The sequence below is a fragment of the Methylomonas aurea genome (assembly GCF_024505045.1).
GTDB lineage: Bacteria > Pseudomonadota > Gammaproteobacteria > Methylococcales > Methylomonadaceae > Methylomonas > Methylomonas aurea.
In genome coordinates this window covers 1-56022 of record NZ_JANIBM010000005.1, presented here as the reverse complement: position 1 = coordinate 56022, position 56022 = coordinate 1, and the positions used below count along the sequence as shown (strand labels likewise).

Annotated in this window: 59 protein-coding genes and 1 other RNA gene (1 of these 60 only partly in view); 20 read left to right on the top strand and 40 right to left on the bottom strand. The window is 57.0% G+C overall.

The window, feature by feature from the left end:
- The 9 genes from NP603_RS06265 to NP603_RS06225 all read right to left on the bottom strand — a co-directional run.
- Positions 1–33, bottom strand: the 5' portion of a protein-coding gene (locus tag NP603_RS06265) for a toxin (RefSeq protein ID WP_256610064.1). The gene continues 252 nt to the left of window position 1, outside the view; 33 of the gene's 285 nt are visible here — the first part of the coding sequence; the start codon lies at positions 31–33; the stop codon falls past the left edge of the window.
- A 39-nt stretch (positions 34–72) separates the two neighbouring features.
- Complete coding sequence (locus NP603_RS06260; protein WP_256610063.1) at positions 73–294, bottom strand: addiction module protein; 222 nt, start codon at positions 292–294, stop codon at positions 73–75.
- A 228-nt stretch (positions 295–522) separates the two neighbouring features.
- A complete protein-coding gene (locus NP603_RS06255) occupies positions 523–939 on the bottom strand; it encodes a thioredoxin domain-containing protein (protein WP_256610062.1) in 417 nt (138 codons plus the stop codon).
- Positions 936–1232 carry a HypC/HybG/HupF family hydrogenase formation chaperone gene (gene hypC, locus NP603_RS06250; protein ID WP_256610061.1) on the bottom strand — a complete coding sequence of 99 codons (297 nt, stop codon included), beginning with the start codon at positions 1230–1232 and terminating at the stop codon, positions 936–938. The genes NP603_RS06255 and hypC overlap by 4 nt, the downstream gene beginning before the upstream one ends.
- Positions 1232–1918, bottom strand: coding sequence for a HyaD/HybD family hydrogenase maturation endopeptidase (locus NP603_RS06245; RefSeq protein WP_256610060.1), 687 nt, complete (start codon positions 1916–1918; stop codon positions 1232–1234). The genes hypC and NP603_RS06245 overlap by 1 nt, the downstream gene beginning before the upstream one ends.
- The gene (gene cybH / locus NP603_RS06240) at positions 1915–2607 is read right to left on the bottom strand and encodes a Ni/Fe-hydrogenase, b-type cytochrome subunit (RefSeq protein ID WP_256610059.1); all 693 of its coding nucleotides are present in this window, start codon (positions 2605–2607) and stop codon (positions 1915–1917) included. Before cybH ends, NP603_RS06245 begins: the two co-directional genes overlap by 4 nt.
- Positions 2604–2807, bottom strand: a complete 204-nt coding sequence (locus tag NP603_RS06235) for a hypothetical protein (RefSeq protein ID WP_256610058.1) — start codon at positions 2805–2807, stop codon at positions 2604–2606. Before NP603_RS06235 ends, cybH begins: the two co-directional genes overlap by 4 nt.
- A 56-nt stretch (positions 2808–2863) precedes the next feature.
- Positions 2864–4660, bottom strand: a complete 1797-nt coding sequence (locus tag NP603_RS06230; protein ID WP_256610057.1) for a nickel-dependent hydrogenase large subunit — start codon at positions 4658–4660, stop codon at positions 2864–2866.
- A gap of 2 nt (positions 4661–4662) precedes the next feature.
- Positions 4663–5748, bottom strand: a complete 1086-nt coding sequence (locus NP603_RS06225; protein ID WP_305891348.1) for a hydrogenase small subunit — start codon at positions 5746–5748, stop codon at positions 4663–4665.
- 307 nt (positions 5749–6055) lie between these two features.
- Between NP603_RS06225 and NP603_RS06220 the strand changes: the two genes are divergently transcribed.
- Positions 6056–6511 carry a hypothetical protein gene (locus NP603_RS06220; protein WP_256610056.1) on the top strand — a complete coding sequence of 152 codons (456 nt, stop codon included), beginning with the start codon at positions 6056–6058 and terminating at the stop codon, positions 6509–6511.
- 59 nt (positions 6512–6570) lie between these two features.
- On the opposite strand, the gene NP603_RS06215 is transcribed toward NP603_RS06220, so the two are convergent.
- The 10 genes from NP603_RS06215 to gcvH all read right to left on the bottom strand — a co-directional run bounded on the left by NP603_RS06215 (position 6571) and on the right by gcvH (position 15757).
- A complete protein-coding gene (locus tag NP603_RS06215) occupies positions 6571–6900 on the bottom strand; it encodes a hypothetical protein (RefSeq protein WP_256610055.1) in 330 nt (109 codons plus the stop codon).
- A 181-nt stretch (positions 6901–7081) separates the two neighbouring features.
- On the bottom strand, positions 7082–7894 hold the full coding sequence (locus tag NP603_RS06210) for a general secretion pathway protein GspB (protein WP_256610054.1): 813 nt from the start codon (positions 7892–7894) through the stop codon (positions 7082–7084).
- Between the two features lie 10 nt (positions 7895–7904).
- Positions 7905–9494 (bottom strand): ExeA family protein, encoded by a 1590-nt coding sequence (locus NP603_RS06205; protein ID WP_256610053.1) that lies wholly within the window; start codon positions 9492–9494, stop codon positions 7905–7907.
- A gap of 145 nt (positions 9495–9639) precedes the next feature.
- Positions 9640–12006 (bottom strand): phosphoketolase family protein, encoded by a 2367-nt coding sequence (locus NP603_RS06200; RefSeq protein ID WP_256610052.1) that lies wholly within the window; start codon positions 12004–12006, stop codon positions 9640–9642.
- A gap of 80 nt (positions 12007–12086) precedes the next feature.
- A complete protein-coding gene (locus NP603_RS06195; RefSeq protein WP_256610051.1) occupies positions 12087–12605 on the bottom strand; it encodes a 3'-5' exonuclease family protein in 519 nt (172 codons plus the stop codon).
- A 107-nt stretch (positions 12606–12712) separates the two neighbouring features.
- A complete protein-coding gene (locus NP603_RS06190; protein ID WP_256610050.1) occupies positions 12713–13159 on the bottom strand; it encodes a hypothetical protein in 447 nt (148 codons plus the stop codon).
- Between the two features lie 12 nt (positions 13160–13171).
- Positions 13172–13975 carry a nucleoside triphosphate pyrophosphohydrolase gene (gene mazG / locus NP603_RS06185; RefSeq protein ID WP_256610049.1) on the bottom strand — a complete coding sequence of 268 codons (804 nt, stop codon included), beginning with the start codon at positions 13973–13975 and terminating at the stop codon, positions 13172–13174.
- Positions 13972–14904, bottom strand: a complete 933-nt coding sequence (locus NP603_RS06180; protein ID WP_256610048.1) for a carbohydrate kinase family protein — start codon at positions 14902–14904, stop codon at positions 13972–13974. Before NP603_RS06180 ends, mazG begins: the two co-directional genes overlap by 4 nt.
- Positions 14905–15004: 100 nt before the next feature.
- The gene (locus NP603_RS06175; RefSeq protein WP_256610047.1) at positions 15005–15364 is read right to left on the bottom strand and encodes a diacylglycerol kinase; all 360 of its coding nucleotides are present in this window, start codon (positions 15362–15364) and stop codon (positions 15005–15007) included.
- Positions 15365–15373: 9 nt separating this feature from the next.
- Positions 15374–15757, bottom strand: a complete 384-nt coding sequence (gene gcvH, locus NP603_RS06170; protein WP_256610046.1) for a glycine cleavage system protein GcvH — start codon at positions 15755–15757, stop codon at positions 15374–15376.
- A 173-nt stretch (positions 15758–15930) separates the two neighbouring features.
- On the opposite strand from gcvH, the gene NP603_RS06165 reads away from it, so the two are divergent.
- Entirely contained in the window at positions 15931–16956 is a 1026-nt protein-coding gene (locus NP603_RS06165; protein ID WP_256610045.1) for an efflux RND transporter periplasmic adaptor subunit, read from the top strand.
- Positions 16957–16971: 15 nt separating this feature from the next.
- Here the strand turns inward: NP603_RS06165 and NP603_RS06160 are convergent, their stop codons facing one another.
- Entirely contained in the window at positions 16972–18012 is a 1041-nt protein-coding gene (locus tag NP603_RS06160; protein ID WP_256610044.1) for an MJ1255/VC2487 family glycosyltransferase, read from the bottom strand.
- Positions 18009–18533 (bottom strand): phosphatase PAP2 family protein, encoded by a 525-nt coding sequence (locus NP603_RS06155; protein ID WP_256610043.1) that lies wholly within the window; start codon positions 18531–18533, stop codon positions 18009–18011. The genes NP603_RS06160 and NP603_RS06155 overlap by 4 nt, the downstream gene beginning before the upstream one ends.
- A 290-nt stretch (positions 18534–18823) precedes the next feature.
- Here NP603_RS06155 and NP603_RS06150 point away from each other — a divergent pair, with 290 nt between their 5' ends.
- The 5 genes from NP603_RS06150 (at position 18824) to NP603_RS06130 (ending at position 27157) form a co-directional block, all read left to right on the top strand.
- A complete protein-coding gene (locus tag NP603_RS06150) occupies positions 18824–20281 on the top strand; it encodes a TrkH family potassium uptake protein (RefSeq protein ID WP_256610041.1) in 1458 nt (485 codons plus the stop codon).
- Positions 20282–20382: 101 nt separating this feature from the next.
- Positions 20383–21312 carry a protein translocase subunit SecF gene (gene secF / locus NP603_RS06145; RefSeq protein ID WP_256610040.1) on the top strand — a complete coding sequence of 310 codons (930 nt, stop codon included), beginning with the start codon at positions 20383–20385 and terminating at the stop codon, positions 21310–21312.
- Positions 21313–21366: 54 nt separating this feature from the next.
- On the top strand, positions 21367–24966 hold the full coding sequence (locus NP603_RS06140; protein WP_256610039.1) for an FAD-dependent oxidoreductase: 3600 nt from the start codon (positions 21367–21369) through the stop codon (positions 24964–24966).
- A 274-nt stretch (positions 24967–25240) separates the two neighbouring features.
- Positions 25241–26521: a sodium:proton antiporter NhaD gene (gene nhaD, locus NP603_RS06135; protein ID WP_371928776.1), complete on the top strand. Its 1281-nt coding sequence runs from the start codon at positions 25241–25243 to the stop codon at positions 26519–26521.
- 426 nt (positions 26522–26947) lie between these two features.
- Positions 26948–27157, top strand: a complete 210-nt coding sequence (locus tag NP603_RS06130) for a cold-shock protein (protein ID WP_054760518.1) — start codon at positions 26948–26950, stop codon at positions 27155–27157.
- 37 nt (positions 27158–27194) lie between these two features.
- On the opposite strand, the gene rimO is transcribed toward NP603_RS06130, so the two are convergent.
- The 4 genes from rimO to NP603_RS06110 are packed head-to-tail and all read right to left on the bottom strand — an operon-like array spanning position 27195 to position 29460.
- Positions 27195–28505, bottom strand: coding sequence for a 30S ribosomal protein S12 methylthiotransferase RimO (rimO, locus tag NP603_RS06125; protein WP_256610038.1), 1311 nt, complete (start codon positions 28503–28505; stop codon positions 27195–27197).
- Positions 28506–28523: 18 nt separating this feature from the next.
- Positions 28524–28856 carry a TusE/DsrC/DsvC family sulfur relay protein gene (locus tag NP603_RS06120; RefSeq protein WP_256610212.1) on the bottom strand — a complete coding sequence of 111 codons (333 nt, stop codon included), beginning with the start codon at positions 28854–28856 and terminating at the stop codon, positions 28524–28526.
- On the bottom strand, positions 28847–29140 hold the full coding sequence (tusB, locus tag NP603_RS06115; protein WP_256610037.1) for a sulfurtransferase complex subunit TusB: 294 nt from the start codon (positions 29138–29140) through the stop codon (positions 28847–28849). The genes NP603_RS06120 and tusB overlap by 10 nt, the downstream gene beginning before the upstream one ends.
- Complete coding sequence (locus NP603_RS06110) at positions 29140–29460, bottom strand: DMT family transporter (protein WP_256610036.1); 321 nt, start codon at positions 29458–29460, stop codon at positions 29140–29142. Before NP603_RS06110 ends, tusB begins: the two co-directional genes overlap by 1 nt.
- Positions 29461–29539: 79 nt before the next feature.
- Between NP603_RS06110 and NP603_RS06105 the strand changes: the two genes are divergently transcribed.
- The 4 genes from NP603_RS06105 (at position 29540) to NP603_RS06090 (ending at position 34501) form a co-directional block, all read left to right on the top strand.
- Complete coding sequence (locus NP603_RS06105; RefSeq protein WP_256610035.1) at positions 29540–30301, top strand: flagellar brake protein; 762 nt, start codon at positions 29540–29542, stop codon at positions 30299–30301.
- 110 nt (positions 30302–30411) lie between these two features.
- Positions 30412–33855 carry a transcription-repair coupling factor gene (gene mfd, locus NP603_RS06100; RefSeq protein WP_256610034.1) on the top strand — a complete coding sequence of 1148 codons (3444 nt, stop codon included), beginning with the start codon at positions 30412–30414 and terminating at the stop codon, positions 33853–33855.
- 56 nt (positions 33856–33911) lie between these two features.
- Positions 33912–34214 (top strand): type II toxin-antitoxin system RelE/ParE family toxin, encoded by a 303-nt coding sequence (locus tag NP603_RS06095; RefSeq protein ID WP_256610033.1) that lies wholly within the window; start codon positions 33912–33914, stop codon positions 34212–34214.
- On the top strand, positions 34211–34501 hold the full coding sequence (locus tag NP603_RS06090; RefSeq protein ID WP_256610032.1) for an addiction module antidote protein: 291 nt from the start codon (positions 34211–34213) through the stop codon (positions 34499–34501). The genes NP603_RS06095 and NP603_RS06090 overlap by 4 nt, the downstream gene beginning before the upstream one ends.
- A gap of 120 nt (positions 34502–34621) precedes the next feature.
- On the opposite strand, the gene NP603_RS06085 is transcribed toward NP603_RS06090, so the two are convergent.
- The 3 genes from NP603_RS06085 to NP603_RS06075 form a co-directional block, all read right to left on the bottom strand.
- Positions 34622–35002 (bottom strand): hypothetical protein, encoded by a 381-nt coding sequence (locus tag NP603_RS06085; RefSeq protein WP_256610031.1) that lies wholly within the window; start codon positions 35000–35002, stop codon positions 34622–34624.
- 289 nt (positions 35003–35291) lie between these two features.
- Positions 35292–35669 carry a lipocalin family protein gene (locus NP603_RS06080; protein ID WP_256610030.1) on the bottom strand — a complete coding sequence of 126 codons (378 nt, stop codon included), beginning with the start codon at positions 35667–35669 and terminating at the stop codon, positions 35292–35294.
- Between the two features lie 169 nt (positions 35670–35838).
- Positions 35839–36108 carry a hypothetical protein gene (locus NP603_RS06075; protein WP_256610029.1) on the bottom strand — a complete coding sequence of 90 codons (270 nt, stop codon included), beginning with the start codon at positions 36106–36108 and terminating at the stop codon, positions 35839–35841.
- A gap of 258 nt (positions 36109–36366) precedes the next feature.
- Here NP603_RS06075 and NP603_RS06070 point away from each other — a divergent pair, with 258 nt between their 5' ends.
- Positions 36367–36789 (top strand): DUF805 domain-containing protein, encoded by a 423-nt coding sequence (locus NP603_RS06070; protein WP_256610028.1) that lies wholly within the window; start codon positions 36367–36369, stop codon positions 36787–36789.
- 59 nt (positions 36790–36848) lie between these two features.
- Here NP603_RS06070 and NP603_RS06065 read toward each other — a convergent pair whose 3' ends face one another.
- The 4 genes from NP603_RS06065 to orn form a co-directional block, all read right to left on the bottom strand.
- On the bottom strand, positions 36849–37238 hold the full coding sequence (locus NP603_RS06065; RefSeq protein ID WP_256610027.1) for a group I truncated hemoglobin: 390 nt from the start codon (positions 37236–37238) through the stop codon (positions 36849–36851).
- Between the two features lie 157 nt (positions 37239–37395).
- Positions 37396–38667, bottom strand: a complete 1272-nt coding sequence (gene serS, locus NP603_RS06060; RefSeq protein WP_256610026.1) for a serine--tRNA ligase — start codon at positions 38665–38667, stop codon at positions 37396–37398.
- A 41-nt stretch (positions 38668–38708) separates the two neighbouring features.
- The gene (gene crcB, locus NP603_RS06055) at positions 38709–39416 is read right to left on the bottom strand and encodes a fluoride efflux transporter CrcB (protein ID WP_256610024.1); all 708 of its coding nucleotides are present in this window, start codon (positions 39414–39416) and stop codon (positions 38709–38711) included.
- On the bottom strand, positions 39416–39961 hold the full coding sequence (gene orn, locus NP603_RS06050) for an oligoribonuclease (protein WP_256610023.1): 546 nt from the start codon (positions 39959–39961) through the stop codon (positions 39416–39418). Before orn ends, crcB begins: the two co-directional genes overlap by 1 nt.
- Before the next feature lie 89 nt (positions 39962–40050).
- Between orn and NP603_RS06045 the strand changes: the two genes are divergently transcribed.
- From NP603_RS06045 to NP603_RS06015, 7 genes are all read left to right on the top strand, one after another.
- The gene (locus NP603_RS06045) at positions 40051–41301 is read left to right on the top strand and encodes a M48 family metallopeptidase (RefSeq protein WP_256610022.1); all 1251 of its coding nucleotides are present in this window, start codon (positions 40051–40053) and stop codon (positions 41299–41301) included.
- Complete coding sequence (gene rsgA, locus NP603_RS06040; RefSeq protein ID WP_256610021.1) at positions 41301–42191, top strand: ribosome small subunit-dependent GTPase A; 891 nt, start codon at positions 41301–41303, stop codon at positions 42189–42191. The genes NP603_RS06045 and rsgA overlap by 1 nt, the downstream gene beginning before the upstream one ends.
- A gap of 121 nt (positions 42192–42312) precedes the next feature.
- Positions 42313–44325, top strand: coding sequence for an alpha-ketoacid dehydrogenase subunit alpha/beta (locus tag NP603_RS06035; RefSeq protein WP_256610020.1), 2013 nt, complete (start codon positions 42313–42315; stop codon positions 44323–44325).
- An 8-nt stretch (positions 44326–44333) separates the two neighbouring features.
- Positions 44334–45440, top strand: coding sequence for a 2-oxo acid dehydrogenase subunit E2 (locus NP603_RS06030; protein ID WP_256610019.1), 1107 nt, complete (start codon positions 44334–44336; stop codon positions 45438–45440).
- 25 nt (positions 45441–45465) lie between these two features.
- Positions 45466–45732: an acyl carrier protein gene (locus NP603_RS06025; RefSeq protein WP_256610018.1), complete on the top strand. Its 267-nt coding sequence runs from the start codon at positions 45466–45468 to the stop codon at positions 45730–45732.
- Positions 45733–45769: 37 nt separating this feature from the next.
- Positions 45770–46627, top strand: coding sequence for a hypothetical protein (locus NP603_RS06020; protein ID WP_256610017.1), 858 nt, complete (start codon positions 45770–45772; stop codon positions 46625–46627).
- The gene (locus NP603_RS06015) at positions 46624–47616 is read left to right on the top strand and encodes a polysaccharide deacetylase family protein (RefSeq protein WP_256610016.1); all 993 of its coding nucleotides are present in this window, start codon (positions 46624–46626) and stop codon (positions 47614–47616) included. The genes NP603_RS06020 and NP603_RS06015 overlap by 4 nt, the downstream gene beginning before the upstream one ends.
- Positions 47617–47648: 32 nt before the next feature.
- Here the strand turns inward: NP603_RS06015 and NP603_RS06010 are convergent, their stop codons facing one another.
- From NP603_RS06010 to rluC, 8 genes are all read right to left on the bottom strand, one after another.
- Positions 47649–47987, bottom strand: a complete 339-nt coding sequence (locus tag NP603_RS06010) for a histidine triad nucleotide-binding protein (RefSeq protein ID WP_256610015.1) — start codon at positions 47985–47987, stop codon at positions 47649–47651.
- A 9-nt stretch (positions 47988–47996) separates the two neighbouring features.
- Positions 47997–48593: a recombination mediator RecR gene (gene recR / locus NP603_RS06005; protein WP_256610014.1), complete on the bottom strand. Its 597-nt coding sequence runs from the start codon at positions 48591–48593 to the stop codon at positions 47997–47999.
- A 3-nt stretch (positions 48594–48596) separates the two neighbouring features.
- Positions 48597–48920 carry a YbaB/EbfC family nucleoid-associated protein gene (locus NP603_RS06000; protein WP_256610013.1) on the bottom strand — a complete coding sequence of 108 codons (324 nt, stop codon included), beginning with the start codon at positions 48918–48920 and terminating at the stop codon, positions 48597–48599.
- Positions 48921–48936: 16 nt separating this feature from the next.
- Positions 48937–50565, bottom strand: coding sequence for a DNA polymerase III subunit gamma/tau (gene dnaX / locus NP603_RS05995; protein ID WP_256610012.1), 1629 nt, complete (start codon positions 50563–50565; stop codon positions 48937–48939).
- 33 nt (positions 50566–50598) lie between these two features.
- Positions 50599–50695: signal recognition particle sRNA small type (gene ffs / locus NP603_RS05990), an RNA gene on the bottom strand.
- A gap of 97 nt (positions 50696–50792) precedes the next feature.
- Positions 50793–51767: a signal peptide peptidase SppA gene (sppA, locus tag NP603_RS05985; protein ID WP_256610011.1), complete on the bottom strand. Its 975-nt coding sequence runs from the start codon at positions 51765–51767 to the stop codon at positions 50793–50795.
- 9 nt (positions 51768–51776) lie between these two features.
- Entirely contained in the window at positions 51777–52424 is a 648-nt protein-coding gene (locus tag NP603_RS05980; protein ID WP_256610010.1) for an HAD-IA family hydrolase, read from the bottom strand.
- Entirely contained in the window at positions 52408–53367 is a 960-nt protein-coding gene (gene rluC, locus NP603_RS05975) for a 23S rRNA pseudouridine(955/2504/2580) synthase RluC (RefSeq protein ID WP_256610009.1), read from the bottom strand. Before rluC ends, NP603_RS05980 begins: the two co-directional genes overlap by 17 nt.
- Positions 53368–53789: 422 nt before the next feature.
- Here rluC and NP603_RS05970 point away from each other — a divergent pair, with 422 nt between their 5' ends.
- Positions 53790–55988 (top strand): Rne/Rng family ribonuclease, encoded by a 2199-nt coding sequence (locus tag NP603_RS05970; protein WP_256610008.1) that lies wholly within the window; start codon positions 53790–53792, stop codon positions 55986–55988.
- Positions 55989–56022: the final 34 nt, after the last annotated feature.

The following is a 56022-nucleotide window of genomic DNA, read 5'->3' as shown; positions in this document are numbered from 1 at the left end:
TTGGTTCTTATGCTCGTCCCAGTCAAAACGCATGGTTAGCTCATCGAGTTATTGACATAAAAACGCGCAATGTTAAAAAGATCGCCATTCGTCCAGAGGCAAGCCTTCTTGTTCAATCGTTTTATTGCAGGCAGAAGTAAAGTCAGCCACGCGCCGCGCCGACTCCTCGCCCCACAAGCGCTCGAATTCCGACTCGGATACCTCTTCGAGGCTCAAAAGCAGGCGTTGTACCAAAGCGGCTCTGTCTTGCAGAGGCAAAGAAAATACTTCTGCTTCTAATTGTGCGAGATTCATTTCTGCGATACTCCCGAAAAGTATAACAACATGCCACCCCGTATCGGCGCAGCGTTCTTAGTATACGTCCAAGCACCACCCCGTCGCGATAGCGACACCAAATTGTTAAAGAGCTAAGCCATGTGCCGGAAACGCTGAGTTTATTCCGGCCTGCAGGCTTCGAAATGTTGGGTTACGCTCTAAAGAGCTTTTATGCCCCTGGGTAAACCCAACCGACACATTTTTAAATCAAGCATGCCCACCGCAAATCTTATCCAAATCAAACCCCGGCGGTTGCCCTGGCTCGGCGGCTAAAATCCGGGCAATTTCGCGACCGTATTCCGGCCAGTCGCGCAGGCCGGTGATGGCGCCCAGATATTCGCCTTTACGCAGAAAGACCAGAGTCGGCCAGCCGGTGAAGCGGTAGCGGGCTTGCAGTTCGCGTTCGATGCTGCGTTCGACCAGCGCGCCTTGCAGCAAGCCGCGAAAGGCTTTCAGCAATTCGGGCAGGATCACGGCTAAGTCGGCGCTTTCCGGGAACGCCACCGGGTCGCCGGCAAAGCACAACACCACGTCGCCGTTGCCGTAAACGAAGTTGTCGTAATTGTCGGCGGTCAGAAGCGGCAGGCCGTGGCGGCTGTGCAGTTGGTCAATTAATACGCTCATGTCCGTAAAAACTCCGGCAATTCGGGTTCGCGCTCGACCAGGTCGGCGAACAGGTGGTCGAAGTTGGTGTGGCCCTGCATCGCCAGCCGCATCGCTTCCAGAGCGTCGGCGATTTGCCGGGCTTTGTCGGCGCTGATCACTTCCCGGGCGGTGTCGAGAAACACCAGCAACCAGGCGCCGGGTTGTTGTTCGCCAACCAGCATGGTGTCGATACGGCTGAGTTGGCCGCGGTATTCGCACAAGGCCGACTCGGCGCCAGCCTCGACCACCCGCATCGGTATGCCGATACACATCAGTATTTCCCCCGGTAGTCGACATCGATAGGCAGCGCGTCGGTCAGCGGTTGCGGCGGTCGGACCTCGAACGCGGCCGAGCGGACCACGCGCTCGTCTCCCAACCGGCAAGCGCTGTCGGCGTCGGGGCGTTCGGTTTCGTAACGGCCGATATTCAGGATCGGATCGGCCAGTTCGACTTCGGTTGCCAGCGGTTCGGCCGTCACGCCGCAATCGGCCAGATAAGCCAACGCCAACTCGATGGCCGGCTGGATTTGCGCCTTCACACTCGGCCGCAAACTGCCGCCGTAGTCCTCGAGCTCTTCCGGCTGCACGCCGATCAGCAACAGACTTTCCGGATAAGCACCGAGCATTTGCGCCATCGCCAGCACCTCCTGAAAACCGGTCTGGTGCAGGCTCATTTTCTTGGCACCCAGAAAGTTAGGCACATCGGCGTTTTCGACCCGTTTTAAAGTACCCGGCGCCAAACCGTAATCGACGGCATCGAACACCACCAGCACCTCGGCGTTTTGCACGTGTTCGATCAGATAAACGCCCTGAGTACCGCCGTCGACAACCTGCACCTGATCCGGGAACCGGTAGTGTTTTTGCAGATACTCGATAACACGCACGCCAAAGCCTTCGTCGGCCCAGAGCAGGTTGCCGATGCCGAGCAGCAGAATACGTTTTCGTTCCGCACCGCTCATTCTGCGTCGTCAATCGGCTCGTTGTTTTTAAATGTGCGCCAGCCGGTCGCAATCGTCGACAGCATGCTTTGTCCGGACAGTTTTTCTTCGCGCACGGCGACGTAGACGTGGATCAGCACGAAGCAGACGATGAACCACATCGCCAAATGATGCCAGGTATGCACGGTTTGGCTATCGCCGAACGCAGCCAACACCCAACTGGTAAACAGCGCGAATTGCCAGCTTTGCTGGCCGGCACCTTCGCCGTACAGGGCCAGGCCGGTGACGATCATGAACAGCAAACCCCAGACGAACAGATGCATCGCCAGAATCGCCAGCGGGTTATGGCCGATATAGTGGCGCGGGGCTTTGGCCAGAAAGGCGTACCAGCGCAGTTCGTGCCAGACGCCGTCCCAGAAATGGGCTTTCCAGACCGGCGGCATGAAGATTTGCCGGGCATGTTCGTTGCCGGCGTAGGCCCAATAAATCCGGCCGACAAAGCCGACCGCCAGGATATAACCGGCGGCGAAATGGGCGAAACGGATGTAGCCCATCAAGAAGTGTTCCGATGCTTCGCCGGCCGGCGACGCCAACGGCTCGGCGATCAGGTAACCGGTCAATGCCAGGACCACGATAGCCAATGCATTAATCCCATGCCAGAGTCTGACCGGCAGTTCGTAGACGTAGACCGCGGCAGCCAGCGTGCTCATTGCGGCCGCCCTCCGCGACGGGCGAACAGTGCCAGTCCGGCAATCACCGTCAATCCCAGCGCATACAAATAGGGTTGGCTGGCGCTGTCCATCGCTAAGTGTTCGAGCCGATGCGAGACGCTATCCAGATCGGGCCGATTATGGGCTTGCGCCACGCTTACCAGCGTGCTCAAAACCATCGCTAATAGAAATTTGTTCATCGTATTCTCCGTGCTTGGCGGCACCGGGATACGGAGCCGCCGGGAAATAGTAGGTCTTAGCGCACCTTGACGCGGGTCAGTTCCTGGCCGTCTGGACTCATGACGTGGGTCGAACAAGCCAGACACGGATCGAAGCTGTGCAATGTGCGCAAAATCTCGACCGGCTCTTCCGGCCGCTCGACTTTGGTATTCATCAACGAAGCCTCGAACGCGCCGATATTGCCTTGCTCGTCGCGTGGCGATCCGTTCCAAGTAGTCGGTACCACGCATTGGTAGTTGGCAATCTTGGTATCCTCGATTTTCAGCCAATGGCCCAACGCGCCGCGCGGGGCTTCGGTGAAACCCACGCCCTTGACGCTGCTCGGCCAGGTATCCGGGTCCCAGCGCTCGACGTTGGCGGTAGCCAAATCGCCGGACTTGATGTTGCTCATCAGCTTGTCCATGAAATAACGCATCTTGCCGGCGGCCCATTGCGCTTCCAATCCGCGGGCCGCGGTGCGGCCCAGCGTCGAGAACAGCGCGCTGACTGGCACGTCCAGGGTTTTCAACACGAAATTGATTTGCTCGGTAATTTCCTTATTGCCTTGGGCGTAACCGATCACATAGCGGGCCAGCGGACCGACTTCCATCGCGTGGCCGTTCCAGCGCGGTGCCTTGATCCAGGAATATTTGGCCGATTCGTCCAGCTCCTGGATGTGGGTGCGATCGCCTTTGGTTTTAGCGCCGATTTTGTAGTTCGGTTCGGTGACGCCATCCCACGGATGCAGGCCAACTGCTTCATCGGCGTACTTGTACCAGGAGTGCGGCACGAATTCCTGAATCTGCTTGGGATCGGTCAGATCGACTGCGTGCACCTTGCTCAGGTCGCCGTTGATAATCGCGCCGCGCGGCATCAGCAGATTGGCGGCCGAGTAGTCGTTGGCCTTATCCGGAATGTCGCCGTAGGACAGCATGCTGGCGCCGGCCAAGCCGCCGCCGTAGAGCCAGCCCTTGTAGAACTGGGCGATGGCCAGCAAGTCCGGAATGTAGACTTGGTCGATAAAAGTGATGGTGCGGTCGATGATCGACGAAATCAGGTTCAAGCGCTCCATATTGACCGCGCCGACCGCACCGACGCCGTCGATATTGATCGCGCACGGCACGCCGCCGACCAGCCAGTTCGGATGCGGGTCCTTGCCGCCGAAGATGGTGCGGATTTTCATGATGTCTTTTTGAAAATCCAGGGCTTCCAGATAGTGGGTGACTGCCAACAAGTCGGCTTCCGGCGGCAGCAAGTAAGCCGGATTGCTCCAGTAACCGTTTTTAAACGGGCCGAGCTGGCCGGATTCGACGAATTTTTTCAGCCGGTTTTGGGTGTCGCGGAAATAGCCGGGCGAGGATTTGGGATTGCTCGGCGAAATCTGTTGCTGCAACGCCGAGACCGCGACCGGATCGGCTTTCAGCGCGTTGACCGGGTTGACCCAATCCAGCGCGTGCAGATGATAGAAGTGCACCAAATGGTCGTGGGCCTGCAAACTCAATTGCATGATGTTGCGGATCGAGTTGGCGTTTTCCGGGATTTTGATTTTCAACGCATCCTCGACCGCGCGTACCGAGGTCAAGGCGTGGGTACCGGTGCAAACGCCGCAGATGCGCTGGACGAAGGCCCAGGCGTCGCGCGGGTCGCGGCCTTTCAAGATCACTTCCAGGCCGCGCCACATGGTGCCGCTGGACACCGCGTTGCGAATGATGTTTTCCTCGTCGATATTGACTTCGCAACGCATGTGGCCTTCGATCCGGGTCACCGGATCGACCACCACGCGGCGGCCGGCGTCGTTCAGATGAAAACCGTTGGGGGTAGCAGTGACGGTCATGATTATTCGGCTCCGGGTTGTTTATCGGCTTGTTTGGCGCGGTTCAAGGCAGTCAGGCCGGCATGAGCGGCGACGCCGGCGGTAACGATGCCGGCGGCGGTGCCGCCGACCACGTCGGCATTGGCTTCGATGCCTAACTGGTTGATGCCGGTCAGGCGGTCGTAGAAACTACCCTTATCCCAAAAACCGTCCTCGGAACAACCGATACAGCCGTGGCCGGACTGGATCGGAAACGAGGTGCCTTCGTTCCATTTCACGGTGGAGCAGGCGTTGTAAGTGGTCGGTCCTTTGCAGCCCATTTTGTACAGACAGTGACCCATCCGCGCCGCCTCATCGTCCCATTGCTCGACGAACTGGCCGGCGTCGAAATGCGGCCTTCTATAGCATTTGTCGTGGATACGCTGGCTGTAAAACATCTGCGGCCGGCCTTGTTTGTCCAGGGTCGGCAATTTGTCGAAAGTCAGCAAATACGCGACCACCGCGGTCATCACTTCGGCGATCGGCGGACAGCCGGGGACTTTGATGATGGGTTTGTCGGCCAAACCGGGTACTTTATGTACCGGCGTGGCGCGGGTCGGATTGGGTTTGGCGGCCTGCACGCAGCCCCAGGAGGCACAGGAGCCCCAGGAAATGATGGCTTTGCAGCTTTCCGCGGCGTACTTGAGTTGCTCGACAAACGGCTTGCCGCCGATGATGCAGTACATGCCGTCCTCGGCCAGCGGCGGATTGCCTTCCACGGCCAGGATGTAATTGCCTTTGTATTTTTCGACGATTTCGTCGACGATGGCTTCGGCCTGATGGCCGGCGGATGCCATGATGGTGTCGTCGTAGTCCAGGGACAACATCGACAGAATCACGTCTTTAGCCAGCGGATGGCCGGAACGGATGAAGGATTCGGAACAGCAGGTACACTCCAGACCATGCAGCCACAACACCGGAATCCGCGGCTTGGTTTCCATCGCATGCGCGATTTTCGGCGCGAAGGCCGGGCTCAAACCCAGCGAAGCGGCGGTCAGGCTGCAAAACTTCAAGAAGCTGCGGCGGGTGATGCCCTGCCGGCGCATCACATCGTAAAAGGTTTCGATCATGGACACTCCCGGCACGGCGCAGCCCGGAGTCATGTGCGGCCCAGTCGCGCGTGTTTATGCCGTTACTCAGTTTGTTATTATGGAGACGGCAGCGCCGCCTCGGCCCGCTGAGAAAGAGCAACATCCATGCCGATGCATCGGCCCGGCCAAAACCCTGTGAATCGTAAGAAAATACTCCGCAGCCGCGCCGTGCGCATGTCGGCTATATTACAAACTCGACAATAACCGCAACGATTTGCCGCAAAACAAACAAAACCGACCGCGATCCGCTTGCGGATAAAGCGGCCGAACAGGACAGGAGAGTTTTATGACGACGCGCATTTTGATACTGACCTTCATCGCCTTGATCGGCAGCCAGGCGGCGCGGGCCGACTGGGACCCGGAATTGGAAGCCAAAGCAGCCGCGGAACGGGCCGCCGCGCAACGCGCCGAGCAGGCTAGGCAACAGCAAGCGCAAAAAACGTTGGATGCCGCCAAAGCCAAGGCGGAGCGGGAGGTCATGGACGGCAAACGCAAAGCGTTGGGCGCGGCGGCGCAGGGCAAGACAGACGCCGAAGTGGACCGGCTCTACCAAGCCCAAATCCGGCAAAACCAGGAAGAAGCCGAACGATTATCGGCGGAAGCCCGCGCGGTATTGAGCAGCGGCCAGGGCGCCGCGGCGGTGAAGCAAATCACCGGTAAAACCTTGCAGGAATTGGAAAACATGTCCGACGCCGAAGCCGAAGCGTTGGCGCAAGAACTTGAGAAAAAATACGGCCAGTAAGGCGCGGAGCGTCAACCGGCGCGGCCAATGTACGGCGCCGCAGCCTTGAAGCGCGACAGCTATTCGCCGTCGATTTCCTGTTCCAATAAAGTCCGCAGGCCGGCCGGCATTTCCAGCGTGTCCATGTCCCAGCCTTCCAGCTCCAGCACATCCTTCAAGCACTGCTCCATGATCCGGTGCGCCTGCTCGCTGGCTTCGGCGATGCGGGCATGGACCTTGGTTTGCACCTCGCTCCGGCTGCGGTCGGCGCAATTGGCCTGGTAATCGAACAGGCGGCGCAGGCTGTCGATCTGTACGCCGACCTGGGACGGGCAGGAACACAAATACAGGATGGATTGGACGTTGATGCGTTGCAGTTGCGCGTTGCTAAATTGGGTTTCCAGTTTCATGCGGAGGGCTCTGTTATCGGTATTGTTATAGTTATCTAAGTGCCACTCCTGGCTAGAATCCGCCGGCCCGTTCCGTCACGGCTCGGCCGGCATAGGCTATCAAGGCCACCGCCGCTTAGCAACCTCCGGCCCGTTCCGCACATTCGGTTGCATCGCAACGCACCGGATCGGCCGGGTGCAATCACTGCCGCTTGATTTTAAACAGGTGGCCGCCGTAGTCGACGACGATGCCGTCTTCCAGAATCTGTTTCAGCTCCAGCCGGTCTTTGATCATCTGGCCCGGCACGTATTTGACCATATCGATCATGACGAAGCGTTCGGCCGGGACCGGCGAATAACTGTAGACATTGATAGGCAACGCGGGTAAGGATTGGCGCACGTCCGCCGGCAAGTCTTCCAGCGTTTGCAACGCGGGTTTCGGCGGTAGCGGCGCGGCCGCATGTGCCGGCTCGGTAGCTGTCTCGCGGATTGGAGGAGCTGCCTGGACGACAGGACTGGGAACGCTAGGCTCCGGCAACGGCTTGGCGGCAACGACCGGATCGGGATTCGGCGCCGCCGGCGCTTTGGCCGGCACCGTCTGAGCGACGGCCGGCTTGACAGCTTCTAGCGCCGGCTTCTTCACTTCGCCGTTTTTGGCGACCGCCGCCGTTGCCGGCGCAGCGGCACGCGCGGATTCCGGCTTGGCCTTGGGCGAAGGCTTCGCCGGCAGCGGCAGCCGGTCGGCCGGTTCTGGCCGGTTCGATTCCGCAAGCGGCTGCGGCGGTAACTGAATCGACGCGGCCGGAGGCCTGTTGTCGTTGGCAGCCATCCGCGGAGCGATGCCGAGAAAATAGGCCAGAATTGCCGCATTTACGGCTAATAATGCCGCGATGATCTTGACCGCCGACTGCCGTTCCGGCGGGTGTTGCAGCACAATTCGGCTGGCGACCGTGTCCGGTTGGCTGGCTTGCCGCTCCCGTTCCGATTTGCGCAATGCGTTCAGGATGTAAGACATGTTTAAAACCCTAGTGCCAGCCAGCCTGCAAATGAGGCGACTCGGCGGCGCCGGTTAAATTATCGAGTTCAATCAAAGTTTTGGCGCCGGCGACACCGTCGGCAGCCAAACCCTGTCGGCGCTGAAATTGGATCAACTGCTGTTTTAGCGTCACATCGAAATAATCGGGCGCGGTCTCGGCCGGCGGCAAAACCATGACTTGCCCCAACTTCTCGCGTAACCACAATACTTCGGCCGACTTCTGCCCCACGCCGATATCGGCGGCGCCAGGGCGCGGCGAACGCCACAATAACAGATAATTACCGCCCCAATCCGCCAGCACATCGGCCAATGGAAAACGCATCGCGCCGCCAGACTGGACCAAGGCCTGATCTTGCTCGACGCCTTGAATCGGCAAGAAGCGCTTGCGGCCTTGGGCATCGGCAAACTCCAGCAGGACCGGCCGGTCCAGGTCGAGAACATCCTTCCAATTGCCTTTGCCGGCCAGACAATGCAGCCCTGATACGGCCACCTGATGGCAGTCAGCCATCCCCTCGGCCGGCAGAGACACGCCCCAAATCAGCAACAGTTCGCCCAATGCGGCCTCGAACGCCGGTGCCGAGCGCTCCAGCCAATCGCGGAATACCGCGCTTTCTGGTTGGGCGGCAAGCGGTTGCGGCGCGGGCGCTGCCGGAATAGTTAGCGGTTTTGCCGATGGCATCGCCGGCAAGCCGTGACGCCAGGCATAGAACCCCGCGATGCCGCCCAGCAAAACGAGGCAGGCCGCAATCGACACAGAGAATCGCGGCAGCCAACGCTGCAACCCCAGAGTTTCCCGCGCCGAACGGTTGACGATGGCCGGCGTAATCCGACCGGTGTTGGTGGCATAGGCGCCGAGCAAGGCTCTATCGCACAAGATATTGATCAGCCGCGGCACGCCGGCCGAATAGCGGTAGACCTGGCGAATCGCGGCGGCGCTGAACAGGCGGTGGCTGCCACGGCAAACCCGCAACCGGTGTTGAATGTAAGCTTTAGTTTCGTCGAACGACAGCGGCAACAGATGGTAGCGCGCGGTGATGCGCTGGTTGAGCTGGCGTAACTCGCGGCGCGCCAGCATCGCGTTCAATTCCGGCTGGCCGACCAGAATGATTTGCAGCAATTTGGCCTTGCTGGTTTCCAGATTGGTCAGCAGCCGAATCTGCTCCAGCACTTCCAGGCTCAGGTTTTGGGCTTCGTCGATCAACAACACGGTGCGGCGGCCGTTGGCATAAGCCGCCAACAGATAGCGGTTAATCGCATCGATCAGGCTTTTCGCCGTCATCGCCTCGTGGGCTATGCCCAATTCGTCGCAAATCGTCGCCAACAGTTCGATGGCGTTCAACTTGGGATTCAAGATCAAGGCGATATCGATATTTTCCGGCAATTGTTGCAGCAGGCAGTGGCACAGCGTGGTCTTGCCGGTACCGACCTCGCCGGTCAACGCGACGAAACCGCCGCCGCGGTCGATGCCGTACAAGAGATGCGCCAGGCCCTCCTGATGCCGCTCGCTCATAAACATGAAATGCGGATCGGGCGAGATCGAAAACGGCGCTTCGCTGAAGTTGAAGTATTGTTGGTACAAGGTCTTGGGGTGCTGACGGCTGACTGTTGCGATGCTAATTCAAAGCGACGCAATTTGCACTTATCAATTGCTCACCCACTATGGAATCATTCTGAGCCGGCCAGTCTGACCAGCTCAGGACAATGCCGCCAGGCTCTCCAAGCCGTTAGGGCCACTGCCAATTATCGGCCTCCGGCAAATCCACACCATGCTCGTAGGCGTAATGCCGGCATTCGATCTGCTTGTCGCGCATCTTTTCCTTGACGTGGGCGCCGGCGACTTTCAAGCCGGGCAAGCGGTCGATCGCATCGATCACCAGACTGAAACGGTCGATTTCGTTTTGAATCGCTAACTCCAGCGGCGTGTTGATGCTGCCTTTTTCCTTGTAGCCGCGCACATGCAGATTTTTATGGTTAGTGCGGCGGTAGGCCAGGCGGTGGATCAACCACGGATAACCATGGAAGTTGAACAGAATCGGTTTGTCCAGCGTAAACAGACTGTCGAAATCCTTATCGCTCAAACCGTGCGGATGCTCGCTGGTCGGCGTCAGTTTGTACAAATCGACCACGTTGACGAAGCGGACCTTTAATTCGGGAAAATGTTGGCGCAGGATCACGGTCGCGGCCAGAGCCTCCTTGGTCGGTATATCGCCGGCGCAAGCCATCACCAGATCCGGTTCGCTGCCGGCATCGTTGCTGGCCCAGTCCCAAATGCCGATACCTTTGCTGCAATGCTTGATCGCCGCGTCGATGTCCAGATATTGCAGGTGCTTTTGTTTGTCAGAAACGATGACGTTGACGTAGTTGCTGCTACGCAGGCAATGGTCGGCCACCGCCAACAGGCAATTGACGTCCGGCGGCAAATAAATGCGAGTGACCGCCGGACTTTTGTTGACCACCAGGTCCAGAAAACCGGGATCCTGGTGGGTAAAACCATTGTGGTCCTGGCGCCAAACGGTGGATGTGATCAGCAGGTTCAACGACGACACCGGTGCCCGCCAGGAGACCGCCTGCATCATCGCCAGCCATTTGGCGTGCTGGTTGAACATCGAGTCGATCACATGGACGAAAGCCTCGTAGGTCGAGAAAAAGCCGTGGCGGCCGGTCAATAGATAGCCTTCCAACCAGCCTTCCAGCGTGTGTTCCGACAGCATTTCCATGACCCGACCATCGACAGACAGCTCGCCGCCGTCAGCATCTTCCGGCAAGAAGTCGGCCAGCCAGGTTTTCTTGCTGGCGGCGTAAATCGCATCCAACTTGTTGGAGCTATTCTCGTCCGGGCCGAACACGCGGAAGTTGGCCATATTGTCGGCCATGATGTCGCGCAGGAACTGGCCGAGCGGGCGGGTGTTTTCGGCGCTGATTTTGCCGGGGCCGGGCAATACCGCCGCGTAATCGCGAAAATCCGGCATCCGCAACGCCCGGCGCAACACGCCGCCATTGGCGTGCGGCGTCGCGCTCATCCGGCGCTGGCCTTGCGGGGCCAGGGCTTTCAGCTCGGGAAGCAAGCGGCCGTCGGCGTCGAATAATTCTTCCGGTTTGTAGCTGCGCAGCCAGTCTTCCAGTTGTTGTAAATGCGCCGGATTTTCTCGCACCGCGGCCATCGGCACTTGGTGGGCGCGCCAGAAACCTTCGACTTTATGGCCATCAACGAACTTGGGCCCGGTCCAGCCTTTCGGCGAACGCAGCACGATCATCGGCCAACGCGGCCTCTCCACTTCGCCGCCGTTGCGAGCCGCCTGTTGTATCTTGCGGATTTGCAGTAAACAAGCGTCCAGCGTCTCGGCCATTTTCCGGTGCATCGCCAGCGGCTCGTCGCCTTCGACGAAATACGGCGTCCAGCCGTAGCCTTTGAACAGGTCTTCCAGCTCTTGATGGGAGATGCGCGACAACAGCGTCGGGTTGTTGATCTTGTAGCCGTTCAGATGCAGGATCGGCAACACCGCGCCGTCGCGAGCCGGATTCAGGAATTTGTTGGAATGCCAGGACGTCGCCAGCGCCGCGGTTTCGGCCTCGCCGTCGCCGACCACCGCTGCGACCAGCAAATCCGGATTGTCGAAGGCTGCGCCGAAGGCGTGGGAAATGCTGTAACCCAACTCGCCGCCCTCGTGGATCGAACCCGGCGTTTCCGGCGTGCAATGGCTGCCAATGCCGCCCGGAAACGAGAACTCTTTGAAAAACTGGCGCATGCCTTCTTCGTCTTCGCCCTTGTTCGGGTAGATCTCGCTGTAGCTGCCTTCCAGATAGGCCGGCGCCAACACGCCGGGCGCGCCGTGGCCTGGACCGGCGATGAACAACACATTCTGGTCGTATTGTTTGATGATCCGGTTCAAATGCACGTAGGCAAAACTCAAACCCGGACTGGACCCCCAATGGCCGAGCAGACGGCGCTTAATGTGTTCGGGCTGCAAGGGCTGGCGCAGCAACGGATTGTCGCGCAGGTAAATCATGCCGGCAGCCAAGTAGTTACAGGCACGCCAGTACGCGTCGATTTGTTGCAATTGGTTATCGGAAACTGGAGTTGTCTTATTCATTACTGCTTCACCGTTGGAGTAAAAAATGTAGCGTCGTAAGTCTTCGATACAGGTTAAAAGTATAGCGCCCGCCGGCGCGTTCAAGCCGGGGCATAACCGCCGGCATCGGTTAGTTGCCGGGTGCGGGCGTAAGTTTCCTGAATGATCAAGGCATCGGTGCTGGCGCGATGCCGCTGCATGGCAAACTCCTGGATCACCTGGCGTTTGGTTTGGCTCCAGATCTCCATCTGGGTTTCCTTCAGAATCAATTCCAACGCGCTCAGGTAAAAACTCGGTTGCATGCCGGACTGGTAATACAGGCGGGACAACCACGGTTTGTCGACCACCCAGCCATCGCAATACACGGTTCTGTCGACTAAAAACTCGTTGAGTTCGACGGCGACTTGCCGGATCGGCTTACCGTAGTTCAGCAACGTGTCCCGACTCAGGCCGTGCACCTTTTCGGCTTGTTCGTCCCAATACACCCAGTTGCCGGCCGGCCGGATCAATGCGCAATACTTTTGCCCGGTTCCCAATACCACGCCGACTTCGATCGGATAACTGTCGTTGCCGAATCCGGAAGCTTCGAAGTCGAGCACGTTAGGCCTGAGGTGCTGCATCTGCGTATCCTTTTGCACAGGGTTAACGTTGCTAAGCCTAGCGCAAACGCAGCCGTAGCGCCTGGGTTATTGGAGGGAACGCCGTTGCGTCCGGGCTTGAATGGCCCTTACTTATGCGGCCGCTTGCCGGCGGCAGTTTTTTTTGCAGCGGCTTGCGCTTTCTTGGCCGGCTTGCGCGGCGAAGGCGTTTTGGAATGGGATCTCGATTTCGCTTCCCGATGAGACTGCACTTTAGTAGGCGCCGCCGCAACCGGCTCGGCAGCCTCGGCCTGATCGTCCTTATCCGGCGGCAAATCCGGCGTAGGCAGACTTGCCGGGTTATCCGTCGCGCCGGCCTCGTCGACAGCGGCGCGGTCGCAATCCGGCAAATCCTGATCCTCCGGGGAACAGATCACCCGGTAAACGATGCGGCGGCTGTCGCTTTTGCCGGCCGGTGCCGGTTCCGGCTGCGCTTTCGGCGCGGTGTCGTCGGAGATGCTACCCAGCAATTCGGCCCTGGCCGGTAGCGCCGCGACCAAAATCAGAACCAAGCCGGCAAGATGGGAAAAAGACATGCTGCTCACGCCTCAAACCTGCTTCAAGTCGCGCTTGGCCTGGTTCCACAAGCCGTCCAGTTCGGCCAGTTCGCAATCGCGCAACTGTCGGCCCGAAGCTGCGACCTGTTTTTCGATGTAATGAAAGCGGCGGGTAAATTTCTTGGTGGCGTCGCGCAACGCAATTTCCGGATTAACTTTCAAATGCCGGGCCAGGTTGACTACCACCAGTAACAGGTCGCCGACTTCCTCGTGGATGTGAGCCTGATCGCCGGACAGCCAGGCTTCGTGAACCTCGTGCAATTCCTCCCGCACTTTTTCGAACACCGGCTCGGTATCCGGCCAGTCGAAACCATGGCTGGCCGCCCTATTCTGGATTTTTTCGCATTGCACCAGGGCCGGCAGGCTGTGGGCGACGCCGGCCAGCACGCTTTCGGCTTGCTGTTGCGGTTGTTTTTGCTTGCGTTCCTCGGCTTTGGCTTCGTCCCAGGCCTGCTGGCGTTGCTCGTCGTTGTCGAACTTGACGCCGGCGAAGACGTGCGGATGGCGGGAAACCAGTTTTTCGCCGATCGCGGCGGCGACTTGTTCGAAATCGAACAGGCCGAGCTCCTGCGCGATTTGCGAATGAAACACCACTTGCAGCAGCAAATCGCCCAACTCACCGCGTAAGTCTTCGAAATCGTTACGCTCGATGGCGTCGGCAACTTCGTAAGCCTCTTCGATGGTATACGGAATCAGACTATGAAAATCCTGCTTCTGATCCCAGGCGCAACCCATTTCCGGGTCGCGCAGGCGGGCCATCAACGTCAGCAATTCCTGGGTTTTCGCTAGACTCAAAACGCGGAACCGAAGGTTTCCTGATAGCGTTTTTTGAATTCCGCCATCGTGAAGGTATGGTTCTGGGTACCGTTGTGTTCGATCTTGATCGCACCCAACAGCGAGGCAATGCGGCCGGTGACGTCCCAATCGTAATCGTTGATCAAGCCGTACAACAAACCGGCCCGGTAGGCGTCGCCACAACCGGTCGGGTCGAGGATTTGCTTCGGATTGGCCGGAGGAATGTCGATGACCTCGCCGCGGGTATAGACTTTGGAACCCTGGCTGCCCAAGGTCACGATCAAGGCGTCGACCTTTTCGGCGATTTGTTCCGGCGTCAGACCGGTACGCTGTTGCAGCAGTTCGAATTCGTAGTCGTTGAAGGTGGCGTAATTGGCCTGCTCCAAAAACTGCAACAGTTCCGCGCCGTCGAACATCGGCATGCCTTGGCCGGGATCGAAAATGAACGGGATGCCCTGTTCGACGAACTGGGCGGCGTGTTCCTGCATACCTTGCTTGCCGTCCGGCGAGACGATGCCGATGGCAATCTCCGGATCCAGAGGCACACTGTTGTAGTGGGAAAAATTCATCGCGCCGGGATGAAATGCAGTGATCTGGTTATCGTCCTGGTCGGTGGTAATGTAGGCTTGGCCGGTGTAATGGTCGTCCAGCACCTTGATATAGCGACTGGTGATCCCGCATTGGCTGAGCCATTGCGCATAGGGCTCGAAATCGTGGCCCACGGTGGCCATGATCCAGGGTTCTTCCTGCAACAATTTCAAATTGTAGGCGATGTTGCCGGCACAACCGCCGTATTCGCGGCGCATCGCCGGCACCAGAAACGACACGTTCAGGATATGGACTTTTTCCGGCAGGATGTGGTTTTTGAATTTGTCGTGAAACACCATGATGGTGTCGTAGGCCATGGAGCCACAGATCAATGCACTCATTGTTTTCCTTTGGGTTTGACTAAATTTTAGCGGCCCTAAGGTAACGGATGTTGCTGGCGGGTACAAGATAGCAGGCGAAACAACGCAAACCGCCCTCAACTTATAGCAGTATCATGCCCCAGGTTACCGCCGCCCAGATCAGCGACAGCATCACCGCCGCCGAACCGATATCCTTGGCGCGACCCGACAATTCGTGGTGCTCGAAACCGACCCGGTCGACGACGGCTTCGACCGCGGAATTCAACAATTCCACCAGCAATACCAACACCACGCTACCGATCAACAATACCTTTTCTATCGCGCTTTGCCCAAACCACAAGGCCAACGGCGTCGTCACGACGAACAACGCCACCTCCTGGCGGAACGCCTCTTCGTGTTGCCAAGTGGCCTTGAAGCCGGCAATCGAAAAAAAACAGGCGTTGATCAAGCGCCGCAAACCCTTTGCGTTTTGGTTGGCCATCGGTGGTTCTTATGCCTCTATCAAATCTTGGTAACCCTGCGCGTCCAACAACTGGTCCAGTTCGGCAGGATTGTCGGCCTGGATGCAAAACAGCCAGGTTTGGTATGCATTTTCGTTGACCAGTTCCGGCGCATCCTGCACCGCCTCGTTAACCGAGACGACGCGGCCGCCAACCGGGCTGAACAGGTCGGATGCGGTCTTGACCGATTCGACCACGGCCAGTTGCTCCTGGGCTTTGACGACGCGGCCAACCTCGGGCAAACCGATGAAGACGATGTCGCCCAATTCGGACTGGGCGAAATCGGTGATGCCGACGCGGACGACGCCGCCGTCTTCCAGCTTGGCCCACTCGTGGGTTTGCGCGTATTTCAAATTTTCTGGTGCTTCTGTCATGAGATGTCCCTCTAGCCGTAATCAATCCGAAACAGCATAACCGGCTATTTTTTTAACACAACAAAAAAATGCCGGCCGCATCGCCGCGAACTTTATAATTCCGGCAGTCTCTCCGCCCCGGCCTTGCCAATCTCTGCGACCGGGAATGTTCATTTAACCCAGCGATCCCGTTCATGCGTAGCGTTTTTGTGTTGGTCTGCTTGTTAAGCTGTTTATCGTTATCTGCCTCGGCCGCGACGACCGATGACGACGACGCGCCGGCACCACGAAAAAACGTACCGGTTCCGGCTCGGCCAGCCGGCGACACGTTGACGTTGGACGCCGCCGGCCAGGAACTGGCGGGCATTCGCAGCACTCCGGTCAAAGCGGCGCGCCGGCAACCCGAGATCACCGCTTACGGCAGCGTACTAAACCCGGAGCCGTTGTTGGCAGTGCGCCAGCAATTTCTGGCGGCCAGCGCCCAACAAGCCGGAGCCCGCTCCCGCTTCAGCGAAGCCGAACACAATCTAAACCGCACCCGCGACCTGCACCGCCAGGACATCGTTTCCACCCGCCGTTTGCAGGAGCAGCAGGCGATACGCGATGCCGACCAAGCCAATCTGGCCGCCAACAGCTACCAGCAACAACTGATCGCAGCCAATAGCCGGTTGACTTGGGGCGACACGCTTACCGAGTGGTTCACCCGCCCGCAGCATAAGGCCGCCGCCGAACTGCTCGAACACCGGGCGCAACTGCTGCAAATCACGCTGCCGGCCGGCAGCCGTCTGGAACCCGGAATCGTCCGAATTCAAGTGGATCCGGCCGGGCAACGCCAGTCTGCGCTCAGCGCCGAGTTGATCTCAGCCGCACCGCAAGCCGATCCGGTTACGCTGGGCCAGCGTTATTTTTTTAAATGCGGCGAATGCCGCTGGCCGTTGGGCGCTCACGTCACGGCCTGGCTGCCCAGCGGTCCTGCTGGCGAATCCGGTGTGGATCTGCCGCAGTCGGCACTGGTCTGGCATATGGGCCAGGCCTGGGTGTTCGTCAAAACCGATGCAACCCATTTCAGCCGCCGGCCGCTGGCCGCCCATGCTGCCAACGGGGCCAACTATTTCGTCGCCGAAGGCCTGCATCCCGGCGAGGAAATCGTCACCGCCGGCGCGCAAACCTTGCTATCGCAAATGCTGAAAGCGCAGATTCCGGAGGAAGACGACGATTGACGGCAACGCGCGGGGCTAGTGCTTGACCTGCAGCACTTCGACCGATTCCCAAACCCGTTCGACGAATTCGGTGTCCATGGCCGGCATGCCGGCGTTGATCCATTGCACGATAATCTTGGCGACGTTCGGGTAGGTCACCCGCAGACTGTGCGGATTATGCAGCCAATCCTCAATCGCTTGCGGGTCCAGGTCGAACATGGAGTGGCCGTAACCGAGTCGCTTCAGCGCTTCGGCATTGGAGATCTGTTCCATCTGCGCGTGCAACGGCTTGACCAGAATCTTTTTGCCCAACTGCAGAGACTCGCTGGCCAATTCGAAACCGGCGTTGCTGATGATGCCGGCACAATCGTATAAGTCCCGCTGAAAGCCGTCGCGCGACAACGGCTTGCATTGCACGTGCGCATATTTCGATGCCGCGGGTTGCGGCGAATAGACGTGGAACTCGAAATTTTCGAACGGACACAACAGCCTGACCACCTCCTCGCCGTCTTCGAACGGCAGATACACCACGATTTTGTTGGCCTGTACCTGCTGCGGCAACTCCGGCGTTTCGATGATGGGCGGCAGAATCGGCTGGCCGAAGTGGTGCCAATGCAAGCCGATGCCGATATCGGCCGGCGCGAAATATTTCATGACCCGCTCGGCGATCGGGTCGCCGCCGGCGCGCGGAATCTTGTGACCGAATGCGTATTGGTGGCCGATACCGAGCACTTTTTTCTGTTGGCGTTTTGCGGCCCAAGCCGTGACCGGCTCGAAATCGCTGATCACCAAATCGTAGCCGCTCAAATCCAAACTGTTGATGTCCCTGACAAACCGAATCGGACTGGCCTCGAGCGCGGTCTTCAGATAGCTGACCTGGCCTTTGTGGGTGTTGAAGGTCAATCCGGTTTTCACCCGGTAACCGTTGAACACTTCCATATCGAAATATTGTTCCGCCGGGCGGCCGCTGAACTGAAAGTCCACCTCGCAACCGGCCGCATACAATTCCTTGGCCATTACCCGAGCCCGAGTGATGTGGCCGTTACCCGTGCCTTGCACGCCATAAAAAATTTTCATGATAAAACGTAATTGAGGCTAAAAAATGCGGTGCCGACACCCAGAACCATGCCCATTAACGTGTCGGTGGGAAAGTGCACGCCGAGCACGACTCGGGAAAAACCGACGGCTGCGGCCCAGCAGTACAACGCCGCAGCCAACTCCGGCAGGCAATAGCCGAACAGGGTTGCCACCATGAATGCGGCTGAGGTGTGGCCCGACGGAAAACTGAACTGGTCGGCCGGCTTGATCGCGCTGCTGAAGTTGCTCAGCGCCTGTTGCGGGCGGTTGCGTTTAAATCCCTTTTTCAACGCGAAATACACCGGCCTTTCGATCAGAAACGCCAGCACCATGGCTTGCAACAGGCCGTCCTGGCCGCCGCGATCCCAATACAACCAACCGGCCGCCAGCACGTATAGCAAGCCGTCGGCGGTGCGGGAAATACCCCGGCATAGAGGCAACAGGCTGGCGCGGATCGCCACGCCGTTGACCCAGGTAAACATCGTCACGTCGTATTTGTGGATCGAATAAATCAGTTTCATGCCTGGCCCTCCCAGTGTCTTGCGCGCATCGACCGCGACTGTCGCGCAATCTAAAAATCTCGGATTTTCCATAGGTTCGAATTCCTTGACTGCGGGACCAGCTTAAGATCGCTTTGTGACAGGCGGATGACGTTTGGTTTAAGGTTTTGTGACAGGGCCAAATTCGGGATTGTTTGTTACAATTGCCGGCTGCGAAGCGTCCGGCCCACCTGCCTGCCGGCCCTGATTTTCCGGCCCGCGCTTTTCCTTTTATCGGCAACATTCCTTTCGGATCGTTTCAGGCGGCAAACATGCAACGTTTTTGTACCCTCGGCTTTGTTCTCGGCCTGATATTGATGGTGTTCGGGTTGACCTACGCCTTGCCAATCGCAACGTCTTTGTATTTCGACGACGGCATGGCCGAGCATTTCGTCAACGGCATGTCGCTCAACATCGGCGTCGGCAGTCTGCTTTCAGGCCTGACCATGCGCTTTCGCGGCGACGTCAAAACCCGCGACGGCTATTTGCTGGTGGCTTCGTTCTGGATTCTGATGTCTTCGGCGGCGACCCTGCCGCTGATCTGGGGCATTCCCGGATTGACGTTTACCGATGCATTTTTCGAATGCGTATCCGGTTTCACCACCACCGGCGCCACGGTACTGGTGGGCCTGGATCAATTGGCGCCGTCATTGAACCTGTGGCGGCATGAATTGAACTGGATCGGCGGCCTCGGCATCATCGTGTTGGCCGTGGCGATTCTGCCGCTGTTGGGCGTGGGGGGCATGCAGCTGTACAAAGCCGAAATCGCCGGCCCGGTCAAGGACAGTAAAATCACGCCGCGCATCACCGAAACCGCCCGCTTGCTGTGGCTGGTGTATGCCGGCGCCACGGTGTTATGCACGCTGAGCCTGAAACTGGCCGGCATGGGCTGGTTCGATGCGCTCTGCCACGCGTTTTCGACGTTGGGCCTGGGCGGATTCTCGACGCACGACGCCAGCATCAGCTATTACAACTCGCCGGCGATCGAATTTGTGTTGATCGTGTTTATGCTGATTTCAGCCATCAATTTCGCCACGCATTACACAGTCGTACATCAGTTCAGCCTGAAACCTTACCTGCTCGACCCGGAAGCGATTCCGATGCTGGGCGTGGTCTCCGGCAGCATTCTGCTGTGCGCCGGCTACTTGTGGCATCTCGACACCTATCCCGACTTTTTCGAAAGCCTGCGCCACGTCGCATTCAATCTGGTTTCGGTCGCTACCGATTGCGGCCTGATGAGCACCGACTACGATCGCTGGCCGCCCTTCGTGCCGTGGTGGATGTTGTATCTGAGCTGCATCACCGCCTGCACCGGCTCTACCGGCGGCGGCATCAAGATGTTCCGCACATTGTTGCTGTGGAAGCAGGCCGGCCGGGAAATGTTCAGCATCTTGCATCCGCGGGCAGTGAATCCGATCCGGATCGGCGATACGCCGATCGCCAACAAAATCATTTTCGCGGTACTGGCATTCATCTTTCTGTATTTCATTTCGATCGTGGTGTTGACCTTTTCGCTGATATTTTCCGGACTGGACCCGATTTCGGCCCTTAGCGGCATCATCGCCTGCATCAACAACGCCGGTCCGGGTTTGAACGTGATCGGCCCGGCGCAAAACTACGGGGTACTCAGCGATTTTCAGACCTGGATTTGCTCGATCGCAATGCTGCTTGGGCGCCTGGAAGTCTTCACGCTGATCGTGCTTTTTACACCCACGTTTTGGAGAAAATAGTACAATTCGCCGACTTACTCCGCTTCGGCCTGGCTAATTGCGCTCAAGTGATTCCGGCGGCCGGCAACAACCCATCAATTCTAAAATCAGGAACACTCGACATGACTTCCGCGCGACACATCGACTTTCTCAGCAAAAGAAAAATGGCCTTTTTCTTTTCCGGCAGCCTGCTACTGATTTCTATCATTTCGTTTTTCGCCAAGGGGCTGGATCTGGGCATCGATTTCACCGGCGGCAGCGTCTACGAGATGCATTACAACCAAGCCGCGGATCTGGACAAAATGCGCGCCACGCTGGAGCAGGAAGGCTTTGCCGACGCCAATCTGCAGCATTTCGGCAGCGCGGCGGACGTACTGATTCGACTGAAACCGGTGGAAAACATCAGCCAAAAGGAGCTTAGCGAAAAAGTCCTGAAAGTCGCTAATAGCAGCCAAGCTCAGCCCGGCGAATTGCGCCGCGTCGAGTTCGTCGGCCCGCAGGTCGGCGAAGATCTGATCAACGACGGCGGCTTGGCGCTGCTGTTCGCCTTTCTTGGCATCATGGTCTACGTCAGCATTCGCTTCGAATGGAAACTGTCGTTGAGCGCGATCGCCGCACTATTCCACGACACGATCATCACGATGGGTTTTTTCTCGGTGTTCGGCTGGGAATTCGACATGACGGTGCTTTCGGCGATTCTGGCGCTGATCGGCTACTCGATCAACGATACCATCGTCGTCTACGACCGGATCCGTGAGACCGTCCGCTCCAGCCGGATCAAAGACTCGATCCACGACATCGTCAACACCGCGCTGAACGATACGTTGAGCCGGACCATCCTGACCTCTTTGACCGTATTCCTGACCTTGCTGGCACTGGCGTTTCTGGGCGGCAAAACCATCCACGGCTTTGCCATCGCCATGTTGATCGGCGTGGTCAAGGGCACTTATTCGTCGATCTATATCGCCAGCTCGCTGGCGTTGAGCCTCGGCCTGACCCGCGAAGACTTGATGCCGCCGGCCAAGGACAACGTCGTCGACGACATGCCTTAATCGTCTCCCGAATTCTGATTTCCAACTTCAAGCGTACATTTCCGGAATAACTTGATGACCCAACAGCTAAATACTCGCGAACTGACCCAACTGACTCTCGGCATCCCCGGCTTCGAATACAAAGACCTTTACGACAGCAAACGCCTGGCCGATTTGCTGACCGTGTTCGACCAATCGGTCAAGCAACACGACTCGGCTCTGTTCGACGAAATCGCCTCGTATCGCGCTTGCGGCGGCGACGGCATGAAGCCGGAACAGATTTCGGAGCTATTGGTCAGGACGGCGCCGCTGGTCGGCACCTTCGTTGCCAAGCTGTTTAACGTCCAAGACGTGCGCGACAAGCAAATCAGCCATATTCGCGGCGAGTTCGACAGCGTGTTTACTTATCGCACCGAAATCGTCGGCAATCTGGCCAAATTGTTCAAGGGCCAAACCGTCGACGGCTGGGACATTCCGGCATTGCGCGCAGAAATGGACGGTTTATTGGCCGCCGCCGACAAACAGGACCTGTTCGCAACCGATCCGGAACTGGCCGTCAGCCAACTCGGTGCCGACCTGTGGCGCGCGGCGCAACAGGAAAACCCCAGCGCGGAAGCCCTTGCCGGTTACGACACGGTTTGCCGTTGGAGCTTTGCTGCCAAACACGTTCCCGAATTGCAAAGCCTGGTCGCGAAATGGCTGAGCTTCAAAGTCCCGGAAAAAACCAACCTGGACAATCTGGTCGACCACGAAACGGTAGCTCAAGACGGCTATGGCGTTTGGGCCTGCGACGACCATCACCATCGTCGCCGCGACGGCTTCGCCTTGACCGACAAGCGTTTCAACCAGCGCCAGACCCTATACGAGGTCGACCACTGCATTTACTGCCACGACCGCGACAACGATTCCTGCTCGAAAGGCATCAAGAACAAAAAAGACGGCACATTCAAAACCAACCATCTGAACGCGTTGATGACCGGCTGCCCGCTGGAGGAAAAGATTTCCGAGATGCACGTGGTCAAACGCCAGGGCGACAACATCGGGGCGCTGGCGATGATCATCATCGACAACCCGATGTGCCCGGGCACCGGCCACCGGATTTGCAACGACTGCATGCGCGGCTGTATTTATCAAAAAACCGAGTCGGTCAACATTCCGCAGATCGAAACCAACGTGCTGACCGACGTGTTGTTCATGCCTTGGGGTTTCGAGATTTACAGCCTGCTGACCCGCTGGAACCCGCTTAACGTCAAACGCCCGGTCGCCCTGCCCTACAACGGCAAGAACGTGCTGGTCGCCGGTATGGGACCGGCCGGTTACACCCTGGCGCACTACCTGTTGAACGAAGGCTTCGGCGTCGTCGGCATCGACGCCCTGAAAATCGAGCCGTTGCCGCTGCATTTGACCGGCGACCGCAACAATCCGCCAATGCCGATCATCGATTTCAAGGATTTGTACGAAGATCTGGACAAACGGGTCATGCTCGGTTTCGGCGGCGTCGCCGAATACGGCATTACCGTGCGCTGGGATAAAAACTTCCTGAAAGTGATTTACCTGACCCTGCTGCGCCGCAGCGCCTTCAAATGCTACGGCGGTATTCGCTTCGGCGGCACCGTGACCATCGAAGAAGCCTGGGAATTGGGCTTCGACCATATTGCCATCGCCAGCGGCGCCGGCAAGCCGACCATTATCGACCTGAAAAACAACATGACCCGCGGCATCCGCAAGGCCTCGGACTTTTTGATGGGCCTGCAATTGACCGGCGCCGCCAAGGAATCCTCGCTGGCGAACCTGCAAGTGCGGCTGCCAGCCGGCGTGATCGGCGGCGGCTTGACTGCGATCGATACCGCAACCGAATTACTGGCGTATTACCCCGGCCAGGTCAGCAAAATCCTGCACCGTTACGAGAAACTGGTGGCGAAATACGGCGAAGCCGAAGTCCGCCGCCGTTACGACGCCGAGGAATTGGAAATTCTGGAAGAATTCCTGGCCCACGGCCGCGTGATCGAACAAGAACGCGAGCGCGCTGCCGCGGCCGGCGAAACGCCGAACTTCCTGCCTTTCCTGAAACAATGGGGTGGCGTCACGCTGTTCTACCGCAAAGGCATCAAGGATTCGCCGGCCTACCGGCAGAACCACGAAGAAATTCACGAAGCCTTGTCCGAAGGTATTTATCTGGCCGAAGGCATGAGCCCGCTGGAAGCGATCGAAGACCAATACGGCCACTTAAAAGCCGTCCGCTTCGAGAAACTGACCGAGCAGGAAGGCCGCTGGAAGAAGACCGCCGAAGTCGAAGTGAGCTTGCGCGGCTTGTTCATTGCCGCCGGCACCGCGCCGAACACGATCTACCAGTCCGAGCATCCGCGCACTTTCGCGATGGAAGGCAAGTTCTACAAGCGCCACGAACCCGACTGGTTGGACGGCAAGGCGCAACTGGCACCGATGGCCGACGAAGCCCAAGTCAAGGTCGGAAAACCGGCACCGTTTACCTCCTACCAAAGCGAGGGCCGCTTTATCACCTTCTATGGCGACAACCACCCGGTTTACGCCGGCAATGTGGTTAAAGCGATGGCCAGCGCCAAGGACGGTTACCCGTATATCGTCAAGCTGTTCGCCAACCAACTGGCCGCGCTCGATCCAGCCCAACAAGGCGCGCGCGACGCCCAACTACACGGCTTGCAGGACAAACTGGACGAGTTGTTCCTGGCCCGCGTCGTCGAAGTCAACCGCTTAACCCCGACGATTATCGAGGTCGTGATCAAGGCACCGGCGGCGGCCAAGCATTTCGAGCCCGGCCAGTTCTACCGGGTGCAGAACTACGAATCGCTGGCACCCGTAGTCGAAGGCACCACGCTGGCTGCCGAAGGTTTGGCATTGACCGGCGCCTGGGTTGACAAGGAAAAAGGCCTGGTATCCTTGATCGCATTGGAAATGGGCAGTTCAAGCCGCCTGTGCGCGACCTGGAAACCCGGCGATCCGTTGGTATTGATGGGCGTCACCGGCGCCCCGACCGAGATTCCGACCGGCAAGACCGTATTGCTGCTGGGCGGCGGTTTGGGCAACGCGGTATTGTTCTCGATCGGCAAAGCGATGCGTGCCGCCGGCAACAAAGTGCTGTATTTCGCCGGTTACCGCAACCGCATCGACTTGTTCAAGGTGCCGGAAATCGAGGAAGCTTCCGACGTCATCGTCTGGGCCGTCGATAACATTCCGGGCAACGACGCCATCCCGGTGACTCGGCCGCAGGATAAAACCTTCGTCGGCAACATCGTCGAAGCGATGGTCGCCTACGCCGAAGGCCAACTGGGCGAGACTTCGTTGCAATTGCAGGATGTCGACCACTTGATCGTGATCGGTTCCGACCGGATGATGGCGGCGGTGAAAGCAGCCCGTTTCGGCGTACTGAAACCGTATTTGAAGGAGGGCCACGAAGCGGTCGGCTCGATCAACTCGCCGATGCAGTGCATGATGAAAGGGGTCTGCGCGCAGTGTTTGTGCAAACACGTCGATCCGGAAAGTGGCGAGGAAAGCTTCATGTATTCCTGTTACAACCAGGACCAAGCCCTGGATTACGTGGACTTTCCGAATTTGAACGCCCGCTTGCGACAAAACACCGTACAGGAAAAACTGTCGTCGCTGTGGTTGACTTATCTGCTAGAAGCAGCGGGTAACTAACCTTCGCAACATTCGTCCGCATCTCCGGTTCCGACCGGACATGCGGGCTGCTATCGCGGCTAAGGAACTCGATACCGCCGCGACAGTCTGGGCTTCAAATTTTGAAAGGAGTGCGCTCGTGTTACTACGTATTTCCCTGTTTCTGCTATTTGCTTGCTCGCCAATCCTGGGTTGGGCCAATGCCGAGCCCGCTGCAGAACATGTTCTCGACCTGACCCATCATTGGGTCGGCTATCTCGCCATAGCCATTTTCTCGCTGGCCTATACGTTGGCCATGACCGAGGAAGTCACCGAACTGAACAAATCCAAACCTATGGTGCTGGCGGCGAGTTTGATTTGGGCTTTTATTGCCGGCGTCTACGTTAACGGCGGCATGCGCGAGGAAGCCGGGCAAGCCTTCCGCGCCGCGCTGATCGGATATGCAGAACTATTCTTGTTCATCATGGTGTCGATGGCCTATTTGAATGCGATGGAAAATCGCGGCGTATTCGATAATTTACGGGTCTGGCTGTTGAGCAAGGGCTTCAGCTACCGCAAATTGTTCTGGATCACCGGTTTCATGTCGTTTTTCATGTCCTCGGTATGCAACAACCTGACCACGGCGCTGCTGATGGGCGCCGTGATCATGGCAATGGGTAAGGACAATCGGCGTTTCGTGACGCTGGCTTCGATCAATGTCGTCGTGGCAACCAACGCGGGCGGCTCGTTCAGCCCGTTCGGCGATATCACAACACTGCTAGTGTGGCAAAGCGGCGTGGTGCCGTTCGCCGATTTCTTCTCGTTGTTCGTCCCTGCAGTCGTCAACTTTGCACTACCGGCAATCGTCATGCATTTTTGGATTCCGCGTGAATTTCCGGCCGCAGTGGGCAAAGCGCCGACCATGAAGCGCGGCGCGCTGGCGATGATCGTCCTGTTCTTGCTGACCATCATTACCGCGGTCTGTTTCGAGAACTTCCTTAAATTACCGCCCGCTGCCGGCATGCTGGCCGGCCTGACTTATCTGAAGTTCCTCGGCTATTACCTGCAGAAAACCGAAGATAAGACCAAGGGTAGCGACTTTGCTCACGTCTATAAACTATTCCAGGTGGAACTGCCAACCAACAACCAGGACCAGAAATTCGACGTATTCAAGAGCGTCGCTCATCTGGAATGGGACACCTTGCTGTTTTTCTACGGCGTAATGATGAGCGTCGGAGGCTTGAGCTTCATCGGCTATTTGACGATGGCTTCCAACGTGTTGTACATCGGCATGGACCCGACCATTGCCAACATTCTGGTCGGCATTTTTTCCGCCTTCATCGATAACGGCACAATCATGTTCGCCGTACTGACCATGCATCCGGACATCTCGCAAGGCCAATGGTTGTTGGTGACATTGACCGCCGGCGTTGGCGGCAGCCTGTTGGCAATCGGCTCGGCGGCAGGGGTCGGCCTAATGGGGCAGATGAAAGGGATTTATACATTCAGCAGCCATTTGAAGTGGATGCCGGTGATTTTACTGGGTTTCTTCGGCAGCATAGCCACCCACTTCCTCCTCAACGGCCATTATTTCTGACGCTACACGGCAGCAATGAATTGCTGCCCGTTAGGACAATTGCCAAGAGCACAAAATTTCTATCGGCTCTTGAAGCTTATCGTTCAGTTTTACCTCCCTGCCGAACCAGGCTTCTCCCGCACAGCGCAATCGAAAATATTTTTATTTTTCAACACCTTGAGCCAGAACCGTTTAACGCTGTCCATCGTCCGCCTCCTGCAACCACCAAGAATACTCGGCAAGGCAGGCGCCTGATAGGCAAAAAATCGCTTTACTTTTTATGGATAGCCGCAAAGAGCCATGTATAATGCAACCGATTTAGCTCGGTATCGTTGTCGCTTTTCAAGCTCGCAATAGGATCAACAAACTTTGTTTTCCGCTTACCCGCTTTAGTCACAAACCCTAGTTCCAAACCAGCGTATAGCGCTTAAAAAGCAAGAGAAATTTATGTCAGTTCAAGTAGAAGGCAAAGTTAAATGGTTCAACGATGAAAAAGGTTTCGGCTTCATCGAACAAGAGGGCGGCAAAGACGTGTTTGTGCATTTCAGCGCAATCAATGGCAGCGGCCGCAGAACGTTGAAAGAAGGCCAAAAAGTCACGATGGAAGTGACCAACGGCCAAAAAGGCCCTCAAGCGGAAAACGTTACTCCGTTATAAATCCGATAAAAAAGCCGCCTCACCAGCGGCTTTTTTGTTAGACCAGCTTGGCCCACAGGTCGTACTCGTCGGCGTCCTCGATTTCGACGTCGACGAAACTTCCGACCTGAAGGTGATTTGCGCCGTCGATGAACACCTGGCCATCGATTTCGGGGGCGTCGCTTCTGCTGCGCGCCACTGCGCCCTCTTCGACCACCTCGTCAATCAACACGGTCTCTCGGCATCCTATCCGTTGCTGTAAGCGTTCGGCACTGATCGCAGCCTGATGCTCCATAAACCGCGCCAACCGCTCCTGCTTGATCTCTTCCGGCACTGCACCCGGCAGCGCGTTTGCCGCAGCGCCCTTAACCGGCGAATAGGCAAAACAACCGACCCGATCCATTTGCGCCTCGCTCAAAAACTGTAAAAGCTCTTCGAATTCCTGCTCGGTTTCGCCGGGGAAACCGACGATGAAGGTGCTACGAATGGTTAAATCAGGACAAATGTTGCGCCAGGCGCGGATACGTTCAAGATTGTTTTCCGCGGCGGCCGGCCGCTTCATCAGCTTCAAAATTCGACTGCTGGCGTGTTGGAACGGGATATCCAGATATGGCAAGATCCTCCCGTCGGCCATCAACGGCACCACGTCATCAACGTGCGGATAGGGATAGACGTAATGCATCCGCACCCAAATACCTAACTCGCCCAATGCCGCCGCCAAATCCTTGAATCGGGTTTGATAATCGCGGCCACGCCATGGTCGGCTTTGATATTGCAGATCCAGACCATAAGCACTGGTATCCTGCGAAACAACCAAAAGTTCTTTTACACCGGCATTAGCCAGACGTTCCGCCTCGGCCATGACGTCGTCAATCGGCCTGCTGACCAGGTCGCCGCGCATCGACGGAATGATGCAAAACGTACAACGGTGGTTGCAACCTTCCGAAATCTTCAAGTAAGCGTAATGTTTGGGCGTCAACTTGATACCTTGCGGCGGCAATAACTCCAGAAAGGGATTGTGCGCCGGCGGCAGATGTTCGTGCACCGCTTCCAGTACCTCGTCGGTGGCATGGGCGCCGGTAATTTTTAGCACTTGCGGATGGCGCGCCAAAATCTCGTCCTGCCGCGCCCCCAGGCAACCGGTGACGATCACTCTGCCGTTTTCGGCCAAGGCTTCGCCAATGCTGTCCAGCGACTCTTCCACCGCCGCATCGATGAAGCCGCAAGTATTGACGATAACCAGATCGGAATCCTTGTAATTCGGCGACACCTGGTAGCCCTCGGTACGCAAGCGGGTCAGTATCTGCTCGCTATCGACCAGGGCTTTCGGGCACCCCAAACTAATAAAACCAACACGCGGATTACTCATCAATATCTCTCGAAAACGTTATAAACAGGTCGGCGGCTTAGGCAAGCCGGCGATTTTGCAGGCGTATTTCAGCGGCCCTTTGGGAAATAGTTTTTGCAGATAACGGCTGTTGCCCTTGTCTTCGCCGAATTGTTTGCGGACTGCGGCGACAAACATCCTGGCATTGGGCAGATGTTTAAAGCGGGCATAGTAGTCGCGGATGAAATATAGGATTTCCCAATGCGCATCCTCCAGTTTCAAGGCCTCGGCCAGCGCCAAGGCCTCGGCCACGCTTGGGCTCCATTGGCCTGCGTCGCGCAAGAAACCGTCTTCCGTGGTTTCCAAAACCGCGCCGTCGTGGATCAACACCAGGAATGAATCGCAGGATGTTTGACGGTTAACTCGACCAACCCGGCGTAATCTATCGCTTCAATTCCAGGCAACAAGCGATCCGCCGCCAAACCGTGAGCCGCGACCATGTCCCGCATCGCATACAACTTGCAGGATTGCTCCATTGCCCGCAGCAACAACCTGTTATCACGGTGGCCGCGCAGCGCGCTACAGACGGCGGCATCCAGCAGCACGATCTCGTCCCCGGGCGCCATTCTCTCGAACACCTCAGCCTGCAGCGGCGATTGCGACAACAAATGCAACATCAATCGGCGTGGGTCAGTTTCAGGCCGACGATGCCGATCACGATAAACAGAATCGACGCCATCCGAATCCAGTCGGCCGATTCCTTGAACCAGAACACGCCGATCACCGCCACCCCGACCGCGCCCATACCGGTCCACACCGCGTAGGCGGTTCCCAACGGCAACGTGCGAATAGCCAACATCAACAAATAAAAACTGCCGATCCCGGAGATCCCGGTCACTACGCTCGGCCACAGTTTGGTAAAGCCGTCGTTGAACTTCAGACTTACCGCGAACACGATTTCCGAACAACCCGCGGCCAACAATAGCAACCAACCCATCAAAACTCCTGCCTTTGGACTATAATCGCGCTTATTTTACAATAGCGTTTTCCGCAAACCGCAATATTTAGCAACTTTAATGGAAAAAGAATCCGACTATCTTGTTAGAAACTCCAAATTGGTTTTTGGCCACCTGACCGATCTGGTAAAGAAAAAGTGCATTATTTCCGCGCACTTCGGCGAACACAACCAATCGTTTTTAACCACGATTATCGATCTCGACCAGAAAGCCAACTTGTTGACGCTCGACGTCGCGCCCACCGAGTTGTTGAACAAACAGTTGCTGAATTCGCCCAAAGTCCTGTTCCGCACCGAATTCGAAGGCATCAAAGTCTCGTTCCGCGGCAAATCGATCAAGAAATCGCAAAGCGACGGCCATCCGGTGTTCGCAATGCCGATACCGGATGCGATTTTCTGGATGCAACGCCGCCAGTTCTACCGGATTCGAGTGCCTTTGTCGCATATCAACAGCGTGTGCCAAATCGAATTTACGCCGCCGGTCGACCCCAACACTGAGGAAACTGCGGAGCCCACGACATTGAAAGGCGTTTTCAGACTGGTCGACCTCAGCATTTCCGGCTTTGCCTTTCTGAATCCCGATCCGCAATTCGACAAATTCCTGAATCCGGAAGATAAACACGAAGGCTGCATGATTTATCTGCACGACGGCGGCCAAGCCAAAATCAGTTTCGAGATCAAGGAAATCACCAAGGTAAGAGCGACCATGACCGCCACGCAGCTGCGGGTCGGCTGCCGGTTTACCGATATTCCGCCGGCATTCGAAACCAACATTCAGCGCTATATGCAGGATATCGAAATCCAACAGAAAAATTTGGCTTGACCGCCAAAACCGGCGCCGAGCGATTTCAGCCCGGCGGGCCGCGCCCGGCCACTCCGCTTGCCAGTTAGCCATCGTTCTCAGTTGTTACCGCCATTTCCAGTCTAGTTGCCATGACCGCATCACCGCTACGCCTCCCCGAATTACCCGAACAAAACGCACAGACCCATATCTGGCGCGGCTTAGCCGGCTGCGGCGATGCGTTGGCGCTAGCCACCGCGATCGCCGCCGAAAAACGCCTTGCCGTCATCGTCACGCCGGACACGCAAACTGCGTTGCGCCTGGAGCACGAACTGGCGTTCTTTCTGGACAACGCCTATCCGATACTGCAATTTCCGGACTGGGAAACCCTACCCTACGACGTATTCTCGCCGTTGCCGGAAATCATTTCCGAACGCTTGCGCACGCTGGCCCTGCTCCCGGAAACCAAGCGCGGCGCGCTGATCGTGCCGATCTCGACCTTGATGCACCGGCTGGCACCGCGCGATCATATTTTGGCGCACAGCTTTTCGATCGAGGTTGGCGGTACCTTGAATCTGGAACTGACTCGGGCCAAATTAGAAGCGGTCGGCTACCAATGCGTATCACAGGTTTACCAGCATGGCGAATTTGCCGTGCGCGGCTCGATTCTGGACCTGTTTCCGATGGGTTCCAAGCAGCCATATAGGATCGAACTATTCGACGACGACGTCGAATCGATCCGCAGCTTCGACGCCGACACGCAGATGTCGCAGGACAAGATGCAAAAGGTCGAATTGTTCCCGGCCCGCGAATTTCCATTTACCGACGACGCGATCAAACGCTTTCGCCAGGCCTTTCGCGAGCAATTTCCAGACGCCTCGCCGAAAAACAATTTGTACGTCGACGTTTCCAAGCAAATCGCCCCGGCCGGCATCGAATATTACTTGCCGCTGTTCGTCGAACGCACCGAGTCGTTATTCGATTATCTACCGAAGACCGCGCTATTCGTGTTGCCGGCCGAGTTCGAAACCGGTGCCGGCCAGTTTTACGCCGAGGCCGAAGAGCGTTACCAGCAACGCAAATACGATGTCGACAGGCCGCTACTGCCGCCGCAGCGCCTGTTTTTAGCCGCCGACGAATTGGTTGGCAAAACCCAAGGTTTCAGCCGCATCGTGCTGGACCACCAAGGCGAACAAGGCGAATCGCTGCATTGCCAAACGTTGCCCGATGTCGCCATCGATAGCCGCTTGAAAGAACCGGCGCAGCGCCTGCGCCAGTTCATCGAAGGCTTTGCCGGCAAAATCCTGTTCGTCGCCGAGACCGCCGGCCACCGCGAGGGCCTGATCGAGAAACTGAAAAGCGTCAAACTGGCCGCCAAGCAAGTCCAGAGCTGGCCGGAGTTTCTGCAGAGCGAACAATCGCCGTGCATCGTCGTCGCGCCGATGGATCACGGGCTGTTGCTCGAAGAACCCAAACTGGCCATCATCACCGAGAGCCAGCTCAGCGGCGAAAAAGTCCAGCAACGCCGGCGCCGAGCTAAGTCGGCGGCGCGAGCGCTGGAAAACATCTTCAACAACCTCGACGAATTGACCATAGGTTCGCCGGTCGTGCATCAGGAACACGGCGTCGGCCGCTACCTGGGTCTGCAGACCTTGACGGTCGGCGGCATCGAAGCCGAGTTTCTGATGCTGGAATACGCCGGCGGCGACAAGATTTACGTGCCGGTCGCGTCGCTGCATCTGATCGGCCGCTACAGCGGCGTCAGCGCCGAAAACGCCCCCTTGCACAAACTCGGCACCGAGCAATGGAGCAAGGCCAAGCAAAAAGCCATGGAGCGGGCCCGCGACGTCGCGGCCGAATTGCTGGACATCCACGCCAAACGCGCCGCGCGCGGCGGTTTTGCCTTTAGCGTCGACAACAGCGACTACAACGCCTTCGCCGCCGGCTTCCCGTTTGAGGAAACTCCCGATCAGCTCAGCGCCATCGAAGCGATTTTGCAGGACATGGCCGCACCGCAACCGATGGACCGCGTGGTCTGCGGCGACGTCGGCTTCGGCAAGACTGAAGTGGCGATGCGCGCCGCCTTCGTGGCGGTGCAAAGCGGCAAACAGGTCGCGGTGCTGGTGCCGACCACCCTTTTGGCACAGCAGCATTACCAAAACTTCCGCGACCGCTTCGCCGACTGGCCGGTGCGGATCGAAGTCACCTCGCGTTTCGTCACCGCCAAACAGCAAACCGCGATTGCCGACGATCTGGCCGACGGCAAGGTCGACATCGTCATCGGCACCCACAAATTGCTGTCCAAGGATATGCAATACAAGGCCTTGGGACTGGTCATCATCGACGAGGAGCACCGTTTCGGCGTGACGCAAAAAGAGCATTTCAAGAAGCTGCGTAGCGAATTGGACTTGCTGACGCTGACCGCGACGCCAATCCCGAGAACGCTGAACATGGCCATGGCCGGTTTGCGCGATATTTCCATTATCGCCACGCCGCCGCCGAACCGCCATGCCATCAAGACCTTCGTCAGCGAATGGATCGATTCGCAAGTTCAGGAAGCCTGCCAACGCGAAATCAAACGCGGCGGCCAGGTATTTTTCCTGCACAACGACGTCAAGACCATGGAAAAAATGATGCGCGAACTGGCCGAACTGGTGCCGGAAGCGCGGATTCAAATCGCCCACGGCCAGATGGCCGAACGCGAGTTGGAGCAGATCATGCTGGATTTTTACCACCAGCGTTTCAACCTGTTGATCGCCAGCACCATTATCGAAAGCGGCATCGACATTCCCAGCGCGAATACCATCGTCATCAACCGCGCCGACAAGCTGGGTCTGGCCCAATTGCACCAGCTGCGCGGCCGGGTCGGGCGGTCCCACCACCGCGCCTATTGCTACTGCATCGTGCCGCCGAAAACGCTAATGACCAAGGACGCGATCAAGCGCCTGGAAGCATTCGAAACCTCCGGCGAACTGGGCGCCGGCTTCATGCTGTCCTCGCACGACATGGAAATCCGCGGCGCCGGCGAGTTGCTGGGCGACGAACAAAGCGGCCAGATTCAGGAAATCGGCTTTACCCTGTACACCGAGTTGCTGGAACGCGCGGTCAAAGCCTTGAAATCGGGCAAGCAGCCGGAGCTGGACGCGCCTTTGGACTATGGCCCGGAAGTCGATCTGCAAGTAGCAGCCTTGATTCCGGAAGACTATTTGCCGGACATCCACGCCCGCCTTGTTTTGTACAAACGCATCGCCAGCACGGAAACCGAAGACGATTTGCGCAAGTTAAAAATCGAAATGATCGACCGCTTCGGCCTATTGCCGGATCAGGTCAAAGCCTTGTTCGCGGTCACAGAACTGAAGCAACAAGCCGCTCACTTGGGCATCAAAAAAATCGAAGCCCACGCCACCGGCGGCCGCATCGTGTTTACCGCCGCGCCGCAAATCGATACCGGCGAGTTGATCTTGATGGTCCAAAGCCAGTCGCAGGTTTATAAGTTCGACGGCGCGGATAAATTGCGCTTTACCCAGACCTTTAAGGATATGGAGGATAAGGTGGCGTTTTTGGAGAAGTTGTTGGCGAGGTTGGGGACAAAATAACGAAGAAACTGTAACCTATGATTGACAGGCACAAAGCTATCACCTAAATTCGGGCCATGCTCGAAATCATTCAAAGCGAAACTTTCAAAAACTGGCTATCGGCGCTGAAAGACCCTCGGGCAAGAGCTCGCATCCAAGCCAGAATTCGCAGAGTTTCACTCGCCAACTTCGGTGACTGCAAACCCCTCAGGGAAGGACTCAGCGAATTGCGCATCGATTACGGTCCCGGTTATCGGGTGTATTACACGCGTCTCGGCCCTATGCTAATCCTATTGCTGGCAGGTGGAGACAAGAGCACTCAACAAGCCGACATAGAGCGAGCTATCACCATTGCCAAACACTGGAGCACTCCACCATGACAGAAGAATTTTCCCGTTATGATACAAGCGACTACCTAAAAACCGATGAAGACATGGCTCTATATTTCGACGCTTGTATCGAAGAAGACCCTGGCGATGGCAGTTTGATCCGTGCCGCCTTGGGCGACATTGCCCGTGCGCGGGGCATGAGTCAGCTTGCCAAGGATACAGGGATTTCTCGCGAAGGCTTGTATCGTGCCTTGTCCGCCGACGGCAACCCGGAATTTACAACGATACTGAAGGTAACCAGAGCGTTGGGTATAAAACTGCATGCCGGGATCACTTGATTGGATTGATTTGAGACCGATGCGTCAAAAAACCGTAGTTCCGGATTAGCGATCGCGTAATCAGAGAAAGAAAGGCCCTCATGCGTCCGATTACACTGCGTTAATCGAACCTACGCGGGCTCAGTCAATAGAATAATCATGCACAACGCCATTTTCATAACGAAAGTGACCAAATAAATCGAAAAATTCTTTCCCTTTTTCGCTATATAACCATACCACTCCTTCTATCCGGTACGTGCCGTTCTCAATCGCTTTAGGCTGAGAATTGATTTCTGTTAACGGCCCGGTTTGCCCGTAGCGCAACGGCCATGGCAGATCCTGCCCCTCACTCGCTGGTTTACCTTGATCCGTGTAGCCTCGCTTCGAAACACCCCAGTAAGGAATTGCATGCCCTACATCTACCCTATGGATAGTGATACCTACTAGCTCGGCACGCCTATAGTTAATGCCAGCAGGAATGTTGAAATATATCGCCCCATCCCCCCCACTATACGCAACCATTTTTGTAGCGTTTGGAAGAGCGTCGCACGCTCCAAAGCAAGTGAGGCATCCGGAGAGGAGCCCCCCAAACGTAGGAAAAGCTAGGGTTAAGATAATAAGTCGTAATGTCCAACGGGCATTGCGGCACATTTTCAAACTACCTCCTTTGCGCGCCGGGGTTTGCACCCCGTCGCTTACGTTTCATATTTCGACCGACGATACAAGACACAAAACGTTACGGACGGGTTTACAAAACCGGTCCGACTTGGAGCAGCACTTCGCTAGCAAGCCCCCCACGGCAGCTCAAGAATCATTTTTTGTTAAAGTGGTAAATATCCCCAAACTTGCCTTTCAAGGTCATCGTTTTATCGTCTTTTTCGACTAGCGAAAACACGTCGAATTTGTCCGACCTACCCAATAGCGAAATTTTCAACTTGCCGTTTTCCACTTCGTAATTGACCGGTGCCTGGTCGTAATAAGTGCCGTCGCGCGGAATATGGGTGATCGTGACCTTGCCGGCGTTGAACGCCCAAGTATCTTCCCGTTTGATCGTGTCCTGAGCGTTGGCCGATTTTTTGGTGTATTCCAGTTTCCAACTACCCTGAATTTCGTCGCCGGATTGCAGCGGCACATCAGCATAACTCTGGCCGGCCATCGCCAATAAAAGCACTGCCCAATATTTTTTCATGTCGCTCTCCCCGTTTTTGATAAACATAGAGCGTCAGGATTGTACGCTCAGTTCTCCGGAAAGTATCCTTATTCCTTTAGGGGGTTTGGTTGAAGCATGCGCTCGCAAAAACCGGCTCGGCCGACGCACTGCCGCTGGCGCCGAAACAGACGAAACTCAACCCCCTTATCTACCGATCCGAGTTAGTCGGATAGCTGTAAATGGCCTGACCATGGGCTTTATCGACATAGACCATGTCTACCTCGGCGATCGGCACCGAAGGCACCAACATAGGGTAACTGTGTATTCCGCGGTTATAGGCCGGATCGTCGTAAAGGACCTGCACGGCCGTGGATTTGATATGCCCGGAGCCGATTCCTCGGTCGCCGTGAACCCACGCCGCGCCGGAAAACAAGGCTATTGCGATAGTCGTTATTTTGATGATTTGTGTAGTTTTCATGATTGTTCTCCCGGTAATACTGGAATCGCCGGTTTTGCTCGAATCTGAGCATTCCGGCTTGGAGATCATTCTGAACAAGCCCTACAGATAAATAAAATCGATAGTTTTTATATTGACGATAGTCATTTTGAATAGACAGCACGCCTTCACCTACAACACCGGCAGAAAGGAGCTGGAGATCGCATTCAGCGCGACCGGGGAACCGGATTCCGTTAAAATCGGCAGCCTGTTGGCGAATATTCCCGAAAAACATCGAACATGCTGCGCTACGACCGATCCAGATACATTGCCCTAGGCCTGCCCTGCCTAATCAATACCGCGCTAATGGTCTACGAATTGGAGCTGAAATTGGGGGAGTTCCCTGCAGGAGTTATCGAACGCGGCTATTGGGTGTTGGCAGCCGGCCTGGGCTTGTTCGGAGCCACTGCGATGATTAAGCGCGCCCGCGACATCGGCTCGTCGGCGTGGGGAATATTATTGGGTTTTTTATTCGCGCCGCCGCTGATGTTGCTGATCGGGCTCGTGTTGTGCTTCGTCCCGAGCAATCCCGATGCAGATCGCCTGGAACCGGCTCCTGCCGCCGCAACCATTAAAACTTGGCTGCTGGGAAGCGGTTTGTTGCTGATACCGTGGTTTGCCGTGTTGGCACTACGCCAATGGCAAGAGCATTTCGCAACTTAGACTCGGGTTGACGCCGCCACACCACCCGCAACTTCGTGGCGGCAATGGCGGCAAGCAGCTTATTTGCCCAGCACTTCGCCTCTGACGCTTTCCACCAGGGCGGCCGCTTCGGCAATCAGTTCCTGCGGAACGTTCAACTCGTTCATCGTCGCGCCCAGATGCTCCATGACGGCATCATAGTGCGAGTCGTTCAATCCCATTTTTACCAGCCGGGCGTGACCGTCGCGCAAGGAGCGGCCGGTGTAATTGTTAGGCCCGCCAAATGCCACTGTCATAAAGGCCTTCAAGTGTTCGACCTGTTTGGGCATGTCGGTCTTTTCGAAGAACCGGTTGATGCGGTAATCGTCCAACACTTTTCCGTAAAACAGATCGACTGCGGCATTGACCGCTGCCTCGCCGCCGATTCTTTCGTACAACGACGGCCCTTGCACTTCGTTCGCTTCACTCATGGTTACCCCTCCTCTATATTTGATTGTTATCGAGGCCGGAGCTGACTCGGCAAGCTGTTGATTTTGCCCAGGTTACCGACCTCGGGGCGGATGATAACCCAGGATAGTTTCGCCTCCAAACTATTTTGCCGCCCGTAAAGACCGGACTAATCCTAAGTTATTGAATCTTTTCGAGACCGCCCAAGTAAGGCCGCAAAGCTTCCGGCACGGTGATCGAGCCGTCGGCGTTTTGGTAGTTTTCCATCACCGCAATTAGTGTGCGCCCCGCGGCCAGGCCGGAACCGTTCAACGTGTGCACCAACTCCGGCTTGCCGGTTTCCGGATTGCGCCAGCGGGCTTGCAGACGGCGGGCCTGGAAGTCCCTAAAATTGCTGCAGGACGAAATTTCCCGGTATTTCTGCTGCCCCGGCAGCCAGACTTCCAGGTCGTAGGTTTTAGCAGACGAGAAACCGGTATCGCCGGCACAGAGCAGGACTTTGCGGTAAGGCAGATTCAGTTTTTGCAGGATTTTTTCGGCATGGGCGGTCAGTTCTTCGTGGGCCTGGGCCGATTGTTCCGGCGTCGTGATTTGCACCAACTCCACTTTTTCGAACTGGTGTTGGCGGATCATGCCGCGCACGTCACTGCCGTAGGCCCCGGCTTCGCTGCGGAAACATGGAGAATGGCAGACGAATTTCAACGGCATTTGCTTGGCGTCGACGATGACGTCGCGGACGATATTGGTCACCGGTACTTCGGCGGTTGGAATCAGGTAAAAGGTTGGATCGTTTTTGACGGTAAACAGGTCGGCTTCGAACTTCGGCAACTGGCCGGTGCCGCGCAAGCTATCGGCATTGGCCATGAACGGCACATATGTTTCCTGGTAGCCGTGTTCGTTGATGTGGGTATCCAACATCAACTGGATGATGGCGCGTTGCAAGGTCGCCAGTTTGCCGGCCAATACGACGAAACGGGCGCTGGCGATTTTGGCGCCCAATTCGAAATTCATGCCCAACGGCTCGCCCAAATCGACGTGGTCTTTAGGCGCGAAATCGAATTGGCGCGGCTCGCCCCAGCGGCTGACTTCGACGTTATCGGCATCGCTTTTGCCGGCCGGTACCGATTCGTCAAGGATGTTGGGAATGCCTTCCAGCATCGCGTTCAACTGGGCCTGAATCTCATTCAATTCGGTTTCGGCAGCCTTGAGCTGGTCGCCCAAATCCGCAACTTGAGTCAACAGCGGCTGGATGTCCTCGCCTTTGGCCTTCGCCTGGCCGATGGCTTTGGACCGGGTGTTGCGCTCGTTCTGCAAATCCTGGGTTTTAACCTGTATCTCCTTGCGCCGGTCTTCGAGTGCCTGATAGGCGGCGGCGTCGAATTGAAAACCGCGTCTTTGCAACTGTTGCACGACCAGCTCCAGGTCGCTTCTGAACAAACGGGGATCTAACATGGTTACAGCTATCCTGAATTAATGATGAGAAAAAACGGCGGTTATACCTGCTTGCCCAGCCACAAGCCGAACCACAATGCGCCACCGCAGAACACAAGGTTGCCGAGAAATACCGTTAACATGGCGTCGATATGCGATTCGAACGAATGTCCGCTTTCCAGCAGATACAGAATCAAATACAAACCGGACAGCGTCAGGAATACGCCGATCAGCAGCGTTACCAAAATAGCCCGGTGTTCGATGGAAATTTCGAGTTTATGCAGCAATACTGTGGCGACGATACCGATCAGGAAGGCGCCGATGCCGTTCACCAAAGTCAGCGCGTAGGGATAAGGCCAATCGCCGATACGCACGGCACCTTGGCCGTAGAAAAACAGCCCCTTGCCCAACGACAGGCCGGCCCAGACCGCCAGCAGGCAACCGAGGACGCTGACCGCGATATTCAACCCGGCCTTGCCGATTTGGCCTTGTTCCAGCAGAAAAAACGTTTCCAGCGAAAAACTGGAAAAGGTCGTGAAGCCGCCCATCACGCCGGCCAAAATCGCCGTGCGGTATTCCAATGCGATCGCCAAGCGTTGCAGAATCAAAGCTTCCGTCATCAAGCCGATCAGGAACGACCCAATCAGATTGACCGTCAGCGTGCCGTAGGGAAACCCGCGTCCCAACCACAAGTAAACACCACTGGAGGCCAGATAGCGCAACAGGGAACCGATGGCGCCGCCCAACGCGACGGCAAATAGTTGCAGCATCAGAACTTGAAGAAAGTTTCCCGGTAATAACGCAGCTCGTCGATCGACTCGATGATGTCGTCGAGCGCTTTATGCGAAGCCTGTTTGTTGAATCCGTCCTTGATCTGCGGAGCCCAACGCGCGGCCAGTTCCTTGACGGTGGAAACATCCAGATTCCGGTAGTGGAAAAACGCCTCCAGCTTGGGCATGTAACGGTACAAAAACCGCCGGTCCTGGCAAATGCTGTTGCCGCACATCGGCGAGGTTCTGGCCGGCAGCCATTGCTGCAGGAAATCCAGCGTGCGCAGTTCGGCTTCGGCGGCATCGATATCGGAATCCTTGACCCTTTGGATCAAACCGGACTGGCCGTGGTGCTGCTGGTTCCATTCGTCCATTGCCGCCAGCGCCGCATCGGACTGGTGTACCGCCATGACCGGGCCTTCGGCCAGGATGTTCAGATTCTTGTCGGTGACCACGGTGGCAATTTCAATGATCAAATCGTTATCGGGATCCAAGCCGGTCATTTCCAAATCGATCCAGATCAGATTGTCCTTATCTTGAGCCATTGCGTTTCTATGTTATTAATAATGTTGCGGCGGATTGTAGCATTAGCTAATCTGTACCGCTAATTGTTAACCCCACCCGAATTGGCTTGATGAACACGTTTACCGGCATATTTTTAGCAGCTTTCGTCCTTTCCTACGGCACCCAATTCTGGCTTGCCAGACGCCAAAAACACCATGTTTTGCAACACCGGGACCAAGTACCCGCAGCGTTCCGGGATAGGGTCACGTTGGCCGCTCACCAAAAAGCCGCCGATTACACCATTGAAAAAGGCAAGTTGCACGATGTCGACAGTGTGGTGGGCATGGTATTTCTGTTGGCGCTGACCCTGGGCGGCGGCATCAGTCTGGTGTTCGACTTCTGGTCCACCTTCGAACTGTCGCCGTTGGCCGCCGATTTGGCGGCGATGGCCAGCATCTTTTTACTGATGACGGTGGTCGAGATCCCGTTCAGTTTGTACCAAACCTTCGTCATCGAAGAAAAATTCGGTTTCAACAAAAACACCATTCCGCAATTCGCCAAAGACCAACTGTTGTCCCTTGGTCTGACGCTGGTTATCGGCCTGCCGATCCTGGCGCTGATCCTCTGGGTCATGGATAGCATCGGCAGCCTGTGGTGGCTGTACGCCTGGGCGATTCTGATGGGTTTTTCATTGCTGATGAGCTGGCTGTTTCCGACGCTGATCGCGCCGTTGTTCAATAAATTCGAACCGATGCAGGAAGGCTCGTTAAAGCAAAGGATTCAGGGCTTGCTGGAACGTTGCGGCTTCAGCAGCAACGGCATTTTCATTATGGACGGCTCGCGCCGCTCCGGCCACGGCAACGCCTATTTCACCGGCTTGGGTAACAACAAGCGCATCGTGTTTTTCGATACCCTAGTCAATTCGCTGGACGAAGAAGAATTGGAGGCGGTGCTGGCGCACGAACTGGGCCATTTCAAATGCAAGCACACGATCAAAATGTTGGCGGCCTCGTCGGTCATGACGCTGATCAGTTTTGCGGTGTTGGGCTGGCTGATTACCCAGGATTGGTTCTTCGACGGCTTGGGTGTCAGTACCCATTCCAACGCCGCGGCCTTGTTGCTGTTCATGCTGGTTTCGCCGGTGTTCACCACCTTCATGCAACCGATCAGCGCCTATTTCCAACGCAAGTTCGAATTCGAAGCCGACGATTTCGCCACCCGCAACGCCCAGGGTAAAAAGATGATCAGCGGCCTGGTCAAGCTTTATGAGGAAAACGCCAGCACGCTCACCCCAGACCCGTTGTATTCGGCCTTCCATTACAGCCATCCGCCAGCTGCGATCCGCATCGCCCACATCGAAGAAAAAATGCAGTCCGCTTGATGGCCGAGCTGCAGCAAGGCTTGGTCGTTTCCCACCTCGGCAAAGGCATCGCCGTCGAGGTCGGGGAACAGACCGTGCTGTGCCAAACCCTGCGCAAACTGGACACCGTCGTCGTCGGCGACCAAGTCCTGCTGTCCCTATCCGGCCCGGAACAAGGCCGCATCGAACAAATCCTGCCGCGCCGCTCGGTATTGCAACGCCCCAGCCGCGGCGACCAGGTCCGACCGGTGGCCGCCAATCTGGATACCATTTTTGTCGTATTTGCCGCCGAACCCGAGTGCGATTTCTTGTTGTTGGACCAATATCTGGCGATTTGCGAAAACTGCAATATCGACGCCGCGCTGGTATTCAACAAGATCGACATTCCCTGTAGTGTGCCGATTTTGGACGAACTGAAAATATACGAGAGCCTGGGTTACCGGCTGCATCGGGTCAGCGCCAAACAGCAATCCGGCCTGGACGAATTGAAACACCTGCTGTGCGGCCAAACCGCAATGTTCGCCGGCCAATCCGGCGTAGGCAAATCCTCGCTGACCAACGCATTGATACCCGATAGAACGCTGCGGACCAATAGCGTGTCGGCAACGACGCGCCACGGCCGCCACACCACGACCGCGGCTACTTTGTACCATCTGCCCGACGGCGGCGATTTGATCGACAGTCCCGGCGTGGCCATCTTCGGTTTGGCCGGCTTGTCCGAAGCGCAGCTGGCGTGGGGCTACCGCGAATTCCAGCCGTACATCGGCAACTGCAAATTCAACGATTGCCGCCATGCCGGCGACAAGGATTGTGCGGTCCGGGCCGCCGCCGAAGCCGGCGCGATATCCGCCAGCCGCTACCAGCGTTATTTGAAATTGCGGGAAAAAATGCCACCCGGCAATCGCTTGTAGTAGTGGCAATGGAGCCCGTTCGCGCTCTGCGGACTAGTGTCTCGCCGCTTGCGCGCCAGCCCGGCCTTAGCGTAAATTAGCGTTTTTAACCCGAGCCGTCCCGAGCGCCTGGAACCAGCACATGGAAATCAGCCAACAATCAAACGATCAGGCACTTCTGGCCTGGGCTAGAGACGACAACGGCAAACCGCAAATAGCGCTAGACCCGGAAAGCATTTACCGTTACGGCCATTTGATCCGTCTGACCGAGCAGCTGGTTCTGGACCAATTTTCCCGCGGCCTGGTTTCCGGCACCACCCACACCTGTATCGGCCAGGAGTTGGCGGCGTTGTCGGTCGTCCGCGCACTGAACCATCCCGACGACGCCGTGCTTTCCAACCACCGCAACCACGGCCACTTTCTGACCTATTCCGGCGAATTCGTCGGCTTGGTCGCCGAGATCATGGGCCGCGAAGCCGGCGCCTGCGGCGGTTGGGGCGGCAGCCAGCACTTGGTGCACCGGCATTTTCACAGCAACGGCGTGCAAGGCGGCATGCTGGGTATCGGTGCCGGCTTGGCTTTGGCGCGCAAGCTGCATAACAGCGGCGGCATCGTCGCAGCGATTATCGGCGACGGCACGCTGGGCCAGGGCTTGGTTTATGAAGCGATGAATCTCGCTTCGGTGTGGAATGCGCCGTTATTGGTGGTCGTCGAAAATAACGGCATCGCCCAAACCACGGTCAGTAGCCACACCTTGGGCGGCGACATTGAGGCGCGCGGCACCGCGTTTGGCTTACCGACTTGGCGCTTGGCCGACGACGATCCTGAGTTTTTGGTGAAAGTCGACGAAGTCGTCAAAACGGTTCGCGGCCGACACAGCCCCGGCTTTCTGGTCATCGACACTCGCCGCATGGGGCCGCACAGCAAGGGCGACGATCTGCGCGATCCCGATGAGCTGGAGCAAATACGCAAGCGCGACCCGCTGGCGGCGCTCGGGCGGCTCCTCCCGGAAGACGTCCGGAACACCATCGAATTAAATAATCGCCAATTTATAGAAGCCGTGCGCCAAGCGGCCGATGCCTCTCCGGAGGCGACACTCAGCGAAACGCCGGCGCATATCTTCGATTTACCGCTGCCAGCGACAAACTTAGCTGCAGTCGATGTGCCGCCCGGCAGCAACGTCCGCCAAGCCATCAACAGCGCGCTGCGCCATTTGCTCGGTTCCGATAAACGCATTTTGGTGATCGGCGAAGATTTGCACGATCCTTACGGCGGCGCCTTCAAGGTTACCCAAGGTTTATCGACCGATTTTCCCGGCCGGGTGATTTCGACGCCGATCAGCGAAGCCGGCATTACCGGCGCGGCGATCGGTTTGGCGCTGGATGGCTATCTGCCGATCGTGGAAATCATGTTCGCCGATTTCCTGACTCTGTGCATGGATCAACTGCTGAACCATGCTGTCAAATTTCCCGGCATGTTTCCGGACGTCTCGGTGCCGTTGGTGATACGTACCCCCTGCGGCGGCCGGCGCGGCTACGGTCCGACCCATAGCCAAAGCCCGGAGCATCTGTTTACTGCGGTCCCAGGTTTGACCGTGGTCTACCCCAGCCATCGCCACGATGTTGCGGGCTTGCTGAGTAATGCCGTGCAACGCTGGCCGTATCCGGCGCTGTTTCTGGAACACAAATTACTGTACGGCGAAAAGCTGGATAGTGCCGATTACACGGCAATACCGGCAGCGGACGACGTCGCGGTGGCGTTATTTCCGACCCTGCGACGCGGCGCCGGCGAACCCGATGTCACGCTGGTGGCCTACGGTGGCATGCTGCCGATCGCCGAAACCGTGGCCCAGCGCCTGGAAAGCGAAGAGGAACTGGCGGTCGAAATCGTCGCCCCGGCCTTACTCTCGCCACTGCCGCGAGCATCGATGATCGGCCATCTGCTGGAGCGGCCTATCGTGGTGATCGTCGAAGAGTCGCATCACGACTTCGGTGTCAGCGCCGAAATCGCTGCCGCGTTGCTCGAATCCGGTTTTAGCGGCCAGTTAGTCCGCATCGGCACGCCGCCGGTGCCGATTGCCTCGGCGCGCAGCCTGGAAAAAAGCATCATTCCCGACGAACAATCCATCATCGCCCAAATTCTCGACCTTTTCTAAGGATTGCCATGGCCAGCTACCAGACCGTCCCTTGCGTCAATATCAACGACGAATTCGTCGACGTCGTCAGCATCGACGTCAAACCGGGACAGTACGTCAACAGCGGCGATATCGTCGCCACCGTCGAAACCGACAAGTCGATGATCGACGTCGTGGCGGAGCAAGACGGTTATGTGTTGAGAATCGACGCCATCGAAAAGGAAAAAGCCCGGGTCGGCTCTGTCCTGTTTTGGTTGGGCGAATCGGCGGATGAGCCGATCCCCGATCAGAAGCAGGAATCGGTCGCGCCGGATGGCATATCCCTTCAGCCAACCGCCAAAGCCCGCGCGCTATTGAAAAAGCTCGGCCTCGACTCAGCCGGCATACCGGCCAGTGGCGACCGCTTGTCGGTCGCGGACATCGAAGCTTGGCTGGCTCGGAGCGGCAAAAGCATTACCCCAGCCGCCGGTGCGACGCCAGTCGCTCGCCAGGAACAGATGCCGGCGGTCAACGGCGAATTGGTGGCGTTATCCTCGGAAGCGGCCGGCATGCTACATGCGGTCAGCTGGCATCGCGACCATGCCGCGGCCGGCTATATCGAAATGGAATACGATCCCAAGCCGTGGGAAGACTATGCCGCCGCCTATGCCGCCGAACACAAATTGATGTTGTCGCCGCTGTTGCCGTTGATGGCCTTCCGGCTGGCCCAGCTCGGCCGCGAACGCCCGGCCATCAACTCCACGATCGTCAACGGCCAACGCTACCAATACCAACCGGTCAATTTGGGCTTTACGGTCCAGGCCGGCACGATGCTGTATTTGACCGTGGTCCGCGACACTCAAGACATGGATACCGCCCAATTCATCAGCGCCCTGGGCGAAATTCAACGCCATGCCATGGGCCACAAGTTACCGCCCCAGGAGGCATCCGGCGCAACCTTGTCGTTTTCCAGCATGGCGCGCTGGAATGTCAGCCGCCATATTCCAATTCTGCCGCCGCAAACTTCTTTGATCGTCGCCCACGCTGCGCCGAAAAATGCCGGCCACGCCGTGTTGGCCGCCAGCTACGACCACCGCGTGCTAACCGGCTTCGACGTCGCCCAAGTCTTGCAGGCCTTGTCGCAACCGCCCAAATAACCCTAACTCCTACGAGAATAACCGCATGAGCCTGAATCCAGACGACATCAAAGCCGCGCTCCGCGCCAAAGTCATCGAACTTGCCGAACCGCTGGGCATGGATGCCAGCGGGGTAACCGACGACGACATTCTGCCGGCCACCGGCTTTCTCGATTCCGGTGCTATTCTGGAATTGGTGGTCTGGTTCGAAGCGACTTACGATATTCGCATCAAGCAGGAAGAAATGAACATCGATAATCTTGGTTCGATCAACGCTATGACCGATTTTCTGTTGGCGCGGAAACAAGGCTAACCGTTAAGCCCCTTCAACTTCACCTGAGGCGATACGCATGGCATTGCCGACCATCGAACCGATCGAAGACGGCGATCTGCTGCCGTTTTGCCAATTCCTGACCGAAAATTTGAGTAACGAGCGCAGCGCCGAGCAATGGGCGCAAGCCTTTCAGCAAAATTGGATTTCGGAAAAGCCGAATAACGGATTTGTAATCCGCGACAACGGCAAAATCGTCGGCGGCATCGGCGCCATTTACGCCGAACGCATTATCCGCGGCCAGGCAGAGCGTTTTTGCAACATTACCAGCTGGTGCGTGCTGGAGGCGTATCGGGCGCAAAGCATGCGTTTAGCCATGGCGGTGGTATCGCAACCGGGCTTCCACTTCACCGATCTGACTCCGACCGAGGTGGTTTCCAAGACCTTGCAGTTTCTGAAATTCAAGCCGATGAACGAACGCCATGCGATTTGGCCGAATTTTCCTTGGCCGTTTTCGGCAATCGCCGGCGTGAAGGTCATTAGCGATCACGAAACGATTGCCAACGTGCTGCCGGCCGACGCCGGCAAAGTGTTTGCGGAACATCGCCATTTGTCGTGGTTGCAACATGCAGCAGTCGGTAAGCCCGGCGCTTATTGCCATATAGCCTGGAAACCGAGTCGCTTGAAAGGCGTGAACGGTGCCATGATCTTAGGTTTCAGCGACGCCGAATTATTTTTACGCTACCGGCACACGCTGGGCAGTCATCTGTTCTGGCAAGGCCGTTTTTACACCCGCGTCGAATCGCGTTTGTTGCCGAAAGTACCTTCTTTAGCGATAGAGTTGGCCGGCTACCGAAACAAGGTATATCGCAGCGACACGCTGACAGCGGCCGATATCAGTAATTTCTATTCCGAACTGGTGGCCTTAGACCTATGATCGAGCGCACTTTAATCAAGCCTGATCCAGCGACCCGCCCGATTTTATCGGTCGTCATCCACACCGAGGAAGAATTCGATTGGAGCAAGCCTTACGACCGCAACGCTACCGGCGTTAGCCACATGCAATATATCGATCGGGCGCAAAACGTGTTCGATAGCTTCGGCATCGTGCCCAATTACGTCATCGACTATCCGATTGCCTCCAAACCCGAGGCCGTCGCTGCTTTGAAGGCCTATGCCGACAGCGCTAGGGCGCTGATCGGCGCCCATCTGCATCCGTGGGTATCGCCGCCGTTCGACGAAGAAATCAATGCCCGCAACTCCTATCCCGGCAATTTAACCGCCGATTTGGAAAGGGAAAAACTCAGGCTGCTCACCGAACAAATCACAGCTTCGTTCGGCAGCCGTCCGTTGACTTATTTGGCCGGCCGCTATGGTTTCGGCCCCAACACAGCGGATATATTGGAAGATTTGGGTTATGAGGTCGATATCAGCGTTGCGGCATCGATCGACTATAGCGGCGACGGCGGCCCGGATTATTCCGACTTCAGCAGCGATCCGTTCTGGTTCGGCCGCCAACGGCGCCTGCTCGGTTTACCGGGCTCCGGGGGCTATGTCGGTTATTTACGTGACGGCGGCACACCGCTGTATCGGCAACTGACCCAGCCCTGGCTGCGAAAAACGCGCGTTTCCGGCGTGGTTGCACGCCTGCGAATGTTGGAACGGATTCGCCTTTCGCCGGAAGATTATAGCGAACCGGAAATGCGTCGCCTGACACAGGCGCTGTTGGGCGACGGGGTGCGGATTTTTGTATTCAGCTTCCATTCCCCGTCAGTCATGCCCGGCGGCACGCCTTATGTGAAAAACTCTGCCGACCTGGAACGTTTCCTGGAAAAATGCCGCCGCTATTTCGATTACTTTATGAATAATCTCGGCGGGAAGGCAATGACGCCGCTGGAAATAAAAGCTTGGCTGGAAACGCAATAAACGCTTAAAGCCCCCAGCGGCTTGCAGGCTATCTAACCCGGCGGCCAGTGCATTGGTCGGCCGGCCAGCAGGTGCAGGTGAAGGTGAAACACGGTCTGACCGCCGTCGGCGTTGCAATTCAATACAGTTCGGTAACCGCTGTCGGCATAACCAAGGTCTTTGGCGATCTTCGCGGCGGTTTGCAACAAATACCCGCCCAGTCCGGCGTCGTCCAGTTCGTTTAACGTGGCGATGTGCCGCTTCGGAATGACCAGCACGTGCAGCGGCGCCTGCGGATGCAAGTCGCGAAACGCCAGGACTTGATCGTCTTCGAAAACCACATCCGGCTTGATTTCGCCGGCCACCATTTTGCAAAACAAACAATCGCTCATAGTCGCTCCCTAAAGTTCGCGCCGGCCGTTGAAAGCGTGCGCCAAAGTACCGCTGTCGATAAACTCCAGCTCCCCCCCCATCGGTACGCCGTGGGCAATGCGGGTGGCCCGCACGCCGAATTTGGCGGCAACGTCGGCAATAAAATGCGCGGTAGCCTGCCCCTCCACCGTCGAGTTGGTCGCCAGAATGATTTCCTTGAGTTGGCCGGACGCCATGCGCTGTTCGAGCAGATCGAAGCCGAGCTGGTCCGGACCGATGCCGTCCAACGGCGACAGGCGGCCGTGCAACACGAAATACTTACCCTTGAAAGTCGTCGCCTGGTCCACCACCCAAACATCGGCCGGGCTCTCGACCACGCATAAGGTTTCGGCGTCGCGTAGCGGATTGGCACAGACTTCGCAAAGCTCGGCTTCGGCCAAAGTCCGACATTCGCGGCAATGGCCAATCTGGTTGATTGCCCGTTCCAGAATCTTGCTGAGTTGTAAACCGCCTTCGCGGTTGCGCTGCAACAAATGGAAAGCCATACGCTGCGCCGATTTGGGCCCGACGCCGGGCAAGCAACACAGGCTTTGAATCAACTCTTTCAGCAAGCCCTGGTTCTGCATAGGTTAAAACGGCATTTGGAAACCGGGCGGAATAGGGATACCGGCAGTCACGTCGGCCATTTTCTCTTTCTTCATTTTGCCGACCTTGTGCACCGCGTCGTTGATCGCCGCGGCCACCAGATCTTCCAGCATATCCTTATCGTCGCCAACCAGGGACGGATCGATGCTGACTTTACGGACTTCGCGCTTACCGGTCATGACGATCGTCACCAAGCCGCCGCCGGACTCGCCCTGGACCTCCATGGCCTCCAATTCTTCCTGGGCCTTTTTCAAATTTTCCTGCATTTTTTGGGCTTGCTGCATGATGCCCGCGAGTGCGTTTTTCATTTCCGTCTCCAACCAATCAATTCAGAGGTTCGATGCTGCCAGGCACAATTCTGGCTCCGAACGTTTCTTTTAATGCCTGTACATTAGGATCGGCGTTGATATTGTCTACCGCCGCCTGTTGCCGGTCTTCCCGGGCCTTCTGTATCTCCACCGCAGGTGTCATCTGCGTTGCCGCCTGCTGGGTGATAACCAATTTCAACGGTTTACCGTAATAATTTTGCAACGCCAAGCGCAGATTGTCCTCGGCCCTGCTGCCGACTTGATGAAACCCCGGATCCAGCAATAAACGGCAACTGGTGTCGTCAATACTGTCCAGCACGCAATTATTGGCTAATTCACGGGTACGACCGCTGATATTCAAGGCGGCGATAATATCGCGCCAGCGACTGCCGGCGTCGGCGGCAGGAATTGGTGAGGCGGCCGGGACAGCCACCGCCGCCGGCTCGGCGACGGTTTCGACAACCGACTCCGCCCTTGCAACCGAAGATTCGGCGCTGGCCGCCGTTTTCGGCGCGACCTGAGCTTGAGCTGCTGCAACGGTTACCGGCGTCGGCTTTTCCATCGCCGCCGGGCGAAAAGCCAGCATTCGCAATAGCGTCATTTCGAAACCGCTGCGCGGATCGGGCGCCAACACTAAGTCGCGCTGGCCGGTCAAGCCGATTTGATAGTACAACTGCACGTCCTCCGGGGTTAACCGGTTCGCCAGTTCGTCCAGCAACTGCTTGTCGAATTCGTGATCGACGAAGCCGGGCACTTGCTGCAATATGGCAACGCGATGCAATACCCGCAACATTTGTTGCAAAATCTCGGCAAAGTCCGGCGTCAGTTGCGCCACGTCTGCGACCTTGGCCAAAACTTGCCGGGCGTCGCCGGCCGCCAAGGCCAATAGAATGTCGTCGACCGGTTGCTGGGCGACGGCACCGAGCATGCCCAGCACAGCCTCGCCGGTTACCGTACCGCTGCCGTAGACGATGGCCTGGTCCAACAGACTCAATGCGTCGCGCAAACTGCCGTCGGCGGCTCGCGCCAACATTTTCAGGGCCTGGGCTTCAAATGCGATATTTTCCTCGCCGAGGATGAATTGCATCTGCCGGTCGATTTGCTCCGGGGTCAGCCGTTTTAAGTTGAACTGCAAACAGCGCGACAGCACAGTGATCGGAATCTTATGCGGATCTGTGGTGGCCAACAGGAATTTGACGTGCGGCGGCGGTTCCTCCAGCGTTTTCAGCAGCGCATTGAAACTGTGCCCCGACAGCATGTGAACTTCGTCGATCAGATAAACCTTGTAGCGGCCCTGGTTCGGCGCGTATTGGGCGTTATCCAGCAGATCGCGGGTATCTTCGACCTTGGTGCGAGAGGCGGCATCGACTTCGATCAAGTCCATGAACCGACCTTGTTCGAAAGCCTGGCAGACCGGGCAAGCGCCGCAAGGATTGAAGTTTTGCAGATTTTCGCAGTTGATCGCTTTGGCGAGGATCCTGGCGACTGTGGTCTTACCGACGCCGCGGGTACCGGTAAACAGATAGGCGTGATGAAGCCGCTGGTGTTGCAAAGCGTGGATCAACGACTGGCTGACGTGTTCCTGACCGACAAGCTGAGTGAAGTTGCTGGGACGCCATTTTCTGGCAAGAACCTGATAAGCCATTAGCAACGGGGACGGCAGGAGATTGGGCGGCTACTGCGCCAGCCGCATCCCGGCACACGAATCCGCTGCTACCGTTGCTTCCTTCCGGACCTGGCGGGGTTTACAGCGTATCGTTGCGAGAGGACCGACACAGTAACCATAAAACATCAGCGACTAGCTGAAGAGCTGGCTATTATCCTTAAATCGCCGCGAATAGGCAAGTAAGCGGCGAAAAATAAACTTTGTCCTTAGCGAAGGCCGCCAATGTTCAGAGCAGTAGCAATGCTGTGGCCGAATGCGGCGCCGAAACGGCCCGCCAAACGATCGATCAAGCGTTCGTGCGGCGTGAAATTGACCGTCTCCTCGGTGCCGAATTGCTCGCGCACTACCGAATCGATGCTGCCAAAGCCGTCGGCCAAACCCAATTTCACGCCCTCTTGGCCGGACCACACCAATCCGGAAAACATTTCCGGAGTTTCTTTCAAACGGTCGCCGCGTCCGGCCCTGACTGCCTCGATAAACTGCTGGTGGACTTGGTTCAACAAGGATTGCATGTGCTTGCTTTCCTGCGCATTCACCGGCGAGAACGGATCGAGCATGGCTTTATGCTCGCCCGCGGTCAATAAGCGCCGCTCCACACCCAATTTTTCCAACACATTGCTGAAACCAAAACCATTCATCACGACACCAATCGATCCGATCAAGCTGGATTGATTGACATAAATCTTGTCGCTGGCCGAAGCAATGTAATACCCGCCCGACGCGCAGATGTCGCCGACCACGGAATAAATCGGCAATTGCGGATGCTGGGCTTTCAAGCGCCTGATTTCGTCGTAGACATAAGCCGATTGCACGGCACTGCCGCCGGGCGAATTGATATTCAGGATAATGCCTTTGGTATTTTTATCCTTGGCGGCATCGCGCAGACCCTCGATAATGGTTTCTGCCGCGGCGCCTTCGCCCTCGGCAACCTGACCGAGCACATCGACGATGGCCACGTGCTGCGCCGATCCGGCCTCGACTTCTTGTTTCAACTGCGGATACAACACCACGCCCAGCGCCACCGACAAATAAGCGAACGTCAACAATTTGAAGAATATGCCCCAGCGCCGCGCGGTCTTTTGCTCGGCAATCGCGGCGAACGCCAGTTTCTCGAGTACCGCCTTTTCCCAGCCGGGAGCGTCCTCGTTCAAATTATCGGGATGCTGTTGATTCGTATCCACCGTGACCTCCTAAAGTAATTCAAGCAAATCCGTCGGGTAATCCAGACAAACCAAAGGATTGTATTGCTGCAACGTTTCCCTGGAATGGGCGCCGCAAGTAACACCCGCCGCGGCAATCCCGGCGTTCAGCGCCATTTGCATGTCGTGCGCGGAATCGCCCACCAGCAAGGCCCGTTGCTGGTCGATTCCGAGTTCGGCCAGAATTTCGGTCACCATCAACGGGTCGGGTTTCGATGCGGTTTGGTCCGAGCTGCGGGTGGTGCAAAACAACTCGGCTACGCCGGTACCGCGTATGGATTGATCCAGACCGGCGCGTTTCTTGCCGGTAGCCACCGCCAGACGAAAGCCGCCGGCGCGCAGACGCTCCAACATATCGGCGACACCCGGAAACAAATCTGCCGGGCTGATCTGCCGAGAGAAAAAAGCCTCGCTGTAAACAGCGGCCAAGCGTTGCCGGGTTGCGGCGTCGGCACCGGGAAACAACTGCAGAGTCGCGTTGTCGATACTTAAACCGATAATATCCTTGATAGCCGGTGCCGGCGGCACGTCGCAGCCGCAAATCTCAGCCGCCTGTTGAATGCAGCGCACTATCCAGTCCACCGAATCCATCAAGGTACCATCCCAATCAAAAATGATTAAATCAAAGCGGTTTTTCATGGTCGATCAATTGCTGCAAATCGCTTGGCAGCGGTGCAACGAAATGCAAAGGTTTACCGGTTAGCGGATGGACAAACTGCAGTTGTTCGGCATGTAAAAACAGCCGCTTGTAACCGCGCTTTTTAAACATTTTATTGGTTTCGTCGTCTCCGTAACGGTCGTCCGCCACTATCGGATGCCCCAACCAAGCCGCATGCACCCGAATCTGGTGGGTGCGGCCGGTCTTCGGCGCCGCATGCACCAGCGTGGCATCCTGGTATTGCTTTAGCCGGGTGAATAAAGTTTCCGCAGCCTTACCCGCTTGGCTAACGACCACCATTCGCTCGCCGCCTTGGGCGACATTCTTCAGCAACGGCACCTCTACCAGCTGCTTTTTGCGCTGAAATTGCCCGGCCAGCAAAGCCAGATAGGTCTTCTGAATGCCGTCGCCGCGAAAAAGTTCATGCAATACCTTCAATACCGAGCGTTTCTTCGCGATCAACAAGCAACCGGAAGTCTCCTTGTCCAGCCGATGCACCAGCTCGAGAAACTTTTGTTGCGGGCGGATTTGGCGCAAACCCTCGATCACACCGGAGCTGACACCGCTACCGCCGTGTACGGCAAATCCGGCAGGCTTATTCAGCACGATGAAGCCGTCGTCTTCGTAGAGAATGTGGTTTTCCAGGCTAAACTTCAAGGTGGGCTGGACGATGACTTCGTCTTTTTTGTCAGCGACCCGCACCGGCGGGATGCGCACGATATCGCCCAACTGCAACTTGTAACTGACATCGGTGCGACCTTTGTTGACCCGAACCTCACCCTTCCTGACCATCCGGTAAATTCGGGTTTTCGGCACGCCTTTGAGATAACTGATCAGAAAATTATCGAGCCGTTGTTCGTAGTTCGCCTCGGTAATTTCCAGCCATTGCACTTGCGGATTAGTCTGGTCTGCTGCGGTATTCATGCGGCAAATGATAGCAACATATCCCGGGACCATGTTTAAAATTGCTGGCCCGAATAAACATTGCTATATTAGGCTGGTTTATCTTTGGATAGACTTTGACTATAAAAATTTAAAACCATAGGTTTTAGCGCTGTTTCGCCGCGCCAGACTTAACTAAAGAATTTTTTCGGGTTTTGTCGCTCAACCCATGATGAGCGAGCTGCATCCTTTGCGTAGAGTTCGGTACAACAGACCTCCCACTTTTCAAGCGCCCCGCTCGGCATTGCCGATACCCACTGCGACAATAACTACAATACCTTGCAGTTTTCAGTCAGTCCGGCCGCTCAACTAAAAGTCATATTGGGAACCAAGCCGCCTTTATCCGCGACAATGAGACCTGTTCAAGCTCTAGGTAGGATACACAGAACAATAAGGATAATTAAATGAAAAGAATGCTTATCAACGCCACGCAGCCCGAAGAGCTGCGGGTGGCATTGGTAGATGGCCAGAAACTTTACGATTTCGACATCGAAGTACCATCGAAAGAACAAAAAAAATCCAATATTTACAAAGGCATCATCACCCGGGTAGAACCCAGCCTCGAAGCCGCCTTCGTCAACTACGGCGCCGAAAAACACGGCTTTCTGCCGTTCAAGGAAATCGCTCCAGAATACCGGACCGGCGACGGTCAGGAAGGCAAGCCCTCCAGCAAAAGCAATATCCGCGAAGGCCAGGAAATCGTCGTTCAGATCGAAAAGGAAGAGCGCGGCAACAAAGGCGCGGCGCTAACGACCTACATCAGTCTGGCCGGCACCTATTTGGTATTGATGCCGAACAACCCCAAAGCCGGCGGCATCTCCCGCCGTATCGAAGGCGAAAACCGCAGCGAACTGCGCGAAACGATGGCGGCTCTGGAAATCCCGGACAGCATGGGCCTGATCATTCGTACCGCCGGTTCCGACAAAAACGTCGAAGAATTGCAGTGGGATTTAAACTACCTGCTGCAACTGTGGGAAGCGATAGACCGCTCCAGCCAGGAACAAACCGCACCGTTCCTGATTTTCCAGGAAAGCAACGTCATTATCCGCGCGCTGCGCGACCATTTGCGCGGCGACATCGACGAAATCCTGATCGACCAGGAAGGCGCCTACAAGCTGGTGCATAACTTCCTGAAACAGGTGATGCCGCACAATCTGCACAAGGCCAAACTGTACCAGGATAGCGTGCCGCTGTTCAGCCGCTACCAGATCGAAACCCAGATCGAGATGGCCTACAAACGCGAAGTTTCGCTGCCGTCCGGCGGTTCGATCGTGATCGACCATACCGAAGCGCTGACTTCGATCGACATCAACTCGGCCCGCGCCACCAAAGGCAGCGATATCGAGGAAACCGCGCTGAACACCAACCTGGAAGCCGCCGACGAAATCGCCCGCCAACTGCGCTTGCGCGACTTGGGCGGCCTGTTCGTGATCGACTTCATCGACATGATGTCCAACAAAAACCAGCGCGAAGTGGAAAACCGGCTGCGCGACGCGTTAAAAATCGACCGCGCCCGCATTCAGACCGGCCGCATCTCCCGCTTCGGTTTGATGGAAATGTCGCGCCAACGCTTGCGGCCGTCTTTGGGCGATTCGACCCAATTGACCTGCCCGCGCTGCAAAGGCCAGGGCACGATCCGCAACGTCGAATCGGTTACGCTGGCCGTGCTGCGTTTGATTGAAGAAGAAGCGATGAAAAAAGGCACCGAGCGCGTCATCGCCCACTTGCCGATCGATTGCGCCACCTTCCTGCTCAACGAAAAGCGCGCTTCGATTCAGGAGATCGAGTCCCGGCTGCAAGTCGGCATCATCGTGTTGCCGAGCAAGCACCTGGAAACGCCGGCTTACGACATCGAGCGCATCAAAGCCACCGGCGACAGCGAAGAGAAAGCCAGCCATCTGCAGATCAAGGAAGAGGACATCACGGTTCCTGAGTTCGCCAAACAACTGGGTCCGAAAACCGAAAAAGCCGCAATCAAGGAGTTTCTGCCGGACTCGCCGGCCCCGGTACAAAGTAAGAAAACTTCGGCAAGTCTGATCCAACGCTTCTGGCAACGCCTGATCGGCGCCGGTAAAACCGTCGAAAGCGCGGAGACCGCCGAAAAAAGCGGCGAAGACAAAGCCAAACCCGGCCGCAACAATCGCCGCGACCGCGGCGAGCGCGGTGAACGTGGCGCCGGCCGCAATAATAACCGCCGCAACGGTAACCGCCGTCCGGCTCCAGCGGCAACAGCCGGCCAGGACGCCGTCGCAAACCTGAACGACGAAGCCAAACCGGCAGCGGCAAGCGGCGAATTCGAATCCGGAGTCGATGCCGCTGCAAAACGAGCTCCAGGCGCCCCGGACCGGGAGCGCAGCCGCCGCAGTCGTAGCCGCCGGCGTGGTCCGCGCAACGGCGCCGAAAAACGTGGCGAACCGAACTTGAATGGTGCGGAAGGCGAAGCGCCGCAGCAAGTTGGCGAATATAGCGCACCGCCTGCGGTCGATAGCGGAGAGGCCCACAGCCAGCCGCGCTCGTATAACCGAGACTTTGCCGAACGGAATCAACGCGCAGCGGACGACCATCAGGAGCAGCAACCGGCCAGAACTGCCGCCGAGGAATAATCCGCCGTAGCCGGGCGCCGTTTCGACGCGGCGC

Bases quoted from the DNA above. Each gene is read 5' to 3' on its own strand.
- NP603_RS06260 (WP_256610063.1), bottom strand. From the start codon at position 294: ATGAATCTCGCACAATTAGAAGCAGAAGTATTTTCTTTGCCTCTGCAA.
- NP603_RS06255 (WP_256610062.1), bottom strand. From the start codon at position 939: ATGAGCGTATTAATTGACCAACTGCACAGCCGCCACGGCCTGCCGCTT.
- hypC (WP_256610061.1), bottom strand. From the start codon at position 1,232: ATGTGTATCGGCATACCGATGCGGGTGGTCGAGGCTGGCGCCGAGTCG.
- NP603_RS06245 (WP_256610060.1), bottom strand. From the start codon at position 1,918: ATGAGCGGTGCGGAACGAAAACGTATTCTGCTGCTCGGCATCGGCAAC.
- cybH (WP_256610059.1), bottom strand. From the start codon at position 2,607: ATGAGCACGCTGGCTGCCGCGGTCTACGTCTACGAACTGCCGGTCAGA.
- NP603_RS06235 (WP_256610058.1), bottom strand. From the start codon at position 2,807: ATGAACAAATTTCTATTAGCGATGGTTTTGAGCACGCTGGTAAGCGTG.
- NP603_RS06230 (WP_256610057.1), bottom strand. From the start codon at position 4,660: ATGACCGTCACTGCTACCCCCAACGGTTTTCATCTGAACGACGCCGGC.
- NP603_RS06225 (WP_305891348.1), bottom strand. From the start codon at position 5,748: ATGATCGAAACCTTTTACGATGTGATGCGCCGGCAGGGCATCACCCGC.
- NP603_RS06220 (WP_256610056.1), top strand. From the start codon at position 6,056: ATGACGACGCGCATTTTGATACTGACCTTCATCGCCTTGATCGGCAGC.
- NP603_RS06215 (WP_256610055.1), bottom strand. From the start codon at position 6,900: ATGAAACTGGAAACCCAATTTAGCAACGCGCAACTGCAACGCATCAAC.
- NP603_RS06210 (WP_256610054.1), bottom strand. From the start codon at position 7,894: ATGTCTTACATCCTGAACGCATTGCGCAAATCGGAACGGGAGCGGCAA.
- NP603_RS06200 (WP_256610052.1), bottom strand. From the start codon at position 12,006: ATGAATAAGACAACTCCAGTTTCCGATAACCAATTGCAACAAATCGAC.
- NP603_RS06195 (WP_256610051.1), bottom strand. From the start codon at position 12,605: ATGCAGCACCTCAGGCCTAACGTGCTCGACTTCGAAGCTTCCGGATTC.
- NP603_RS06190 (WP_256610050.1), bottom strand. From the start codon at position 13,159: ATGTCTTTTTCCCATCTTGCCGGCTTGGTTCTGATTTTGGTCGCGGCG.
- NP603_RS06180 (WP_256610048.1), bottom strand. From the start codon at position 14,904: ATGAGTGCATTGATCTGTGGCTCCATGGCCTACGACACCATCATGGTG.
- NP603_RS06175 (WP_256610047.1), bottom strand. From the start codon at position 15,364: ATGGCCAACCAAAACGCAAAGGGTTTGCGGCGCTTGATCAACGCCTGT.
- gcvH (WP_256610046.1), bottom strand. From the start codon at position 15,757: ATGACAGAAGCACCAGAAAATTTGAAATACGCGCAAACCCACGAGTGG.
- NP603_RS06165 (WP_256610045.1), top strand. From the start codon at position 15,931: ATGCGTAGCGTTTTTGTGTTGGTCTGCTTGTTAAGCTGTTTATCGTTA.
- NP603_RS06160 (WP_256610044.1), bottom strand. From the start codon at position 18,012: ATGAAAATTTTTTATGGCGTGCAAGGCACGGGTAACGGCCACATCACT.
- NP603_RS06155 (WP_256610043.1), bottom strand. From the start codon at position 18,533: ATGAAACTGATTTATTCGATCCACAAATACGACGTGACGATGTTTACC.
- NP603_RS06150 (WP_256610041.1), top strand. From the start codon at position 18,824: ATGCAACGTTTTTGTACCCTCGGCTTTGTTCTCGGCCTGATATTGATG.
- secF (WP_256610040.1), top strand. From the start codon at position 20,383: ATGACTTCCGCGCGACACATCGACTTTCTCAGCAAAAGAAAAATGGCC.
- NP603_RS06140 (WP_256610039.1), top strand. From the start codon at position 21,367: ATGACCCAACAGCTAAATACTCGCGAACTGACCCAACTGACTCTCGGC.
- nhaD (WP_371928776.1), top strand. From the start codon at position 25,241: ATGACCGAGGAAGTCACCGAACTGAACAAATCCAAACCTATGGTGCTG.
- NP603_RS06130 (WP_054760518.1), top strand. From the start codon at position 26,948: ATGTCAGTTCAAGTAGAAGGCAAAGTTAAATGGTTCAACGATGAAAAA.
- rimO (WP_256610038.1), bottom strand. From the start codon at position 28,505: ATGAGTAATCCGCGTGTTGGTTTTATTAGTTTGGGGTGCCCGAAAGCC.
- tusB (WP_256610037.1), bottom strand. From the start codon at position 29,140: ATGTTGCATTTGTTGTCGCAATCGCCGCTGCAGGCTGAGGTGTTCGAG.
- NP603_RS06110 (WP_256610036.1), bottom strand. From the start codon at position 29,460: ATGGGTTGGTTGCTATTGTTGGCCGCGGGTTGTTCGGAAATCGTGTTC.
- NP603_RS06105 (WP_256610035.1), top strand. From the start codon at position 29,540: ATGGAAAAAGAATCCGACTATCTTGTTAGAAACTCCAAATTGGTTTTT.
- mfd (WP_256610034.1), top strand. From the start codon at position 30,412: ATGACCGCATCACCGCTACGCCTCCCCGAATTACCCGAACAAAACGCA.
- NP603_RS06095 (WP_256610033.1), top strand. From the start codon at position 33,912: ATGCTCGAAATCATTCAAAGCGAAACTTTCAAAAACTGGCTATCGGCG.
- NP603_RS06090 (WP_256610032.1), top strand. From the start codon at position 34,211: ATGACAGAAGAATTTTCCCGTTATGATACAAGCGACTACCTAAAAACC.
- NP603_RS06085 (WP_256610031.1), bottom strand. From the start codon at position 35,002: ATGGTTGCGTATAGTGGGGGGGATGGGGCGATATATTTCAACATTCCT.
- NP603_RS06080 (WP_256610030.1), bottom strand. From the start codon at position 35,669: ATGAAAAAATATTGGGCAGTGCTTTTATTGGCGATGGCCGGCCAGAGT.
- NP603_RS06075 (WP_256610029.1), bottom strand. From the start codon at position 36,108: ATGAAAACTACACAAATCATCAAAATAACGACTATCGCAATAGCCTTG.
- NP603_RS06070 (WP_256610028.1), top strand. From the start codon at position 36,367: ATGCTGCGCTACGACCGATCCAGATACATTGCCCTAGGCCTGCCCTGC.
- NP603_RS06065 (WP_256610027.1), bottom strand. From the start codon at position 37,238: ATGAGTGAAGCGAACGAAGTGCAAGGGCCGTCGTTGTACGAAAGAATC.
- serS (WP_256610026.1), bottom strand. From the start codon at position 38,667: ATGTTAGATCCCCGTTTGTTCAGAAGCGACCTGGAGCTGGTCGTGCAA.
- crcB (WP_256610024.1), bottom strand. From the start codon at position 39,416: ATGCTGCAACTATTTGCCGTCGCGTTGGGCGGCGCCATCGGTTCCCTG.
- orn (WP_256610023.1), bottom strand. From the start codon at position 39,961: ATGGCTCAAGATAAGGACAATCTGATCTGGATCGATTTGGAAATGACC.
- NP603_RS06045 (WP_256610022.1), top strand. From the start codon at position 40,051: ATGAACACGTTTACCGGCATATTTTTAGCAGCTTTCGTCCTTTCCTAC.
- rsgA (WP_256610021.1), top strand. From the start codon at position 41,301: ATGGCCGAGCTGCAGCAAGGCTTGGTCGTTTCCCACCTCGGCAAAGGC.
- NP603_RS06035 (WP_256610020.1), top strand. From the start codon at position 42,313: ATGGAAATCAGCCAACAATCAAACGATCAGGCACTTCTGGCCTGGGCT.
- NP603_RS06030 (WP_256610019.1), top strand. From the start codon at position 44,334: ATGGCCAGCTACCAGACCGTCCCTTGCGTCAATATCAACGACGAATTC.
- NP603_RS06025 (WP_256610018.1), top strand. From the start codon at position 45,466: ATGAGCCTGAATCCAGACGACATCAAAGCCGCGCTCCGCGCCAAAGTC.
- NP603_RS06020 (WP_256610017.1), top strand. From the start codon at position 45,770: ATGGCATTGCCGACCATCGAACCGATCGAAGACGGCGATCTGCTGCCG.
- NP603_RS06015 (WP_256610016.1), top strand. From the start codon at position 46,624: ATGATCGAGCGCACTTTAATCAAGCCTGATCCAGCGACCCGCCCGATT.
- NP603_RS06010 (WP_256610015.1), bottom strand. From the start codon at position 47,987: ATGAGCGATTGTTTGTTTTGCAAAATGGTGGCCGGCGAAATCAAGCCG.
- recR (WP_256610014.1), bottom strand. From the start codon at position 48,593: ATGCAGAACCAGGGCTTGCTGAAAGAGTTGATTCAAAGCCTGTGTTGC.
- NP603_RS06000 (WP_256610013.1), bottom strand. From the start codon at position 48,920: ATGAAAAACGCACTCGCGGGCATCATGCAGCAAGCCCAAAAAATGCAG.
- dnaX (WP_256610012.1), bottom strand. From the start codon at position 50,565: ATGGCTTATCAGGTTCTTGCCAGAAAATGGCGTCCCAGCAACTTCACT.
- NP603_RS05980 (WP_256610010.1), bottom strand. From the start codon at position 52,424: ATGAAAAACCGCTTTGATTTAATCATTTTTGATTGGGATGGTACCTTG.
- rluC (WP_256610009.1), bottom strand. From the start codon at position 53,367: ATGAATACCGCAGCAGACCAGACTAATCCGCAAGTGCAATGGCTGGAA.
- NP603_RS05970 (WP_256610008.1), top strand. From the start codon at position 53,790: ATGAAAAGAATGCTTATCAACGCCACGCAGCCCGAAGAGCTGCGGGTG.